Here is a 42750-nt window from a genome sequence, read left to right on the forward strand (position 1 = left end):
GGATTCGCGCCTCAGGACTCAGCGCAACGCGTTGCGCTGAGTCCTGAGGCTGTTGCAATGAAAATGAGAATCAAGGGCCCCGGTGCCGACCCCGACGAAAACACAACGCTTACCGGAAAGTTCGGCACGGCAAAACGTTGCGGGTATACTAGTAGCGTTATACCAACGGCAGCTGGCGCATGCCGCCGCGGCCATTCGAAACGGAGACATCATGCTTCCCGTCATCATCGGCATCGTTGTTGTCATTGTGATTGCCTGCGCCATCGCCGGCATCTACAACAACATGGTCACCAAGCGTAACCGCATCGATAACGCCTGGCAGAACATCGATACGCAGCTGCAGCGTCGCAACGACCTGATCCCCAACCTGGTCGAGACCGTCAAGGGCTACGCCAAGCACGAGCAGGAGACGCTCTCCGCCGTGATCAGCGCGCGTAACACCGCCGTCAAGGCCACCACGCCCGAAGCCAAGATGGAAGCCGACAACGTGCTGACCGGTGCGCTGCGCCAGCTCTTCGCCGTAGCCGAGGCCTATCCCGATCTTAAGGCAAACACCAACTTTACGCAGCTGCAGGCATCGCTCGAGGATACCGAGAACAAGATTAGCTATGCACGCCAGAGCTACAACGACTGCGTGCTCAGCTACAACAACGCCATTCAAACGTTCCCGGCTGTCATCTTTGCCGGCATCTTCCAGTTTAAGGAGCGCCAGGGCTTCGAGGCCGCCGAAGCCGCCCGCCAGGCACCGACCGTCAAGTTCTAACAAATCCTCAGCGTATCCTTAATTGCGTATATGCATAAACCGCCCCGTCGAATGCATACTTCGACGGGGCGGTTTCCTTTGTTGTGAAGGTCCCCCTCTAAGCACCGTGCATTTTTAGGAGTATTCAACATAACCAAGGGCTTCGGGCGCCACGGTAAATGCCAAAGACCGCGAATATCCCTGCAAATCAAACGCTGCCAGCCCATACCCCCGCCCATCATTCGTAGAAAACATCGAGAAATCCCGATTTTTCGCCCGAGATCGGTATGCAGGGGCCTTCGATTGCAGAATACTCGCAAAAATGCACGTCGCCACCACCCCCACATGGCGCGAAGCAAAATAAAAGCGCGGCCTTCCTTTCCGGCGCACTCCGCAGGACGAAAGAACCTCCGCCGCACGAAGTGCGCAGCGGAGGCTCTTTCATGTCCGAGGACGCGCCGGAAAGGAGGGTCGCCCTCGGGCCGGACAGCTAAGACAGCTTACGCCACGGTGTAAACCCAGTTGTGCTTGTCCTCGACAGCACCGGACTGGATACCAGTCAGGGTCTCGCGAAGCTTCTTCATCACAGGGCCAATCTCGGTGTAGCCAGCCGGGAAGGTCACAGTCTCGTCGGCGCCGTAAACCTTGTTGTCGATCTCGCCAACCGGGGAGATGACGGCAGCGGTGCCGCACAGGCCGCACTCCACAAAGGTGCCGGCCTTGACCTCGGCCCACTCGACGGGACGCTGGTCAACGGTCATGCCCAGGTCCTGAGCAACCTGAACGAGCGAACGGCGGGTGATGGAAGGCAGAATGGAGTCGGTGTGGGACTGCGGAACGACGAGGGTGCCGTCCTCCTTCACAAACAGGACGTTAGCGCCACCGGTCTCCTCGACATAGGTGCGGGACTCGGAATCGAGATACAGGTTCTCGGCATAGCCCTCGCGGTGAGCCTCCATCGTGGGCTTGAGGGACATGGCGTAGTTCAGGCCGGCCTTGATGTTGCCGGTGCCATGCGGTGCTGCACGGTCATACTCGGAAACGCGCAGCTTGACGGGCTTGAGGCCACCCTTAAAGTACGGACCGACCGGGGTCACGAGAATGCGGAACGTGTACTCAGGAGCGGGAGCCACGCCGATCACGTCACCGGAGCCGATCATAAACGGACGCACGTACAGGGTCGCGCCGGAACCGAAGGGCGGAACCCAGGCGGCGTTGGCAGAAACGACCTGCTTGACGGCCTCAACGAACTTGTCCTTGGGGAACGGGGGCATCTCGAGGCGCTGCGCAGAGTTATACATGCGCTCGGCGTTCATGTCGGGGCGGAAGCAGACGATGCTGCCGTCCTCGGCGGTGTAGGCCTTCAGGCCCTCAAAGACCTCCTGGCAGTAATGGAAGATGCCGCCGCACTCGGAGACATGCAGGGTGTGGTCGGTGGTCAGGCCGCCCTCGTCCCACTCGCCGTCCTTCCAATGGGCCTCGTAGCTGTAATCGGTCTTCATGTAGCCAAAGCCGAGGCTACCCCAATCGATATCCTTCTTCTCGACAGTCATATGTCGCTCCTTACATACACAGTTGCAAACTCGCGAACCCGCACGCAAGGACCGAGGCCGGCCGCGTCGCAACGTCGCACGACCGGAGCGTAGAGCCGGACGGGACACGCGAACAGCATCAAAGCCGATGGCACGTCGATTCGCATGCACGAGATTGTACTCCGCACGCGCGTCGGATAAAACGCTTTTCTTTAACTAAGTAAAGTATTTTCATTTGACCGAAGCAAAAGGGCCCGCCACCGTAAGCGGTGACGGGCCTCAACTGTACGGTCTGCGCGCTGGCTCGAGCTAGGCGTTCTATTTACCCAGCTTGGCCTTAACCAGACCGACCACGGTCGGGATGATCGACACGGCAACGATGCCGATAATCAGCAGCTCAAAGTGCTCCTGCACAAAGGGAATGCCGCCAAAGAAGTAGCCCAGCAGCGTAAAGACCGTCGACCAGGTAATGCCGCCCAGCACGTTAAAGACGACAAAGTTGCGCCAGTGCATGCCGCCCATGCCAGCGATAAAGGGCACAAAGGTGCGGATAAACGGGAAGAAGCGACCCAGGAAGATGGCCAGGTGACCCCACTTGTCCAAGAAGTCCTCGGACTTTTTGATGCGCTCGGGCGTCATGGCCTTGACCTTGCCCGAAGCGATGATCTTGCGGCCAAAGAAGTGACCGATCATAAAGTTGCACTGATCGCCCAAAATGGCAGCGGCCCATGCGGTGGCCAGAAGCGCCACGATGTTAAAGCCGCCGTTGTGGGCAAAGAAACCCGAGGCGAACAGCAGCGAATCACCGGGAAGGAACGGGAAGAACACCACGCCCGTCTCGATAAAGATGATCAGGAACACGCAGCCGTAGGCCATAAGCGGGCCGGCGGCGATCCAGCTGGCGATCGCGGTGCGCGGGTCCTTAAGCAGCTCGGCAATAAAATTGATGAAACCCATGAAGTAAAACCTCTCAGTTGTGGGCGCGGATACGTCCAAGTTGACCAGTATACGGTTGCGGTGCCCCCTCGTGCGCAACCCCACAAAAGCATGACTCCATTACCAGCAAGTTTGCATAACTGACACTTGTAGCGCAAAGCCGCCAAGATTGTCCTTTTTAATCCCTAGCGAATCGCTATACTTTATTGAATCGCATTGCCATGGCGCTAAGGGAGGGCGGCCGGTGAGCTTTATCAATACCATTCGCGAGGACATCAAGACCGTCCAGGCGCAGGACCCCGCCGCGCAAAACGGTCTGGTCATCTTTCTTTCCTATCCTGGCCTGCACGCCAAGTGGAACCACGTGCCCGAGCACTGGCTGTGGGAGCACGGTCATCGCTCGCTCGCCCGCGTGCTCTCGCAAATCACCCGCCACATCACCGGCGTCGAGATTCACCCTGCCGCGCAGATTGGCAAGCACTTCTTTATCGACCACGCCATGGGCGTCGTCATCGGCGAGACCACCATTGTGGGCGACAACTGTGTGCTCTACCAGGGCGTCACGCTCGGCGGCACCGGCAACGAGACCGGCAAGCGTCACCCCACCCTGGGCAACAATGTCACGGTGGGCACGGGCGCCAAGGTGCTCGGCAACATCCGCATCGGCAACAACGTCAAGATCGGCGGCAACTCGGTCGTCGTTAAGGACGTCCCCGACAACTGCACCGTCGTGGGCGTGCCGGGACGCATCATCAAGCGCAACGGCTGCCGTGTGTTCGAGGAGAGTTTCGACGCCAAGCAGCATCGCGAGTACATGCCCGATGACGCCGCCGAGCAGTCCGCCCTCAACCGCCAGGGCATCACCGAGAATGCCCGCCGCGTCAAGGAACTCGAGCGAGAGGTGGCCGAGCTCAAGGCCCTCGTCGCCAAGCTCGTGGACGAACGCTAGGAACGCAAGCGGCACAAAACGACATCGGCATCAACGCAAAGGCGCGCCAGGGAATTCATCCCCGGCGCGCCTTATTTGTGATGTGGCAAAGAGACTGTCCCTTTGTCACATTATGCGAACTGGCTCAGATAGAGGTCGGCGTAGGCACCCTCGGCAGCCAGCAGCTCCTTATGCGCGCCCTGCTCGATAATGTTGCCGTGATCCATGACCAAGATCAGGTCGGCGTCCACGATCGTCGACAGGCGGTGTGCGATCACAAAGCTCGTGCGCCCGCGCATAAGCGCATCCATGGCACGGCCGATGGCAAGCTCGGTACGCGTGTCCACGCTTGAGGTCGCCTCGTCCAGGATGAGAATCGCCGGGTTGTTGAGCAGCACGCGTGCGATGGTCAGCAGCTGACGCTGGCCCTGGCTGATGCTTTCGGCATCGTTGGCCACGCGCGTGTCGTAGCCCTGCGGCATGGTGCGCACAAAGAAGTCGACCTGCGCGGCACGAGCCGCGGCCACAATTTCGTCGCGCGTTGCCTCGGGGCAGCCGTAGGCGATGTTTTCGGCAATCGTGCCGTCGAACAGCCAGGCGTCCTGCAGCACCATGCCAAACTGCTGCCGTAGCTCGCCGCGATCCATGCGGCTCGTATCCACGCCGTCGAGCGTAATACGCCCGCCGTCAATCTCGTAGAAGCGCATGAGCAGGTTGATGAGCGTCGTCTTGCCTGCGCCCGTGGTTCCCACCACGGCAATCTTCTGGCCCGGCTCGGCGGTAAACGACACGTCGCGCATAAGCGGCTTGTCGGGCGAATAACCAAAGCGCACATGCTCAAAGGAGACGCGGCCCTCCACGCGACCTGGCAGCTTGGCGGCCTTGTCCGGCAGCGGATCGGCCTCCATCTCGGGCTCATCGAGCAGGTCGAACACGCGCTCGGCGCTCGCCAGCGCGCTCTGCAGCGAGTTAAAGGTAAACGACAGCTGCGTCATGGGCTCGGACGCCTCATAGATAAACTGGAAGAACGCCTGGAACACGCCGACGGTCATATGCCCGGCAACCAACATGCTGCAGCCCACAAGCGCAATAACGATCTGCGCCAAACGGCCGATAAAGCGCACTGCGGGGCCGACAGCATTGATCATAAAGTCGGCCTTGGTGCTCACACGAGCCAGTTCCTTCGAAGCCTCGTGCACCTCAGCGGAGCTCTGACGTTCGCGGTTAAACGCGCGGATCACCAGACGGCCCGAATAGCCTTCCTCGACCGCACTCGTAATCTTGGACACCCACTCCTGGCGCTCGCCCGTCACATCGTGTGTGCGGCGCGAGACGACCTTCGTCACCAGCAGCGACAGTGCCGTAAAGAACAGAAAGACGAGCGTAAGCTGCACGCTGAACACGAACATCACGCTCACAGCACCAACAACCGTGCCGATCGACACGAGCAGCTGCAGCAATCCGCGCTGCATGCTCTCGGACATCTTGTCCAGGTCGTTGGTCGCGCGGCTGACGACCTCGCCGGGACGATGCGCGTCAAAATAGGCGAGCGGCAGACGGTTGAGCTTTTGCGCGATGCGGTTGCGCAGGCACAGATTGAGGCGTTCGGCCACGCTCGACATCAAAAAGCTCTGGAGCGCGTAGAACGAAGCGGCGGCCGTCCAAATCAAAAAGTAGATGAAGATAGTCCTGCCGCAGTTCTCCCAGGTGATGCTGAAGGTGGCGTTGTTGACAAACGCTACCTGAATGTGGCCCCACAGCTCATCGATCACGCGGGCGCTATATGCCGGCGCGGCAGTGTTAAAGATGACATAGAACACAATGCTCGCGAACACGATATAGAAGCGCCAATGGTCGCCGGCAGCCTCACTCCACAGGCGGCGCACAGTCGCCCAGGTATCCCGAGGCGTCTCGTCCTCGTCTTCGTCGTCCACGTCGCGCATACGCTCTGCCTCGGCGCGGGCGCGCTCGTCCTCGGCACGTTCGTTTTCCTCGTAGAGCGCTTGGCGGCGAGCCTCGCGCTCGGCTGCAGCCTTGGCGGCGTCATCCAGCTCGGTCGACGCGGCAGCCGTTTCCTCGACCAGTCCCGCGGCAGCGGCGTCATCAACGCCGCCCTGCTTCTTGAGCTCCTCGGTCATGCTACTCACCTCCCTTCATCTGCGATTCCGCGATGGCGCGGTACACCTCGCAGGTTTCCATAAGCTCGCCATGCGTGCCCAGACCCACAACCTCGCCATCCTTGAGCACGACGATCTGGTCGGCGTGCAAGATCGTCGAGATGCGCTGCGCGATGATGAGCACCGCAGCGTCACGCGTCTCGTCTTGCAATGCATGGCGCAGGGCCGCATCGGTCTTAAAGTCCAGGGCCGAAAAACTGTCATCGAAGATGTACAGATCGGCCCGCTTCATGAGCGCGCGAGCAATGGCCAGGCGCTGGCGCTGGCCGCCTGAAAAGTTCGTGCCGCCCTGCGCCACCGGGGTATCGAGCCCCTGCGGCTGATCGAGCACAAAGGTGCTCTGGGCAACCTGGAGCGCGTGAAGCATGTCGCCCTCGGTCGCGCCTTCGTTACCAAAGCGAAGGTTGCTCGCCACCGTGCCCGAGAACAGCCACGCCTTCTGCGGCACATAGGCAATGCGCCCGCGGATTTCGTCTTGCGTAAGCTCGCGCAGGTCCACACCATTCAGGCGAATGGAGCCCTTGGTGGCATCGTGGAAGCGCAGCAGAAGCTTTGCCACCGTCGATTTGCCCGAGCCTGTCGAGCCAACGATCGCAGTCGTCTGACCGCGACGGCAGGCAAAGCTCAGATCGCACAGGGTGTCCTCGTCGGCATCGGCAAAGCGAAACGACATGTGGTCGAACACGGCCACCGCATCGGCTTCGTCTTGGGGCTCGCGCGCCCCGTCATCCAGCGTGCGCTCGCCATCGACGATGCTCGGCTCAATCTCCAACACCTGCTGCGCACGGTTCAGGCACGCGGCAGCACGCGGAAGCGTCAGCACCACCATCTGGGCCATCATCACAAAGAACAGGATCAGAATTGCATACTCCAGCACCGCCGAGATACTCGCAATCTGCATGGCGTGGGCACCTACGCGGTTGCCGCCCACCCACAGCACCGCCACCTCGGCGATGTTCATCAAAAAGAAGCTTGAGCTGTCGAGGCCCACAAACAGGTGGTTGACTTTGATGGCGTTGGCGGCGTATTCGCTAAACACCTCGTCCAGACGCCGTTCCTCGTGGCGCTCCTTGTTAAACGCACGGATGACGCGCACGCCCACAATATTTTCGCGCAGCACCACGTTCATGCGGTCGATAAAGCCCTGTAGGCGCATAAAAATCGGCGCCGCGTTGGCAACCGTAAAGACCGCCGCCACCAGCACAATCGCAACGACTACGCCCAGAAGCGTGCCCATGGCGGGATCGATAAACCAGGCGAAGATGATGCCCGCCACAGCCAAAAAAGGCACGGGCAGCACCAGCTGAATCGTCTGCAGAATCGCCTGCTGAATCACGTTGATGTCGTTGAGCGAGCGCGTGATCATCGATCCGGTGCCAAAGCGCTCAAAATCGCTGGCCGCGAGCTCGAGCGATTTGTCGTACACGGCATTGCGGATATCGCAAGCCACGTTGGCGGCCAGGCGCGCCGAAAGATAGCAGCCCAGCACCGTACCGCCGCTAGCCATGCTGGTCGCGATAAACATGTATAGGCCGTTGCGTAAAATGTAGTCGACATCGCCCGTGGTAATACCGGTGTTGACCATGTTCGCCAGCATCGTGGGAACCAACAGCGTACCGACGTTATCCACCAGCAGCACCAGCAGCGTCACTGCGACAAGCCCTCGATATGGCTTTAGAAACCTCATTAACAGTCGCACGACTCCCCCTCACCTTGATTCTCGGCTTGGCTCTCGGCAGCGATATGCTGCTTAAAGGCATCGCACTCATCGCCGAGCACCTGAGAGAATTTGCCGATCAAGCGCATAATCTCGCGCTGCTCACATGGCTCAAGCGCGCCAAAGGCTCGCTGCTCGGCCTTGAGTGCCGGCAGCGCATAACGCTCGGCAAATCGCCTGCCCTCTTCGGTCAGGCTCACAACCTTATTCTTACGACTGCCTTCGGCAAATTCCAGCGTTGCAAGCCCTCGCGCCTTCAGGGTTTTAATTGCCGAGTTAATGGTCTGCTTGCTATAGAACCATTCGCTTGTCAGACGGCTTACGGCAATACTGCCGCCCGCCGTGCTGGTATCGACGAGCATCCAGTAAGCGCAGTCCGAAAGGCCGCAGGCACGCGAGAACTCCGAATAGATATGGTCGAGTCCATTGAGCAACCGGTCGAAGTCGACCAGTTTAACCGCACCATTCATCTATCCCACCATTCGATTGTCCGATTTTTGACCAATTTTATGTCTCTAGATTAGTCCGAGTTTTGACTATCGTCAACAGCCTCTCCGCAAATGCGTGCACTTTTATGGCCTATCGGCAGAAAAAGACCGCCGGCGCGGGGGCGGCGCCAGCGGTCACGTGAAAATCGGGTTTTATTGCCTGTTAAGCGGCGACGGCCTCATAGACCGTAGCGCCCGAGAAGCTGTCATGCAGGCTCTTGCCGGCAATCCACGGCAGCTCGACGACCTCGCAGACCGTGTTGACCAACTCAGAACAGTCAGTAAAGTGGCCCTTGTCGTTGAGGGCCTCGCAATCCTGAACACGCCAATAGCCATCGGTGTGCGTGATGTAGTACTCGTGATCGTTGATCGACACGAAAGCGCGCGTCTTGGAACGCAGCAGCTTCAGAAATCCTTCGAAATCGGTCTCGACGACATCTCCAGCCTGGAACATGATGTTACCTCCTGGCCCGGCGCCACCACGGCGCATTGATAAACGTTGGTACTCCTTTAGTAAAACCTTTATCAGAGGTTATGCGTTCGTCATTTAGGCAAGTGGTAAAAAACCGCAGGGTAGACGGGATAAAACGTTTAACCATCCCATTTGTTTGTCACATTCTGAAGGTACTTTTATGCAAACCTACTTTCCCAATTGGAATCTATCCTTTTGGCCGGGCAATTGACCGTCTATCGTTTGAGCCCGACGGGTATGAACGGGGCATCTGCAACGCCACCGCAAGGAGACACCATGGAGACTATCGAAGCACTCATTCACCGCCGCAGCTGCCGCAACTACAGCGATCGTCCCGTCGAGGCCGAAAAGCTTGCACGTATTATCGAAGCCGGCCAATATGCACCGAGCGGCATGGGCCGCCAGCCGGTGACGTTTGTCGCCGTCACCGACCCCGCGACCGTCGAGCGTCTCTCGCAGCTCAACGCGCAAGTCATGGGCAGCAACAGCGACCCCTTCTATGGCGCCAAGACCGTTGTGGTGGTGCTGGTTGACCGCAGCGTGCCCACACATCTGGAAGACGGCTCGCTCGCCATGGGCAACTTGCTCAACGCCGCTTATGCGCTGGGTGTCGATTCGTGCTGGATTCACCGCGCGCATGAGGTCTTTGACTCGCCCGAGGGCCTGGAGCTGCTGGCCAACTGGGGTCTGCCCGCCGACGGCAGCCTGCGCGGTGTCGGTCACTGCATTCTGGGCTACGCCGAGGACACGCTACCCGAGGCAAAGCCACGCCGCGACAACGTGGTGTATGTAAAGTAGGAAGGTCCGCCGTTCTACCGAACGGCGGTCGCTCGCTGTTGGCGACTGACATCGAATGAGCCACTGTCTTGGGCAGCTAAAAAAGCCCCGTCCCAAATTAGCTGCCCCACTCGCAACTTATCCCGCCGATGGAGTTGTCGTCGTTTCGTTCGTTTGAGTCGTTTCGGCATCGTCGCCTTGCTTGTCCTCGTCCTCTTGCGCATCGGCGATGGTGGAGGCTGCCGCAACGATGCCGCGCTGGGGCGCGACGCCCGTCTGGGTCTGAGCGCCCTCGACAACTTCTGTACCTGCATGCGCGAGCTCGGGCGATTTAAACACTGCGTCCAAGTTGGCGCCACCGCCGGCGTAGCCAAGCGCAGCGAGTGCGATGACGATCACTGCAACGACGACCGCGATCGGAACATAACGATGCCAACCAGCAGGATTAAGCCCACTGCGGCGAGCCGCCCCACGGCTGATGTAACCGAGCGTGCCATCGTGCTTGAGCTTTGAGCCCACCACGCGTTTGCGGCCCCACAGCGAGGACTCTGCCTGCATTGCCAAGCGGGCGCTCGCCGAAGGATAGCCGTATTTAGCGCGCTTGAACGAGTCATCAAACCCCGAGGCGTGTTTGCCCCACGTCACCGATGTCGTGCGTCGGTTGACCGGCGCGGCACTCCGCCTTCTGCGGCTCGGTTTTGAAGTCTCAGCCATATGCCCTCGCACGCCGTAACCAAATCGAAACAATAACGCTTTGGACTGTAGCACACGCGTCGCGCGCGGTCACGGGCGCCTCGCTCAACGGTCGTCGTCCTTCAGCAAGCGCCACAGCGTTGTACGGCTTATGCCCAGTACCTCCGCCGCACGGGTTCGGTTGCCGTGGAGATAATCTACAACCAGATGCGCGATATCTCGCTCGGTATCGGCCAGCGGTCGCAGGATATACAGGTCGCTTTCAAGTGTCGGGGCGCCAAAGGTTGCGGTCTTAATCACGTCCTCTTGGGCGAGCACTTCCTCCGCCACAGCGCGGTCCACCGTGCCCGCCCCCACCAATATATACAGTCGTTCCGAGACCTCGCGGAGCTGCAGATAATTGCGCGGCCAGCGGTAAGCATCGAGCGTCTTCGTCGCCGCGGCAGACAGCGTGGGCGCTGCCGTCCCAAATGCATCAGCGAGATATTCCAAATAGCGCGCAACCTTCGTCGACGCGGCCCCCTGCTCGGCGATTGCCGGCGCCACGCTCACCGCACAGGCGAAGCGCTCAGTCACAAAAGCAGCCTGATCACTTTCGCTGCCGCCCGGCATATCATTCGCCGTCAGCACCACATGGCAGCGCGTCGCCAACGCAGTGTCGGCCATCGTGGAGACCAGCTCGCGGAGGCGCTGGGGGCCAACCGCGTTCCAGCCCTCAATGCAAAGGGTCAGCCCTGTTTGGAACAACGGCGATTCGGCGCTTTTGAGCACATGGCGCCAACCGCGATCGGTGAGTTCATCGAGCGCGACGGAAACAAAGGGCTGATCGGCAAAAGGACCGTCCAGATAGAGGCGCTTGGCGATCTCAACCTGACCCGCTCCCAGCTCGCCCTCGAGCATAAGGGGCACACCGCGCGCGTAGCTCTCGGCAACCGGTGCAGCTACCGCAGCGGCACCCTCAACGATGCCGTACGCGCTCGATTCGTAGCGGGCCTCAACATCGTCGGCGTTGAACCACTCGATGCCCGCATGCGCCGCGGCGCCGCGCACCTCGCGGACCACGACGACCCAAAGCCCCCCGCCCTCTTTGTCGGTGGGGCGAACGGTCAGGCTCAGGCGCGTACCCGCACGCCCCATAACCAGACGCGCGCCGTCTCCTATACGGTCGAGACGCTCAGCGACAAAAGCCGCCACATCCCGCTCAAGCGCCGCGTCATTCATGGTCGAGATCGCGACGGCCGCACGCGCATCGATAGCCAATGCCGAGGCCCCGGCAGCAGCTAGGGCATCGGTCAAGATGTTCAGCTTGGCATCGCTATCCATGATTTGCCCCTGTCCGCAGCGTCGTGCAACCGCCGACGGTCGCACGACCGAGTGTTTCAAAATTGAACGATATTGACCACCAAACACTATAGGGCAGAAAGCGCCGTCCTGCGAGTATAGATGTTGCCCCGCATCGCCATCCTGGCGGGGCGATAAGAGCTCTTCGGGACTTATAAACCTGCGGACAAGCCATACCCGCAAGAGCTCCTATCGCTCCACCGCAGGCTTGCGCTCACCAGCAACCAGCACACAAATAACCTATTTCTCTACCAGATTCCCAGCACGTGCTGCATTCCCAAACTCATGCACGCGATGCCAATCCAGCAGCAAAAGCCCAATGCGATGGGCTTGCCGCCCTTTTTGACCAGCTCGACGATATCGGTATTAAAACCAATAGCCGCCATGGCCATCACAATAAAGAACTTCGACAGCTCCTTGATGGGCGCCGTAAAGGACGCGGGAAGCTGAAGCACCGTAGTGATCACGCTCGCCAGCACAAAGAACAGCACAAACATGGGAAACGCGCGTTTAAGGGAGAACGTGCTTTTGGCGTCGCCGCCGGCCTTGCGCGCCAGATGCATCTGCCAGCAAGCAAGCGCCAGCGTGATGGGAATGATGGCCAGCGTCCTGGTGAGCTTGACCACCGTGGCGCTCTCGAGCACATTGGCGCCGGGATGCATGCTGTCCCAAGCGCTCGCCGCAGCCGTTACGGACGAGGTGTCGTTGATGGCGGTACCAGCAAACAGGCCAAAGCCCTCGTTGGTCAGCCCGAGCATGCCGCCGAGCGTTGGAAACACGAGCGCCGCGATAACGTTAAACAGGAAGATGACCGAAATGGCCTGGGCAATCTCGCGATCGTCGGCATCGATGACGGGTGCGGTCGCGGCGATAGCAGAACCGCCGCAAATCGACGAACCCACACCCACAAGCGTCGCGATCTTGCCCGGCACGTTCATAACGCGGCAGAGCACAAAGGCGATGACAAGCGAGGTCGAGATTGTCGCCACGATAATCGGCAGCGACTGGGCGCCCTTGGACAGAATCTGGGAGAGGTTCATGCCAAAGCCAAGCAGGATAACCGCGTACTGCAAGACTTTTTTGGACGTATAGGTGACGCCGGCGGCGAGCTGTTCGCGACGATTCTTGGGAAAGACGAGCGCCAGGACCATGCCAAAGAGGATGGCAAACACCGGCCCGCCGACCACCTCAATTTGTTTGCCGAGCAACGTCGCGGGAATGGCGATGATCAGGCAGAACAAGACGCCTTTCCAGCGCTCGCGTACGATATTTGCCAGTTGCATATGGGATTCCTTCTTTCTATTTCACGTTTGCGACGGCTTATGATACGGCAACATTGAGCGCAGCCTTGCGCAAACACAGACTAAGATGCCGCAATAGTTCTCGGGCGACAGCCGAATTACCCACCGCGGAGAGCTGATTCGCGGCATAATTAACAACTGACATATGAGTTTGATAGAACAGTTGCGAGGCGCTATGGAAGAATCGATGCACGTCGGCGAGCAGGAAACGAGCCTACAGGACCAGTCCTACCACACCATTCGACGCAAAATCGTCTACCTGGACTACAAGCCGGGCGAAAAGCTGGGCGTCAAGCAGCTTTGCGATGACCTGGATATGGGTCGCACGCCCGTGCGCGAGGCTTTGGTTCGCTTGGCGCAGGAAGGCCTGGTGCGCACCGTGCCCCAGAGTGGCACCTACGTCTCACCCATCAACCTCACCCTTGCCGAGAGTGCCTGTTACATCCGCGAGCATCTGGAAAAGCAGGTGATTGTGGAGTGCTGTGCGCGCGCCACGTCGGCCGGCATCGAGCAGCTCGACCGCGCCATCGTGCTGCAGGAAAAGGCCATGGCCGAAGAGGATCGCATCGGCTTCTTTTTGAGCGACAACCTCATGCATCACATGATTTTTAGCATCGCATGTCGCAGCACCGTGTGGTCGTGGCTCGAAGAGACCAATGCCGACCTGGAGCGCTTCCGCTGGCTGCGCGCCGCCACGCAGGTTCTCGACAATCAGGACATCGTGAACGAGCACAAGCAGATTCGCCGCGCTATCGCCGGTCGCGACCCCATCGAAGCGAGCTTTTTGGTCAGCAAGCACCTGCATATGATGTTCCGCAACCAGACCGAGGTTCTGGACCAGTTCCCCGAGTACTTCGAGACCAGCAAGCTCCGCTAACCTGCCAAATAGGGACAGGTTCATTTTGGCAGGTTTTATCTGGGCAAATGAAACAAGGCCCGGCTCCGCTGCAACGGAGCCGGGCCTTGGTCGCCAGAATGGCGGAACCAACTACTCCACGGTAACGCTCTTTGCCAGGTTGCGGGGCTGGTCGACGTCGCAGCCGCGCAGGATGGCAACCTCGCGGGCGAGCAGCTGCAGCGGGACGCTCGCCGTGATGGGGCTGAACACGTCGCGGACGGCCGGCACGCGAATGATGCAGTCGGCAATCTTGTTGATTTCCTCGTCGCCCTCGGTAGCAACGACGATGACCTTGGCGCCGCGCGCCTTGCACTCCATGAGGTTCGACACGGTCTTGTCGTAGGTGGCACTCTTGGTGGCCACGGCGATGACAGGGAAGCCCGGGTCGATCAAGGCAATGGGGCCGTGCTTCATCTCGCCGGCGGCGTAGGCCTCGGCGTGCAGGTAGCTGACCTCTTTGAGCTTGAGCGCGCCCTCGTAGGAAATAGCGGCACCCATGCCACGGCCCACGAACAGCGCCGACTGCGCGTCCTTGCACAGCAGGGCGGCCTCATGAACGGCCTCGGTTTGGGTATCCAAAATCCACTGGATCTGCTCGGCCGTATCGGAAAGCTCGCGGAACAGCATGCGCGCCTGCTTGGTGGTCAAGCGGTACTTGACCTGCGCCAGCAGCAAGGCCAAAAGCGTAAGGCTCACGACCTGGCCGATGAAGCTCTTGGTCGAGGCGACCGCGATCTCCTTGTTGGCCTTGGTGTAGATGACGCCGTCGCTCTCACGCGCCACGGGGCTGCCCACCACGTTGGTGATGCCGAAGACCTTGGCACCCTTGATGCGCGCGTCGCGAATGGCGGCAAGGGTATCGGCCGTCTCGCCCGACTGGGACACGGCCACGACGAGCGTCGTCGGCGTGATGATGGGGTTGCGATAGCGGAACTCGCTGGCCGCCTCCACCTCGGTGGGGATGCGAGCCCAGCCCTCAATGAGATTCTTGGCAATGAGGCCAGCGTGATAGCTGGTGCCGCAAGCGATCACGTAGACGCGGTCGATGTCGTTGAGCTCCTCGAGCGAAAGGCCCAGCTCGTCGATGTCGAGCTCGCCGGCCGGCGTCATGCGGCCCACCAGCGTGTCGCGCACGACGCGCGGCTGCTCGTGGATCTCCTTGAGCATAAAGTCGGGATAACCGCCCTTTTCTGCCATGTCCAGGTCCCAGTCGATGTGGGTGACCTTGGGCTCGATAACGTTGCCGGCCTCGTCGGTGTACTCGACGCCTGCGGGCGTAAGCTTGGCAAACTGACCGTCCTCGAGCACCACGACATCGCGGGTGGCGTCGATGAGCGCGATGACGTCGGAGGCGACATAGGCGCCGGTCTCGCCCGCGCCGACCACGATCGGGGAATCCTTGCGGGCCACGGCGATCACGCCGGGCTCGTCAGCGCACACGACGGCCAGACCATAGGCACCGACCACGTGGGCGCAAGCCTCGCGCACGGAGGCCATCAGGTCGTGCGTCTCGGCATAAGCCTCTTCGATCAGATGCGCGAAGACCTCGGTATCGGTCTCGCTCTTAAAGTGGTGGCCGCGGCCCTCCAGCTCTTCGCGCAGCTCGGCGAAGTTCTCGATGATGCCGTTGTGGACGATGGCGATACGACCGTCGCAGCTGGTGTGGGGGTGAGCGTTAACGACGGAGGGCTTGCCGTGGGTGGCCCAACGGGTGTGGCCGATACCGCAGGTAGCGTCGCTGTCGATGTTGGAAAGCTCGCTCTCCAAGCCCGCGACCTTGCCCACGCGGCGGATGACGTCGAGGTGCGCCGCGGCGCCCTCGCCCACCTCGAGCGCGACGCCCGAGGAGTCATAGCCGCGATACTCCATACGCTTGAGGCCTGTGACCAGGATGTTCTTTGCAATATCAGAGCCGGTGTAGCCGACAATTCCGCACATAGGATAAATCCCTTCGTCCGCTTGACTGCAAAACGTCCACGCACAGGGGGCGCTGAGACGCATAACGTTCGAGTATTGTACTCACGCAAACGCAAGCTGATATACCAGAAGTGGTATCTCAACTTGAATACCACTCGATACACACACCCCACCCCGAAGGGGGCAGGCACCTTCGTGGTGGTTTGGTCTGACAGCATCGTTTGCCCAGATAAAACCTGCCAAAATAAACCTGTCCCTAATAGGCGGGTTTTGACACCTCAGGGGCGGGCGATGCTACAATCTGGCTTGTACTTGAAACGCATCAAAGGGGCCGCTATGGCAAAGGTAAAAATCAGCGACGTCGCGCGCGAGGCCGGGGTTTCGTTGGGCACGGTTTCCAACGCGCTCAACCACCCCGAAAAGCTGCGTCCCGAGACCCTCAAGCTCATTAACGAAACCATCAATCGACTGGGCTACCTGCCCAACCAAAGCGCTCGTCAGCTCGCGGGCGGCGCCACCAAGTCCTTTGGCCTGGTGCTCCCCCGTCTCGACCACGGCTTTTCACTCCAAATCGCCAGCGGCGCCCACAACGAGGCCCGCAAGCACGGCTACGACCTGCTCATCGCCAACGCCGATAACGACGATATTCTCGAGGACCATTACCTGCGCTACTTTATGGGCACCCAGATGTCCGGCGTCATGGTTCAGCCCATGGCATCCCCCGACTGGCACCCCGCCCTGACCAAGATGCCCGTGCCGATCGTCCATCTGGACATCCATTGCTCCGAGCCCGGCTACTACGTGGCCGCCGACAACGAGGCACAAGGCCGCATCATCGCCGAGCTCGCCATCGCCCGCGGCGCGCACCATATTGTCGTCGTCGGCCGAGCAGCATTTATGCAACTCACCCTGCGCGTCCTTGGCATTCATAAGGCGCTCGCCCTACATCCCGATATCAAGATCGAAGTCATCGACGCCGGCGAATGGAATACCGCCGCCGACGGCTACGGCATCGGCACCCAAATCGCCGCGCGCCCCGCCGACGAACGCCCCGATTTTGTCGTCGGCCTGACCGACGTGCTGGCCTCGGGCGTCATCTCGGCGCTGGTCGACAAAGGCATCGCCGTCCCCGGGCAAGTACGCGTAGCAGGTTGCGATGGCAACCCGCTCGCTTGGAGCGGATCGGTCCCGCTCACTACGGTAGCGCCCCCGGGCTACGAGATTGGCCGCAAGGGCGTTCAATTGCTCATGGAGCAAATCGAGAACAAGGCCCCAGCAAAGACCAAGCATATCCGCGTCGGCTCTACAGCGCGCACCGTCACCGCAGTCACCGCCGCCGAGGACATCAACCGCCAAGAACTGGTACGTCCGTTCCTGCTGGAACGCGCCAGCACCCAGGCAAGCAGCCAGACCGACGCCACGGCCATCAACCTCGGTGCGTATCTATAGCACGCCCGCAAGTATGCTAAGTCGCCGCTCAAGCAAAAGAGGCCCGACCATTGCCGGACCCCTTTTGTTTAAGCGCAAACGTAAGCAATTGCTCGTTTCAACGCCGCAATTGTCTAGCGCACGGCCTTGACCGCCGCCGCCAGATCGAACAACGTATCGAGCACGGCCTCGCAGCCATCCACCACGTCCTGCGGCAGCGGCACGATATCGGGGACGGCAAAGACGTGGCAGCCAGCCGTAATGCCCGAGACGCAGCCGTTGCGCGAATCCTCGACCACGGCACATTCCTCGGGAGTAAAGCCCGCGCGCTCGCAGGCGAGCAGATACATCTCGGGGTCGGGCTTGCCATGCACGACGTCCTCGCCACACGTTACCGTTTCAAACTTGTCAAAAAGACCGAATGCTTTAAGGTTGCGCTCGGCCGTAACATGGCGCGATGACGTTGCAAGGCCTACGTGATAGCCCGCAGCCAACAGCTCGTCTATGCACTCGGCAGCGCCGGCCTTAAGCTCCAGATCGGTCTTGACCATCTCGTCGCGAATCTCCTTGTGGCGGACATAGATCGCCTCGGCGGTCTCGTGGCTGCCGTAATGCTTATCGAGGATGTTCATGACATCGGGTAGCGTGCGACCGATAAACTGATGGATCAGCGCTTCATCAATCGCGAGCCCCAGCTCAGCGGCGCCTGCCTTCCAGGCCCTAATCCCCAAACGCTCGGTATCGACCAGCGTTCCATCCATGTCAAAAATAACAGCCTTGATCATATCGGTCCCCCATCGACTCTCGCTGTCGCATTGCCGCAACTCTACCGCATTTGACAACTTGTATATAACGTATATACCATATTGCACTTTCGTTACACAGATAGAAGTCTTATGGCAAGTAACGCATTAGGATTATAGTTTTCAATCGAGTACTCAACGATAAGGATCGTTTCATGATTTTAGACACCACGGCACCCGCAGAGGAGCTTCAAGACAAGCTATCGGCGCTCGAACAGCTGCTTTTGGCATACGGGCGCGTGGCTATCGGGTTTTCCGGTGGCGTCGACAGCAGCTTTTTGGCCGCCGTATGCGCCCGCATCATGCCTACCAATACCCTCCTTGTCCATCTCACCACACCGCTCATCGGCACGCCCGAACAGGCTTCGTTTGAGCGGTCCGTTGATGGACAAGCCAACGAAGGGGCACATTTTAAGCTCCCCGTGCTCAATCTTTCGGTGGATCAGCTGCAGCTCCCCCAAGTAGCCTGCAACGATGCTAATCGCTGCTACCACTGCAAGCACGCCGGCTTTACCGCCATCGTCAACCACGCCAAGTCGCTCGGCTTTCCCACCGTCATCGATGGCAGCAACGCGAGCGACCGCGGCGATTACCGTCCCGGCATGCGCGCCGCCGAAGAGCTCGGCGTACGCTCCCCTCTCATGGAGGTCGGCTTTACCAAGGACGAAGAGCGCGAGCTGCTGCGCGCATGGGGCTATCCCGTTTGGAACCTGCCGGCGGGAGCATGTCTTGCCACGCGCGTCCCCACGGGCGAGGAGCTCACGCGCGAGAAGGTCGATTTAATCCGCGCCTGCGAGGATTACCTGCACGATCTTGACTTGGCTCAGGTCCGCGCACGTCTGGTCGGCGGCTGCATGCATATCGAGGCCGCGCCCGCAGATGTCGCCAAGATTGCCGCCCTCGGCGGTGTCGCTGTCGACGACAAGGGCAAGACCCCGCTGCCCGCCGCCATCGAGTCCGCGCTGCGCGAGCTGGGCTGCGACCATATCTCCCCCGAGGTCACCCCCTACATCCACGGCAACATGAACCTTTAGGTTACGCCGTTTTACAAACGGCGTAACTGCTCGGCGCTGCGCAGGCCCCGGGCACGGCAATCTGACGTTCAACTTCACGGGCGCGACCAAAAGGTCAGCGCCCGCTTGTTTCACGTCACCTTACCGCACCCGGAGCCTGCTCGCTCGCATATGCTCAACCTGGACTGCGTTAACTGACCTAACAAAAAGGGACAGGTTTATTTTGGCAGGTTTTATCTGGGGAAACGCAAAATAGCCCCACATACACAACCACCGCAGCTCCATATGAGGCAAATGAATCAGTAGCGTCTATCCCAAATCTTGAGTATTTGTTCGACAGAACGGCCCCTGCCGGCTCCTGCTAGACTGGTAGATTCCCAACCGTCCATCCAGGAGCCTCCATGTCGCGCAAGTCCGCCTACAAGCAAGTACTTTCCATCGGCACCGCCGTGGTGCTGGGATTTGCGCTGTTCACAGGGTCGCTCGACGGGGCGCCCAAGCTGTTGTCGCCGCAAAGCGATGAGCAGGCAGCGGCTCTGGCCGAGAAGCAAGACGAGAGTCCCAGCCGCACCGACGACGAGGCGGACCTGGTTGCCCGACTCGAATCGGGAACAGCGAGCTCCTCGGACTCTCAAAATAGCCAAGACTCCGGCGATGGCTCCAATTCCGCCGCAACCGACACCGGCGACGGTGCTTCCACAGACAGCGCCGCCACCCCCATCGACGAGGTCGAAAACCCCGATCTCCACCGCGCCCGCGGCGTATATCTCAGCAGCATTCCCGACTACGCCGGCAACCCCTACGTTGCCCTGCGCGCCGACAGCACGCACCCGCTCGGCACGCCGTCATTCACCCTCGATGAATACGAGCGCGCTACAGAAGAAGGTTGCTTTAAGAAGTTCTCCAAGCTCGACAGCTTGGGCCGCACCCGCAAAGCGCTCGCCTGCGTGGGCCCCGAATCACTCGGACAGGGAAAGCGCGGCGACATCTCGCGCATCCATCCTGCCGGTTGGCACCAACAGCGCTACGACTTTATTCCAGGCCAGAGCCTCTACAACCGCTGCCACCTTATCGCCTGGTCACTCTGCGGCGAGAACGCCAATCGCAAGAATCTCCTCACCGGCACGCGTTATCTCAACGAGACGGGCATGCTGCCGTTTGAAGAGCAGATTCTCGGCTACATCCGCGATACGGGTAACCATGTGCTCTACCGTGTCACGCCCATGTATAACGAAGAGGAACTTGTCTGCCGTGGCGTGCGCCTTGAGGCGCAATCGGTCGAGGACCACGGCAAGACCCTCTGCTTCCACGTATACTGCTACAACCTGCAGCCGCACGTGCAGATCGACTACGCCACCGGCCGCAACCAGACCAACGGCGACTAATCCCAAAATGGAGACTAACCCCAAATTGGGACTATGCTACCCATGCGACACCATTACCCCAATTTTGGGTCTATCCTCACTTTAGGGTTGAGGAGGGATTCGAGGCTACGGATGTAGATGGCGAGGGCGCGCTTGAGCTGGCGCTCCCAGATACCCTCGTCGGGGCCGTGCTCGGGGCCGACCCAATCGGGCAGCGGCTCAGCGCGGTCGAGCGGACCGAACCCCACGGCACGCGGAAAGTGATGTGCATACGTGCCCCCGCCAATAGCAAACGGCACCGCGGGCCGGCCCGCGAACTCCTCGTAGGCACGACGGAGCGCCATGACCTCGGGCGATTGGGGGTCCATGGTGAACGGCTCCCGCACATGGATGATACGCGCCTCGCAGCCGTACTCGCGCGCAACGTCCTCGATGCGACGGCCCACCTGCCCGACATCGGCCGCACCCGGAAGGCGCGCATCGAGCGTGAGCACAAAGCTCCCCGCCTGAGTGCGTATAGTTCCGCCGATACACGTGAGGCCGCCGAACAGCTCGTCTGCGACATCGATTCCCAAGCCGGAGCCGTCCCATACACCAAGGGCCCGCTTGCAAAAGCCGAGGAACTCGCGCTCGGCCGCGCTGCAGACACCGCATGCGGCCAGATAGGCCGCCAACACGCCGATGGCGTTCACCGTACCCGCCGGTTCGGCGGCATGCCCGGCGACGCCGTGGGCCACAATGCGGGCAGTGCCGTCGCCGACGGGCTCCACATCGATCCCCTCGGCGCGGGGTAGCCCATCCACGCAGGCGTCCATGCACACGAGCGCTTCGGCACGGGCGGGCACCGCGTTTCTCGCCACGCCGCCCGTAAGCTCGATGATTGCCCCGGCGCTGTCGACCGCGCGCGAGACCTCGGCGTTGACGCAGCCTTTCTCCCCGCAGCAGACGGCAAACTCGGCATCGGGTGTGAACAAAAATGCCGGCGGTTCGTGATCCGTTAGGTAGCGACGCACGTCCATCATGCCCGCCTCCTCCGAGGCGCCCAAGATGCAGCGGAGCGTCCGCTGCGGCTTCCAGCCGTTGCGCACGCGGCGCGCCAAAAACCCGGCAGCATAGATCGAGGCCAGCGCCGCGCCCTTGTCATCGAGCACGCCGCGGCCCATAAGCACGCCCTCGCGACGCGTTAAAGCATAGGGTTCGACCGTCCAGCCCTCGCCCGCTGGAACCACGTCCACATGGGCAATCGTCGCCACCTGTTCGGGCGTCTCACCGGCAAGCTCGCCATACGCGACGTACCCATCGCAGTCAACGACCGAAAGCCCCTGGCGGCGCGCCACATCCATCGCAACGCAAAGCGCACGATGACATTCCATGCCCCACGGGGCGCCCGCCACGGCGCGCGACTCGTCGACCACGCTCGGCACGACCACGAGCGCCTCAAGATCATCAAGAAAGCTCGGCCAGACCTCATCCACATAGGCGCGGATCTCGGCAGCCGGCGTCAGCCCAGCCCCCGTTATCGATCCAGTAGCGCCCGCCACGCCATATGCGGCCGCAAGCGCCCCGCGCGCCCCCATCGCCTCGTCACTCATCGCTCTTCTCCTCGGCATAGCCAAAGTCGCGCCCCAAGAACGCGACGGTCTCCTCGTAGGTGTGCGGCAAGCGCACACCGGCGCGCTCAGCATCGTGCAGCACGGAGAACAGATAGTTGAACATGCTGCTCTTGTCGGCCAGGCGCTGGCTCGCAAGCGTCACCACCACTAGGTCGATCTGCTCGTCGCCGTCGCGAAGAGGCGCATCGGGCATGATAGCGAGCAGGCGAAACGTCGAGGCAGCGACCGGCGTGATGGTATGCGGGAACGCGACATGTCCCAGCTGCAGGCGGTCGCCCTGGCATTCGCGGTCCATGATGAGGGCCGCCTCATCTGCCGAGATCGCATGCGCTGCCACCAGCCCGCCGAGGGCGCGCGACAGCTCATCGAGGTAGTCGCCGGCCTCAACATGCAGCTCAAGATAGCTCGCGCGCGGTAGCAGGCTCGCGATATCGCGCTCGTAGAGCACACGCAGCGCCATCTGGCGGATGCGGTCGACCTCGTAGGCCGAGAGCACGCCCGAAAACGAGAGGTCCCATTCACGTGCGGCCTTAAAGTTTCGCGCTGCCGCGGCGTCGCCCACCACCAGGTCAAACGATCCGTCCTCAAGCGCGTGCCGGGCGAGCGGCTCGCTGTCCACGAGCTCGACCTCGACGCCGTCGACGCCGCGCTCGATCAGGGATTTGTTGATGGTCGCCACAGAAGGGCGCCCGCAGACCAAAAGTAGGCTCACGGGATGGCGCGTAAAGTGCTCCAGCGAAGCCAGCACGTAGAGCGAGAGGAAGTCGGGCTCCACAAACAGATGCTCGTCAAATGCGCGCAGGCACTCGGAGAGATCAGCGCCAAAGTCGAACTCAAACGGGTGCTCCATACGGATCCCGCGCATCTGCTTTTGGATTTCCGCCGACATGAGCGTGGGAAAGAGAGCGCAGCGCAGCACATGGTCGAAGATAAGACTACCGAGGTCCTCGCGCGTCGACTTAATGCCGTGCGAGACGAGCACCTCGCTGATGCGCGCCAGAATGGCCGCACGGCGCGTGACCAGGCGGTAGAGCAGGTCTTTTTTGTACTGCTGGAACTCGGTGACGGCACGCGCGCCGGCGCCGGCGCCGGCGCCGCCCGGGGCGTCGGGCACGAGCCACGCGCTGCACCAGACGGCGGCGAGCGTCTGCATCCTCAGCTGGCGCTGCGACAGATACGGCTCCATGAGCAGGCGGTATTCCTCGCCCCGTTCGCCGATCAGGCGCATCAGGGAGTCCCAGCCGCATGAGCGCTCGAGCTCAGCGGCAATACCGGTATTGTCGATGGCGAGCGCCGCCAAGAGGTCCGCCGGTCCCATGCCGCTAAAGTCCGCATCGATCCCGTAGCCCACGCGCGCCTCGAGCGCGACGACCCCGCGCAGCCGGACGTTGATCTCATCCATCGCTGCGCGCACGGAGCGGACCGAGAGATAGGTCTCCCCTGAGATCTGCGCCGTCGAGATCCCCGGCCGGGAGAGCACGCACATGAGGACGCGCGCCTCGTCGGTGAGGTCCTGCGACAAGATGGAGGCGATCGCATCCTCGGATGTGACCATCAGATGGTAGTTGGGATCGCTCGAGATACTACCGGCGCCCACGGACTCAAGCCACGCGCTCATGCTCGCCACTTCGCGCACCACGGTGCGGCGGGAGACGCCGAGTATCTCGGCGAGCTCGGCACCAGAGCGTGGGCCGTCGTCGAGCGCCCGCAGGAGCTGTCTCTGTCTCTTGCTGATCATGCCGCTACGAGCGGATGCCGGCGAGCATCCGCTCCATCCCCCTCTCAACCTTCGAGCGCGGACAGGCGAGATTCATGCGCAGGTACCCGGCACCGCCGTACGTCTCACCCGACATGATGCCAATATGGCCCACCTCGACGAGCCGGCGCTGGAGCTCGGTCGCATCCAACTCCAGGCCCGAGGCATCCATCCAGGCAAGATAGGTCCCCTGCGGCACCGCAAAGCGGATCTCGGGCAGATTGGCGGCAAGGAAATCCTTGAGCGCCTGCATGTTGCCGCGAATATAGGCCACAAGCTCGTCCACATACTCGGAGCACGAGCGATACGCCGCCATCTGGGCAGTCATCCCCAAGATACTCACGCTCGACAGGGCGTTTTTTTGCTTGAGCTCAAACAGGAAGCGTTCGCGCAGGTCATCGTCGGGGATGAGCGCATAGGACCCGATGAGCCCGGGCGTGTTGAACGTCTTGGAGGCCGAACACAGCAGCGCCGCGCCCTCGCGCGTGATGTTCGTCACGGGTGTGTAGGGAGTTTCGCCCAGAATCATATCGCGATGGATGTCATCCGAAATGAGAAAGACCCCGTTGGCATGGCAGAGCTCCACAATACGAGCAAGCTCGCCTGCCGTGAAGACCTTGCCTGTGGGGTTATGCGGGTTGGTGAGCAGCATAACCTTTGCCTCGGGGCGGGCAAGCGCCACCTCAAGGGCATCCCAATCGAGACCGTAGCCGTCCATGGCGCTCGCCTGAGCAACGGCCACAAGCTCGCGCCCGTTGCCCTCAATCAGGCCGTAGAAGGCGTCATACATGGGAGTGAGCGTCACCACGGCGTCATTCGGCTCGCTCACCAGACGAATGACCGTCGCGGCCGAGAAGATAACGCTCGGGCTGTACACGACCCAGTCCATGTCCACGTGGGACGCCCCGTCCCTGGCAAACCAGCCGGCAACACTACCCTTGTAGTCACTATGGTTCCAGCGGGTATAGCCAAAGATGGGGTGTTCCATGCGGGCGCGGAGGGCATCCATGACCTCGTCGGGCACGGCGAAGTCGGTGTCCGAGATGGAAAAGGGAAGCACGTCTGCGCTGCCAAACCGGTCGGCCGCATAGTCCCATTGGGTGCTGTAGGTACCCATTCTGTCGATGACGCGATCGAAGTCGTAACGCATTTCCCCATTCCTTTCATTGAAACCTGCGGAGCCGCCGAACAGACCGGCGACCCCGCAGGACTAATTATTCTATCGAGCCTTAGGCGTTCTGAGCCTCGCGCTTCTTCATCCAAGCGGACTTGAAGACGATGATGAGGGCGATGTTCAGGACCAGACCCACAGCGACGGCGATGTAGTAGCTGGTCGCCGGGTAGATGAGGCCCAGGAATGGATCGAAGATGCCGATGCCCGGAGCGATGCGCTGGACGCCAAGGGCCATGGAGATGGCACCGGCGACGCCGCCGGCGATGACGTTCGCGGAGATCATAGGCAGGGGTGCGGCCAGGGCATAGGGGATAGCCGGCTCGGTGGCGACGGTTGCGCCGACAATGAGCGCAGGGATTGCGGAGTCGCGCTCGGCCTGCGTGAAGAGCTTCGGACGGATCCAGGTAGCGATGGCAGCGGCCATCGGCGGAAGGATCGTCACGACGCCTACAATGCCGTACCAGTCGTACACGCCAGAGCCCAGCAAGGAGAAGGAGAAGAACCAAGCGGCCTTGTTGACCGGGCCGCCCATGTCGAAGGCGAGCATGGCGCCTACCAGGAAGGCGGCGACGAGCTTCATCGAGCTCGGGATAGAGCTCAACAGGCCGACGAAGGCGTTCATAAGCCAGGACATGGCCGGGCCGATGATATAGTACGTGCCCAGGCCAAAGATAAAGAGCGTCACAACCGGGATGATCAGGAAGCCAAGCAGGGACTGGAAGTTCTTGCCCAGGTTGATCTTTTTCATCGCCTTGACGAAGTAGCCGATCGCAAGGCCAATTACGCAGGCGCCAAGGAAGCCAGCGCCGACCTCGGTGCCGAGCAAGTCGGTGCTGTTGGCGAGGTAGCTGCAGATGAAGGCGGGCATGATAGCGGGCTTATCGCCGATGGCGTTGGCGATAAAGGCGCCCATCATCGGAATCATGAACGTGAAGCCCAGGCCGCCGATGGTGTTGAGCACCCAGGCGAGCGAAGCCATCTGGCCGTCGCCGGGGGCCACGTTGGGCGCGCCGAACTGGGCCATGATGGAGCCGATGGCCATGAGCACGCCGCCGCCGATGACAAACGGCAGGGCCGCGGAGACGCCGGCCATGAGGTAGCTCATGATGCCGGTGGTGACGCTCTCCTGCTTGGCGCCAAGCTTGACCGCGGAGGCCCGGAAGACCTTGGCCTCACTCTCAAGGTTACCCATAAGGCTGTCGATGCGCTTGAGGGCCTCGGAAACGGGCACTTCTACGACCTTCTTGCCGTCGAAGCGAACACGATCGTCATCGTTCATGCCGCGACCGAGCGCGAGGACGACGTAGTCGGCCTCCTTGATCTGCTCGGGCGTAAGCTTGTTCTCGACGCCGCTGGCACCCTGGGTCTCGACGTAAACCTCATAACCCAGCTCGGTGCCCTTCGTCTTGATCGCCTCGGCCACCATGTAGGTGTGTGCAATGCCGGCCGGGCAATTGGTGACGGCCACGATTGACTTTGCCATATGCTTCTCCCCTCTTTCCTTTCACACGGGGTTGAACATTACCTGCTATCCGACGACGCCCCGGATGAGGGCGCACACGTCTTCGATGGAGTCGCCCTTGAGATGGTCGACGAAATCCTTGTGCACGAGGCGACGCGCCAGTTTGGCGAGCAGCTGCAGATGGGTGTCGCTGCCACTCTCGGGGACAAGGATGTTGATGACCGTGTCGACGGGAGCGTCGTCGAGCGCGTGCCACTCGACGGGCGCGGTCAGGCGCGCGAAGAGAATGGCGGGGGTACTGACGTTGGCGCTCTTGGTATGCGGGACAGCCACGCCGTTGCCAAAGCCCGTAGAAGCCTCGGCCTCGCGCTCATGAAGGTCAGAGACGATAGCGGACGCATCGGCGGCGACGCCCAGTTCCACGGCCTTCGTGGCGAGGGCCTCGAAGACGGCGTTCTGGTCGGCGGCGTCGACGGCGTCGAGCGTGTGTGTCGAATCGAACAGTGCCATGTCTGCCTCCTCTCGTTTGTTGTCGTTTCTCTACGCCTTTTAGTTTAGGAGGTATGGGCAAACCGCTTAACGGGCGCTTTGTCACCCGCGGTGTGCACGTCCGGGCCCCTCATACGCCCAAGAGTCACCCGCGTGCCCCGATTGCATTGCTTTTGTCACCGGGGAGGTGGGCAGGCTCCGAGCGCCCGGCTCGCATCGCGCGCCGAATGATACAGCGTTAAACAAACGGCTCGTCGCAGAAGAAAAGCCCGCTCCGGAACCTTGTCCGGAGCGGGCCACAACCGCCCCCAACCCAAATTGGGGTTATGTCGCGCGACGTTACACGCGGGCTTGCTACCTTCCCGCGTTGTACAGCTCCACGAGCTTGGCCTGAACGTCATAGGGAACCTGCTCATAGCCAGCAGGCTTCATGGTAAAGTCACCCGTGCCGCGCGTGATAGAGCGCAGGCGCGTCGAGTAATCCGTCAACTCGGCGAGAGGTGCCTGAGCGACGACCACGGTGTCGCCGCGCTCATCGGTCTCCATGCCCGTCACGCGACCGCGCGATGCCGAGATGTCGCCCATCACAGCGCCGGCGTAGCTTTCGGGAATAGTCACCGTGATTTCCTCGATGGGCTCCAGCACCACCGGGTCGGCATCGGCGCACGCCTTGCGCAGGCCGATGCGAGCCGCCGCGCGGAACGCCATCTCGTTGGAGTCGACGCTGTGATACGAGCCGTCGTACACAGCCACGCGAATGCCCGTGAGCGGGTAGCCGGCAATGATGCCGTCCTTCATGGTCTCCTGGACACCCTTGTCCACGGCGGGGATGAGCGAGCGCGGGATTCGGCCACCCACGACCTCGTCTACAAACTCATAGCCATCGCTCGTGCCGTCGGGCCCAATGAGCGGCTCAACGCGCAGCCAGCAGTCGCCATACTGACCGGCACCGCCAGTCTGTTTCTTGTGGCGGCCCTGCGCGCTTGCCGTACGGCGAATGGTCTCGCGATACGGAATGCGGATCGGCACGCTCTTGGCCACGACCTTGGTACGGTCCTCCAAACGGTTGAGCAGCACCGAAACCTGCGCCTCACCCACGGCGGAGATAATGGTCTGGCCGGTCTCCTCGTCACGGTCGATGCTCATAGTCGGATCGGCCTTACAGGCCTTCTCGATAAACGTGTAGAGCTTCTCTTCGTCCCCGCGATTCTCGGCCTCGATGGCAATGCGGTACTGCGAGTTGGGGAACTTAAACGCCGCAGCCTCGACCTTGCCGGTAATCGAGAGCGTATCGCCCGTCTCGGCCGCCAGCTTGGGTGCCACGATAATGTCGCCGGCATAGGCGTGACCGACCTCGGTCATGTCGCGGCCGCACATCACATACAGGTGAGCCAGACGGTCGCCCTTGCGCGTGCGCGCGTTGACCAGCTCAAGGCCCGGCTCAAGCGTACCCGTCAGCACCTTGATAAAGCTGATGCGGCCCTGCTGCGGATCGGCCAGGGTCTTAAACACAAACGCCACCGGACGATCATCGTCACTCGAAATCTTGAGCGAATCGCCGTCGATAAGCGGCATCTCGCCGTAGTCGGTCGGCGCCGGGAAGTACGTCGCGATGTCGTCCATCAGCGAGTTGACGCCCTGCTCCTTAATGCAATCGCCCGCAAAGACCGGCACAAAGATGCGCGCGGCAATCGCCTTCGACAGCAGGCCCTCAAGCTCCTCCTGCGTCAGCGTCTCCTCGCCTTCCAAGTACTTCATCATCAGTTCGTCGTCGGCCTCGGCCACCAGCTCGCACAGATGGTCATGGGCTTCCTCGGCCTGGGCACGATACTCCTCGGGAATCTCCGACTCAACGGCTTCGGTGCCGTTGCAATGGCGCGCCTTCATGCGCACCAGGTCGATGATGCCGTCAAAGTCCTCGCCCTCGCCCCAGGGAAGGGTCACGGCGCCCAGGCGCGTGCCAAAGCGCTCTTGCAGCAGGTCCATCGTGGTCGCAAAGCTGGCCTCGGAGCGCGACAGGCGGTTTACGAACACCGCACGCGCCAGGCGCAGGTCCTCGGCGGCATACCAAAGCTTAACCGTCGTAGGCTGCGGGCCGGCCTCGGCGTCGACCACAAACAGAGCCGTCTCGCAGACGCTCATCGCGGCAAAGGCGTCGCCGATAAAATCGGGGTAGCACGGGGCATCGAGCACATTGATGCGCGCGCCCTTCCAGTCGATCGGCGCGATGGTCGTCGAGATGGAAAATGCACGCTTGACCTCTTCGGGGTCATAGTCGAGCGTGGGCTTGGTGCCGTCGTGGCCGCCCAGGCGGGCGGTCTTGCCGGAAAGGTGGAGCATGGCCTCGGCGAGTGAAGTCTTGCCCACCCCGCCTTGGCCTACGAGCACCACGTTCCTTACGTTACCGGTCTTGGGAGCACCCATGATGACCTCCTTGCAGGGCCGCGCGCAATGCGCGACGCCAACGGGGAGAGTTCGCGGTCGGTGCCATCCCGGGAGCAGCATGGTCGGCAGCCGAGCCGACTCACCCTCCAAATGTCCTATGCCACCACCCTACCCTCACGGGCGGCTGTCCATGCATACCTTTCGGCGCACGTATGAATACAGGCGGCGAGAGGACAGAGCAAGTATGCCAGGCGATTATTAAACCCCATCGATACAAATAAAAGCCGCCGCAGTCCATAAGACCCGCGGCGGCTTCTTCTCAATACATAGCTGAGCTTAGCCCTCGATACGACTCAAGAACTCACGGGTACGTTGCTCACGCGGATGATCGATAACCTGCTCGGCCGGGCCCTCCTCGACAATGCGGCCTCCGTCCATAAAGACCACGCGATCGGCAACATCGCGCGCAAACTGCATCGCATGGGTCACGATCACCATCGTCATATTCTGCGCCGCCAGGTCTTTAATGACACGCAGCACCTCGGCCGTTAGCTCGGGATCGAGCGCCGAGGTCGGCTCGTCAAAGAATAAGATTTCCGGATCGAGCGCCAGGGCGCGGGCGATACTCACACGCTGTTGCTGACCGCCCGAAAGCTCACACGGCACCTTGTTCTCGTTGCCCGTCAGCCCCATTTGTGCAATCAGCTCGTGAGCGCGGGCTTCCGCCTGCTCGCGCGGACGCTTAAGCACGCGAATCGGCGCATCGGTGATGTTTTTCATCACCGTATAGTGCGGGAACAGGTTGTAATTTTGGAACACCAGGCCGAATCGCGAGCGCGCCTGCTTGGGCACATCGCCCTTCGCATAGACCGCGCCCGAACCCTCATCCGTCGCAACGGCAAGGTCGCCAAACGAGAGCGAGCCTCCGTCGAGTGTCTCGAGCAGCGTGGCACACCGCAGCAGCGTGGACTTGCCGCCACCCGAAGGCCCGATAATCGCCACGACCTCGCCACGCTTCACCTCAAGCGAGATATCCTTGAGCACCTCATTGCCGCCAAACGCCTTACGCGCGTTCGATATATTCATTACCGAATTAATCATGGTAGTAATCCAATTTTTTCTCGGCGGCGCCCAGCAGCATCTCGACGACGAAATTAAAGACCCAGTAAATCAGCGCCGCGATCGCAAACGGCACCATGCTCACCTGCGAGGCGACCAGCGCCTTGGCCGTCGAGAACATCTCACCCACGCCAATGGCAAACGCCAGCGACGTGTCCTTGACCAGCGTGATGATCTCGTTGCCCATCGCCGGCAGAATACGCTTGGCGACCTGCGGCATCACGATATACAGAAACGTCTGCACGCGCGAATAGCCCAGCACCTCGGCAGCCTCGTATTGACCGCGCGGAATGGACTGCAAGCCCGAGCGATAGATCTCGGCAAAGTAACCGGCGTAGTTGATGATGAACGCCACGACGCACGCCGTCCACTTGGAATCGGGCGTGAGCGAAATGCCAAACACGTAGTACGGGGCAAAGTAGATGGCAAACATCTGCAGCATGAGCGGCGTACCGCGCATGACCGAAATGTAGATGCGCGCAATCCAGCGAAGCGGCGCGATTTTGCTCATGCGCATAAACGCCACGGGGATTCCCAGCGGAATCGACCCCAGCAGTGTCAGCACAAACAACTGCAAACTGACCAAGAATCCCTGGCCAAGCATCTGCATCATGACCTGAATAGACATTACTTGAGCACCCAATTATCGAAAGATAGACCATAGCTTGAATACTTGTCGCAGAGATCCTTAACCGTACCGTCATCGTAGAGTGCCTTGAGCGACTCGGTCACGGCGTCGGCCGACTTGGTGTCGCCCTTCTTAAAGCCGACGGCGTAGTGCTCGCTGGACAGCGGCTCATCAAGCTGCGTATAAGCATCGGGCTTGGCGGCAAGCTGATACTGGGCAATCGAAAGGTCGCAAGCCACGGCATCGACCGCGCCGCTCTCGAGCTGCATAAACGCCGTGTTGTACTCACCGATGGTGTCGAGCGTGGCAAACGTCGCCGCCAGATCCTTCTGGTCACCCTCAAGCACATCCTGCGCAGCGGAATCGGTCTGGGTAATCACGGTCTTGCCGGCAAGATCGTCCCAGCTCTTGATGCCTGCATCCTTCTTTACCACCAGCACCTGCTCGTTGAGCATGTACGGCTCGGAGAACGTGTAGTCGTCCTCGCGGCCCTCCATGGTAAAGCCGTTCCAGATACAGTTGATGGCGCCCGAGTTGAGCAGCGTATCCTTGGCATCCCAGTCGATGGCCTCGTATTTGACCTCCCAGCCCTGCTTATCGGCAACAGCCTTGGCCAGATCGAGATCAAAGCCGGTGTACTCGCCATCGTCGCCCACAAAGCCGTACGGAGGATAGGACTTATCAAAGCCCACCACGAGCTTCTTGGACTCCGCAGCGCCCTTCACATCCTTGGCCGCGGCAGAGCCAGCAGCGGAGCCCTTGCCGGCACCACCGCCGCAACCGACAAGACCAAGGCCAAGCACCGTGGCGAGCGAGCCGGCTAGACCAACAAACTGACGACGAGACATATCGGTGTTCATGGTATTCCCCCTTGATGACACTTTAGTTAGGTAAAGTGAGTCATGTAACGTTCAGAATCATACACTCTACCTTGATAAAGTACAAGGGAGGGTTTGCCCGGCATGGGCGGGGAGCAAACATCGTTGGACTTATCACTGACACGAAATGGACGCTTGCATATCGTCCGCTAGCTTGGCACGGTACAATGCTTTCAGATTTCAATTTGTAAATTAGTGGGGTTAATTCATGGCAGAATCTCGTGCGGAGCGTAAGGCTCGTCGTGCTTTGATCGAGGCGGCTGAGGGGTCGAAGGAGGAGAAATCTTCTACGAAATCCAAGTCTTCTAAAGCTGCAAAAAGCAAACCGACCAAGAGCAGAGCTAAGACCAAGCGTTCTGACTCTCGTCGAGGCGGGGATAAAGCGCCTCAGACTCGTTCCAAGCGCTCGCATAAAGATCGGGTTTCGTCTGCGCGTAAGGCCGTGGACCCCAAGTCTCCCTGTTCGATCATGAAATCTTGCGGTGGGTGCACGGCGCTCAATCGTCCTTATAAAAAGCAGTTGGCGGCTAAGCAGGCTGCTATGGAGGAGCTGTTTGCCGAGCTTTGTGAGCGCGAGAGCATTGCTGTCGATCCTATTCGCGGTATGGGCGTCAACCTTGGCGACCCGGGTAAATATCCTGCGCCGCGTGGCTTTCGTCATAAGGCTGCCACTCCCTTTGCTCCCGGTAAGGAGGGCGCTGTCCGTTGCGGTTTCTTTGAGCGCGGCACGCACAAGATCGTTGCCGTACCCGAATGCCCCGTCGAGGCACCGGGCGCCCGTCAGATTCTCAACGGCATCGCACGCGAAGCTGAGCGGCTGCATATTCCCGCCTTTAATGAGGACAAGCATCTTGGTTTGCTTCGCTATGCCGTCGTCCGCTGCGGTTGGCGTACCGACCAGGTCATGGTCACGCTCGTGACCGCTCAGCGCGACTTGCCGCATGCGCAGGAGTTCTTTGAGGCTGTCGCCGCACTCGATCCGCGCATCGTCACCGTCGCCCAAAACATCAACGGACGCCCCGGCAACGCCATCCTCGGCGAGGAAACCCGCATCGTGTATGGCGCCGAATGCATGCGCGACCAGCTACTCGGCTGCGAGTTCGATATCTCCCCCACCGCGTTCTACCAGACCAACCCGCAACAGACCGAGCTGCTCTATCAGCTCGCTATCGACGGCATGGATTTGCACCAGGGCGATGTGCTCATGGATGCCTACTGTGGCAGCGGTACCATCGGTCTTTGCGCAGTTAAAGATGCCCAGAAAAAGGGCATCGGCATTATGCTGCTCGGCGTGGAGCGCAACCCGGCGGGCATTGCCGACGCACGTCGCAATGCCGAGCTCAACGGCCTCACCCGCAGCGCCTGGTTTATGGCCGACGACGCCACCGATTGCATCCTGGATGCCGCCGATAACAACGAGCGGGTCGATGTCCTTTCCATCGATCCGCCGCGCGCCGGCTCTACCCCCGAGTTCCTCGAAGCTGCCTGCGCGCTTAAGCCGCGCCGCATCACCTATATCAGCTGCAACCCCGTAACTCAAGAGCGCGACCTGCATCAGCTCCTCGACGGAGGCTATTGCCTGCTCAAGATCACGCCCGTCGACATGTTCCCTCACACCGACCACACCGAAACCGTAGCGGTCCTCGAACGCCGCTAACCGACCTCAGTAGATTTTTGGGACAAGAAAGGGGGCGACCCGCCTGGGCCGCCCCCTTCGCTTGGTTTATAAACTCCGCTACATCCCATTGCGCAGATCGCACACGCCGGCTGCCGCCATCTCGCGCAGCAGCGTCTCGCGGTCGCGCGTCACGATCAAATCTAGCGGGAAGTGAATCTCGTCGAGCATCTTGCGCGCGTGATCGAGCTTGCCAATGGCCATGCCAATGTGGGCATCGGTTGACACGCCAATGCCCACGCCCAGCTCGGCGCAGCGCTCGGCGATCTTGCGGCATACGGCCCAATGCTCAGTGTCGACACCGTGTTCAAGACTATGGTTGTTGATCTCGATAATCTTGTGCTTGGCCTTAGCTGCCAACAGCACCTCGTCGATATCGAACGGCACGCCCGAACGCCCCGTGTGACCCAGCATGAACACCTTGGGGTGCTCCAGGGCATTGATATACATCTCGGTCGTCTGGGCCAGCGTCGCGCCTTCAGCAATCTGCGGATTATGCACGCTCGCAACCAAATAATCCAAATTTCGCGTAACCAAATCGAACAGCGAATGCTGACGGCTGTACGAATCACCGGCAATATCGAGCGTGACAGGAGTGTCCTCGCCAAACAGGCTTCCGTCCAGCGAAACGATATCGGCCTCGGCACCACGCAGCACCAGCACGCCGCTCCAAATGCGCGGCCAGATATCCTGGTTGATAAAGAATTGGTAACTGCGCAGGTCATTGGGGCAAGCCGTAACCATAGAGCTCAGATGGTCGGCAGATCCGAGCACCTGCAGGCCACGCTCTGCCGCCCAGTACACATTCTCCTCAATGGTCGAATACGCATGCGCAGAGAATATCGTATGGGTATGAATGTCACAAGAAAGCAGGTAGGGCATCAGGTCTCCTTATCTGGCACGGCCGTCGCTTATATTCATTGTACGCATAGCCTTCGATAGTCGTAAAACCACTCCATCCCAAAGACACAACGTCCATGACAACGGGGTCTGGCTTAACACCAAACCCCGTTTCACGTAAAACATTGTAGGCAGAGCGCTTTACTTTTAACGATACTCGTCCGCCAACTGTTTCCAAGCGGGTAGCGAATTGATAATCGTTTCGTAACTCACGCAATAGCCCAGGCGGAACCAACCCGGCATACCAAAGCTGTCCGAGGGAACCGCAAGCAACTCATACTTCTTTGCACGCTCGCAAAACGCATTCGCATCGGGTTCCAGCGCCTTCACCCACAGGTAGAATGCACCATCCGGCTCAACATAGGTGTAGCCGTACTCCGCTAGTGCGTCGGTAAGCGCGGTGCGGTTGCGCGCATAGGCCTCGACATCGCTCGGCTCATCGATGCAATCGATGATTACGCGCTGGAAGAGTGCCGGTGCGCATACAAAACCTAGCGTACGGGCAGCACCCGCAACAGCCGGCATCAGACGGGCAGCCTGCGGATTGGTGTTGGGAACCAAGATCCACCCCACGCGCTCGCCAGGTAGCGATAGCGACTTAGAATACGAGTAGCACACCACGGTGTTCTCGTAGATCGAGGGCACCCAAGGCACCTCGGCACCGTACACAATCTCGCGGTACGGCTCATCCGAGATGAGCATAATCGGATTCTCGGGATCGCGCTGAGCGTTGGCCTCGCGCAGAACATTGGCCAGTCGCGTCAGCGTGTCGCATGTATATACGGCACCGGTCGGATTGTTGGGAGAGTCAATGATGACGGCCGCCGTCTTATCGCTGATCGCCTTGAGCACGTTGTCCACGCTCAGCTGGAACGTATCTTCATCGGCGAGCGCCTCAACACACGTACAGCCGGCCTTCTCAATCCAAACGCGATACTCCGGAAAGTACGGGGCGATAACAATAACCTCGTCGCCCGGGTTCGTAACGGCGTTGAGCGTGCAGGTGAGCGAAGCCGCGGCACCCACCGTCATAAATACGTCTTTGCCCTCATAGCTCGTGCCAAAGCGGCGGTTGAGTGATTCGGCCACAGCGGCACGACATTGCGGCAGGCCCGGTGCGGGCGTGTAGCCGTGCAGCTGGTCGCTCGGCAGCTCCAGGGCCTTCTTAATTGACTCAGCCACAGCAGCGGGCGCCGGAACGCTCGGATTGCCCAGCGAAAAATCGAATACGTTTTCCGCACCGATCTGCGCCTTGCGCTCAAGGCCATAGCTAAAAATCTCACGGATGATGGAGCTTTCCGCGCCGCGAGCATACATAGTTTCGTTGATCATCTGTCCCCCTTTCGCATAGGCGCTATTGTACGCTTTAGCCGAGCAAAGTGCCGCAGCAATGTTGATTGGGGACAGACTTAAATGCGTGAAAACGCTCATTTAAGTCTGTCCCCAATCAACAGACGGCCCCATATCGCTCAAAAGAAAAAACCTCCGCAGGTTTCCCCGCGGAGGCTTTTGCCACAAAGACTATTTGTCGGTGTCGACACCGACGACGGCATGGTCATCGTCAGCATCATCGGATGCGGCTTCGGCATCCTCCTGCATGGCCGCCTGCGCAAAGGCCGCGGCATCAGCCGCCAGCTCCTCCTCGCTCATGCGAGACACGCGCTTCTTGGTCGGCATGCCGGCCGCCTTGGCATTGCGCTCCTCCTTGGCCGCCAGGATATCGCCCTCGCGCTCAAGGTAGGCGTCCCACTCGTTATCGAGCAGGGCATTCACGGCATCGCCCTCGACAGTCTCGCGCTCAAGCAGCACCTTCGCCATCAGATCGAGCTGATCGCGACGGGCATCCAAGATCTCGACAGCACGACGATGGGCCTCGCGCATGATGCGCTGAACCTCGATATCAATGCGGCGCGCCGTCTCCTCGGAGTAATCCTGGTGATCGGCGTAATCGCGACCAAGGAACACCTGATGTTGCGCCTCGCCAAACACTTGCGTGCCCAGCTCCTCGCTCATGCCCAGGCGCGTGACCATCTCGCGCGCCATCTTGGTTGCGCGCTCCAGATCGTTGCTCGCGCCCGACGTAATATCATCGCACATGAGCTCCTCGGCAACGCGACCGCCCAAGAACACGGCAAGCTCGTCGAGCATCTCGTTCTTGGTCTTGAGGAAGTGGTCCTCCTGCGGAAGCTGCAGCGTGTAGCCCAGCGCCTGGCCGCGGCTGACGATCGAGATCTTGTGGACCGGATCGGAGTGCTCCAGGATGTGGCCCACCAGGGCGTGACCGCTCTCGTGGTAGGCAATCGTGGTGCGCTCGGCCTCGGTCATCACGCGACCCTTGCGCTGCGGTCCGGCAATCACGCGCTCCATCGATTCCTCGACCTCGTCCATCGAGATCACGGAACGATGACGGCGAGCGGCCAGCAGCGCAGACTCGTTGAGCAGGTTCGCTAAATCGGCACCAGTAAAGCCAACGGTCATCTGGGCGAGCTTCTCAAACTTAACGTCCTCGTCCATCGACTTGTTCTCGGCATGCACGCGCAAAATCTGCTCGCGGCCTTTCACGTCCGGACGGTCGACCGTAACCTGACGGTCAAAACGGCCGGGACGCAGCAGCGCCGGATCCAGAATGTCGGGGCGGTTGGTGGCGGCGATCAGGATGACCGACTCGCTCTCCTCAAAACCGTCCATCTCGACCAGCAGCTGGTTGAGCGTCTGCTCGCGCTCGTCGTGGCCGCCGCCCAAGCCGGCTCCGCGCTGACGTCCCACGGCATCGATCTCATCGATGAAGATGATCGACGGGGCCTGGGACTTGGCCTCCTTAAAGAGGTCACGCACACGGCCGGCGCCGACACCTACGAACATCTCGACAAAGTCGGAACCCGAGATGCTAAAGAACGGCACGCCCGCCTCGCCGGCAACGGCCTTGGCCAGCAGCGTTTTACCGGTGCCCGGAGGGCCAACCAGCAACACGCCACGCGGGATCTTGGCGCCCAGCTTGCGATAGCGATCCGGATCGCTCAAAAAGTCACGGATCTCCTCGAGCTCCTCGACTGCCTCGTCCACGCCGGCAACGTCTTCAAACTTGACCTTGGGGCGTGTGGCCTCGTTGGTCTTGGCGTTGGTCTTGCCAAACTGCATGTTCCTGTTGTTGGCGCCCATCATCTGGCGCATAAAGTAGAACATGATGGCGATAAGGGCGATCGTCGGAAGCACACTCATCGCCAAGTCGCCCCAAAAATCGGGATCGTTGGTGTTGACGATGTACTTGGTATCGGGGTGCTCCGCCATGAGCTCGGCAAGCGAATCGGAGCCGACATAGGTCGAGGAGAAGCTCTTGAGCTCGCTCGTATCGCCCTTGTCCTTCTTCGTCTTCCAGTAATGACCCGTCACGCTTCCGTCTTGAACCGTATAGGTCAGATCTTCGACGCGATCCTGCTTGATGGCGCTCACCATCTCGCTCGTCGCGAGCTTAACGGTATTGCTGGAATTGGCAAAGCCGGAGCCCATGTTAAAGAAGGCGTAGCCCAGAAGCGCGCAAGCCAAAATAAAATACAGCCAGCCCGTACGCGTGGGCTTCTTGCCTCCGGGCATCCCCGGGATCTTAGGCTCCCGGGGAGTCTGGGAATTGTTATCGTTATGGTCGTCGGGCATCTTACGAATAAACCTCCGGTTTCAAAATGCCCAGATACGGAAGGTTACGATAGCGCTCGGCATAGTCGAGGCCGTAGCCCACCACAAAGGCATCGGGGCAATGGGTTCCAACATACTTGGGCGTGATGGCCGAGGTACGGTCCTCAACGTCCTTCCACAGGAAGGCGGCGACCTCCAGAGAAGCGGGCTTGCGGCTCTCGAGGTTCTTCATCAGATACTTGAGCGTCAGGCCCGAGTCCAGAATGTCCTCAACGATCAGCACGTCGCGACCGCGGATGTCGATATCCAGATCCTTAATGATACGCACGATACCCGAGGACTTCACACCGTCGCCATAGCTCGAAACAGCCATGAAATCGATGTTGGTCGGCAGCTCGATCTTGCGCATCAGGTCGCCCATAAAGACCACGGCACCGCGCAGGACCGCAATCAGCACCAGATCCTTACCCGCGTAGTCGCGCGTAATCTCCTCGCCCAGGCGAGAGACGATACCGTCGATATCCTCCTGCGTGAACAGAACCTTCTCGATATCCGGATGTTGAGAAGCCATGACAACCCTTTCTTGTGCTTATCGCCCACACACCGCCGTATGGACGCGAACTTCACATTCTAGCAGCGCACGGGGTATATTTACCAGCCCGTGCGCCATCAGCGCGGGAATACCGTCAACGTCGCACAGAATAGCAGACGTGGGACGCTATTCCGCATCGACCACGCGGAGCAGATATGCCACGCGCGTTGCGGCCGTGCACTTAAAACGCTCGTCCGCGCGAACTCCGGCGACCCACACCACGGCACCTCCCGGCGCCGTCCTCACCATGGGCACGCCGGCGCGCTCGGAAACGGGAATGCGAGCCTCGCCTAGCAAGTCGGATACTTTCTTGCTTCGGCCACTCATCCCTAACGGGCACATCACGTCTCCCGGTGCGGGACCGTCCACCCACAGGCGCGCCAATCGCGCCTCGACAGGGATCTCGCCACGCGAGCCCGCCAGGATCCGCTCACTATCGCTGTCGGCAAAACCCAAGGCAGCCGCGTCTACCAAAGCTGTCACTTCCCCGGCAGCCGCAAGCTCACGGGCGCGGCGCACGATATCGCATCCCAGCTCAACGGCCATCGGCTCTGTGACCAGCATACGTCCCCCGCCCAACGGCAAACGACCGGGTACGGTAACCCAGTCCGCGACCAGGCCCTCGCGAGCCACCGGGGCCTTAAACGCCAGCATGCCAAACTCAACGCGCGCGTCAATTCCCGCCGGAAGCGTGACCGAGCCGGCACCCTCGGCAACGCAGGAAAGGACTCGCTCAACATGCCGCATCTCGGGACGAGCGTCCGGATCGATGCGTTTGATCGCCAGTCGCACGATGCGCCGCGCGATTACCACCTCGGCCGCAGCAAGGCGCCTGGCATCGAGCACCAGTGCGCCCGCTGCCTCTTTGCGCAAACAGCTTCGAAACGCCTGTGCCGACAGCTGGGATAGAAACGCATCTTCATCACCCAAGATCTCACAGGCGGCGCCAATCGTCTTGCAGACGCTCGCGTTGCGCTGCGCCACCACCGGCATCACTCGATGGCGCACGTAGTTTCGCAGATACGAGATATCCTCATTGCTCTCGTCTTCACGCCACGGCTGACCATGTACCTGTAGATAGCCCACGAGCTCGCCGTGAGTTAGGTCGAGCAAGGGACGCACCACGATATTCCTCCGGCGAGGAATGCTCGATAGGCCAGCGGGCCCCGAACCCTTAATCGCGTTCATCAAAAACGTTTCCGCGCGATCCGAAGACGTGTGCGCGGTGCAGATACGAGCCGCCGTTCGCGGTGCCCCCGTCTGGGCGCAGAGCTCGCGAACATACCTCCGCGCCGCGGCATAGCGCACCTCGCGGGCCGCGGCCTCAATATTGCCCGACTCCCCATCAAAATAAGCGTGCTCCACACACAGCGGTAAACCATATTGCGCGCAGAGCTCACGCACAAAGGCCTCGTCGCCATCGGACGCCTTGCCGCGCAGATGATGGTTTACATGCAGCACATGCAGGCGCTCGCGAGCAATGGGGGCGACACCGCGTCCGTCTTGGATATCCAGCTTTGATGTGCACGCCATAAGAAGCAGTGCCGTCGAGTCCGCGCCGCCTGATACCATGAGCACGACAGGAGCAGCCTGCTGCCTCGTCCGGGTCTCATCGACTGCCCCAGGCACGGCATGGTGTCCATAATGCTGAGATACCGTAGGCATTTGCTTCCTCCTCTATTCGTCCGCACCCATTGTATCCTTTGGAATCTTATGTCTCGTCTGCACCTTCATATCCTCGGCAGTGGCTCTAAAGGCAACTGCGCACTCATCGAGGGCCCGCAGGGGCTCATTATGGTCGATGACGGACTGTCTCGCCGCGAGACATTAAAGCGCATGGCAGAACTGAGGCTCTCGGCAGACAACGTCTCGGCTCTTCTCATTACTCATGAGCATAGCGATCACATCAAGGGCCTCGATGTCTGGTGCAAGCACTGGCACGGCCCCCTCTTTGCCAGCAGGGGCACTCTTTCGAGCAAAGAAAATCTTTCGCATCTGCCTGTCGAGGAATTCGATCCCGGTGACACCCTATCCATTGCCGGCATCCACGTGCAAACCTACTCAACGTCACACGATGTCATCAATCCAGTCGGCTATCGATTCGACACCCTCGATGATTCCATCGGCTTTGCCACCGACACCGGAGAGCTATCGAGCCAAGCCATGAACACCCTCAAAGATTGTCGAGTCCTCGCGCTCGAAAGCAACCACGATGTGACCATGCTGCGCGAGGGAGAATATCCCCGCTTTCTTCAGGAGCGCATCCTGTCTGCAAGGGGACACCTCTCCAATGGCCAAGCCGCCGAAGCCGCGCGCGAACTTGTTACCGATCGCACCGAACAGCTCATTGCCATGCATATCAGCCAAGATAACAATCGTCCGAGCCTTACCGTCAAAAGCTATGCCAAAACTCTGGCCGCAACTCTGGATGACGAGGTCGGCAGCTCCGCAACCCTTCTCCAAGGATCGCGAAAACTCTCGATACGCCCTGCGAGTCAGTATCAACCGGCAACCATTCAATAGACTGTCCTAGACAGCAAAAGGGGCCGAGAATCGCTTCCCAGCCCCTTTTGCTGTCTTTTAATAGCGCAGAACACCAACGAAGTTAGTCGATGGAGATCTTCGTAACGTTCTTCTTCTCGACGATCTTGGGAACCGTAACGGTCAGGATGCCGTCAGCGTACTTAGCCGAGAGGCCCTCGCTCGAAGCGTCCTTTAGATACACGCCACGCGTCGCGCTGTACGAGTTGAACTCCTTCTGCAGGAAGTTCTTGCCCTCGTTCTCCTCGTCTTCCTCGACATTCACGCTAATGGACAGACGGCCCTCGTTAAGCTCGACATCGATATCGTCCTTGGCGACGCCGGTCAGATAAGCCTTGACCTCATAGCCGTCGCCCTTATCCTCAACGTCAACGGGGAACGCCTTGGAAGCAATCGAGTTGTTTGCAAGGTCGGTCATATCATCAAACAGATCGAACAACGAGCTAGCAGAAGGACGAACGCCAAAAACCGAACGATAAGGAACCATGCTTGCCATGTTTACCACTCCTTTTAAGGACTGCCGAGTCATCTTCCAGGTGACTGGGACTTCTTTTGACGCTCTTATATATGCCCACCCAGTGCTCATATATACATCGACTATAAAGTTTTTTGAGTCCAGTACTATAAGCATATCTAAGTGCGTATGACTCAGGTTTTAGGAAGGTTAAGGTTCTTTGAACCAGAGCTTAAATACCGAGTATGTCCCCAGCTACAAATAACAAGGGGCTTACAATTAGCGCGTACACGTTGTTGGTAACGAGCTAAAGGGCATCATGGACGACCAAAACCAGAACAATATGTTTATGCCGACGCAGGGGGAAGATACTTCCACGCAGCCGCCACGGTTCCATCGCCCCCACATCTCGCAAGAGCCCATTAATGATCCGGAGCCCGAGTATGTGACGAGAAATCGATATCAAACGCTCGAGGATGCCCAAACGGGACGTAAACATATGGGCGTCGCCTCGGGAGACCCTGTATATCTGAAAGACGCACCACTATCTAAAAACAGCGCAGCTAGTGATGAGCCGATGAAAGCATCCGCCGCTCATCAACAAAGAGGTCCTCGACCAAAGCAAACCTTGACGCATTCGGCTCGCTATCTCGAAACGCCAAAACAGGGAAAATCAATCTTCGTTTCATCAAGTAAACGACGCAAGCAGCATCGACTGACAATCCTGCTTTTGATCATTGCAGCCATAGCAGTCGCCCTTGTTATTCGTTTTATTTTCTTTAAATAAAAGCTCAATACCAAAAAGAATTAAATCGTCTGGCGTAAATGAGTCATTTATGCCCGGTAAACGCAAAAAAGGGGGAGGCCGCGAGGCCTCCCCCTTCTCAGTTCAAGCGTACGGCTCGGTGCCGTCCACCGGTCAGCGGC

36 protein-coding genes are annotated in these 42750 nt (G+C 60.2%); 10 read left to right on the forward strand and 26 right to left on the reverse strand.

Annotation, left to right across the window (positions count from 1 at the left end):
* Positions 1-211 precede the first annotated feature (211 nt).
* Complete coding sequence (locus ACESUZ_RS07405) at positions 212-763, forward strand: LemA family protein (RefSeq protein WP_171021549.1); 552 nt, start codon at positions 212-214, stop codon at positions 761-763.
* 479 nt (positions 764-1242) lie between these two features.
* Here ACESUZ_RS07405 and ACESUZ_RS07410 read toward each other — a convergent pair whose 3' ends face one another.
* Positions 1243-2295, reverse strand: a complete 1053-nt coding sequence (locus ACESUZ_RS07410; protein WP_035138743.1) for a branched-chain amino acid aminotransferase — start codon at positions 2293-2295, stop codon at positions 1243-1245.
* A gap of 297 nt (positions 2296-2592) precedes the next feature.
* Positions 2593-3231, reverse strand: coding sequence for a DedA family protein (locus tag ACESUZ_RS07415; RefSeq protein ID WP_138113555.1), 639 nt, complete (start codon positions 3229-3231; stop codon positions 2593-2595).
* A gap of 223 nt (positions 3232-3454) precedes the next feature.
* On the opposite strand from ACESUZ_RS07415, the gene cysE reads away from it, so the two are divergent.
* Complete coding sequence (gene cysE / locus ACESUZ_RS07420) at positions 3455-4159, forward strand: serine O-acetyltransferase (RefSeq protein ID WP_035138740.1); 705 nt, start codon at positions 3455-3457, stop codon at positions 4157-4159.
* Positions 4160-4269: 110 nt separating this feature from the next.
* Here cysE and ACESUZ_RS07425 read toward each other — a convergent pair whose 3' ends face one another.
* The 4 genes from ACESUZ_RS07425 to ACESUZ_RS07440 all read right to left on the reverse strand — a co-directional run bounded on the left by ACESUZ_RS07425 (position 4270) and on the right by ACESUZ_RS07440 (position 8974).
* A complete protein-coding gene (locus ACESUZ_RS07425; protein ID WP_373199324.1) occupies positions 4270-6276 on the reverse strand; it encodes an ABC transporter ATP-binding protein in 2007 nt (668 codons plus the stop codon).
* A 1-nt stretch (position 6277) separates the two neighbouring features.
* Positions 6278-8002 (reverse strand): ABC transporter ATP-binding protein, encoded by a 1725-nt coding sequence (locus ACESUZ_RS07430; RefSeq protein WP_373199326.1) that lies wholly within the window; start codon positions 8000-8002, stop codon positions 6278-6280.
* Positions 8002-8502 (reverse strand): MarR family winged helix-turn-helix transcriptional regulator, encoded by a 501-nt coding sequence (locus tag ACESUZ_RS07435; RefSeq protein ID WP_373199328.1) that lies wholly within the window; start codon positions 8500-8502, stop codon positions 8002-8004. The genes ACESUZ_RS07430 and ACESUZ_RS07435 overlap by 1 nt, the downstream gene beginning before the upstream one ends.
* A gap of 181 nt (positions 8503-8683) precedes the next feature.
* Positions 8684-8974 carry a hypothetical protein gene (locus ACESUZ_RS07440; RefSeq protein WP_006235631.1) on the reverse strand — a complete coding sequence of 97 codons (291 nt, stop codon included), beginning with the start codon at positions 8972-8974 and terminating at the stop codon, positions 8684-8686.
* 294 nt (positions 8975-9268) lie between these two features.
* Between ACESUZ_RS07440 and ACESUZ_RS07445 the strand changes: the two genes are divergently transcribed.
* On the forward strand, positions 9269-9790 hold the full coding sequence (locus tag ACESUZ_RS07445; protein ID WP_373199330.1) for a nitroreductase family protein: 522 nt from the start codon (positions 9269-9271) through the stop codon (positions 9788-9790).
* Between the two features lie 117 nt (positions 9791-9907).
* On the opposite strand, the gene ACESUZ_RS07450 is transcribed toward ACESUZ_RS07445, so the two are convergent.
* The 3 genes from ACESUZ_RS07450 to ACESUZ_RS07460 form a co-directional block, all read right to left on the reverse strand.
* Positions 9908-10483 carry a hypothetical protein gene (locus ACESUZ_RS07450; RefSeq protein ID WP_373199332.1) on the reverse strand — a complete coding sequence of 192 codons (576 nt, stop codon included), beginning with the start codon at positions 10481-10483 and terminating at the stop codon, positions 9908-9910.
* An 84-nt stretch (positions 10484-10567) separates the two neighbouring features.
* Positions 10568-11785, reverse strand: a complete 1218-nt coding sequence (locus ACESUZ_RS07455; protein ID WP_373199334.1) for a helix-turn-helix domain-containing protein — start codon at positions 11783-11785, stop codon at positions 10568-10570.
* Between the two features lie 266 nt (positions 11786-12051).
* A complete protein-coding gene (locus ACESUZ_RS07460; protein ID WP_373199335.1) occupies positions 12052-13086 on the reverse strand; it encodes a YeiH family protein in 1035 nt (344 codons plus the stop codon).
* 193 nt (positions 13087-13279) lie between these two features.
* On the opposite strand from ACESUZ_RS07460, the gene ACESUZ_RS07465 reads away from it, so the two are divergent.
* A complete protein-coding gene (locus ACESUZ_RS07465) occupies positions 13280-13981 on the forward strand; it encodes a GntR family transcriptional regulator (RefSeq protein ID WP_050766156.1) in 702 nt (233 codons plus the stop codon).
* Between the two features lie 111 nt (positions 13982-14092).
* On the opposite strand, the gene glmS is transcribed toward ACESUZ_RS07465, so the two are convergent.
* On the reverse strand, positions 14093-15940 hold the full coding sequence (gene glmS / locus ACESUZ_RS07470) for a glutamine--fructose-6-phosphate transaminase (isomerizing) (RefSeq protein ID WP_195361469.1): 1848 nt from the start codon (positions 15938-15940) through the stop codon (positions 14093-14095).
* Between the two features lie 315 nt (positions 15941-16255).
* Between glmS and ACESUZ_RS07475 the strand changes: the two genes are divergently transcribed.
* Positions 16256-17368: a LacI family DNA-binding transcriptional regulator gene (locus ACESUZ_RS07475; protein ID WP_035138733.1), complete on the forward strand. Its 1113-nt coding sequence runs from the start codon at positions 16256-16258 to the stop codon at positions 17366-17368.
* Positions 17369-17481: 113 nt separating this feature from the next.
* Here the strand turns inward: ACESUZ_RS07475 and ACESUZ_RS07480 are convergent, their stop codons facing one another.
* On the reverse strand, positions 17482-18132 hold the full coding sequence (locus tag ACESUZ_RS07480; RefSeq protein ID WP_055286235.1) for an HAD family hydrolase: 651 nt from the start codon (positions 18130-18132) through the stop codon (positions 17482-17484).
* 173 nt (positions 18133-18305) lie between these two features.
* Here ACESUZ_RS07480 and larE point away from each other — a divergent pair, with 173 nt between their 5' ends.
* Both larE and ACESUZ_RS07490 read left to right on the forward strand, forming a co-directional pair.
* Positions 18306-19184, forward strand: a complete 879-nt coding sequence (gene larE, locus ACESUZ_RS07485; RefSeq protein ID WP_349070977.1) for an ATP-dependent sacrificial sulfur transferase LarE — start codon at positions 18306-18308, stop codon at positions 19182-19184.
* Positions 19185-19564: 380 nt separating this feature from the next.
* Entirely contained in the window at positions 19565-20548 is a 984-nt protein-coding gene (locus ACESUZ_RS07490) for a DNA/RNA non-specific endonuclease (protein ID WP_373199339.1), read from the forward strand.
* 53 nt (positions 20549-20601) lie between these two features.
* Here the strand turns inward: ACESUZ_RS07490 and ACESUZ_RS07495 are convergent, their stop codons facing one another.
* From ACESUZ_RS07495 to ACESUZ_RS07535, 9 genes are all read right to left on the reverse strand, one after another.
* Positions 20602-22119 carry a Sapep family Mn(2+)-dependent dipeptidase gene (locus tag ACESUZ_RS07495; RefSeq protein WP_373199340.1) on the reverse strand — a complete coding sequence of 506 codons (1518 nt, stop codon included), beginning with the start codon at positions 22117-22119 and terminating at the stop codon, positions 20602-20604.
* Positions 22112-23878 carry an HTH domain-containing protein gene (locus ACESUZ_RS07500; RefSeq protein WP_373199342.1) on the reverse strand — a complete coding sequence of 589 codons (1767 nt, stop codon included), beginning with the start codon at positions 23876-23878 and terminating at the stop codon, positions 22112-22114. Before ACESUZ_RS07500 ends, ACESUZ_RS07495 begins: the two co-directional genes overlap by 8 nt.
* Positions 23879-23882: 4 nt before the next feature.
* Positions 23883-25046 carry a MalY/PatB family protein gene (locus ACESUZ_RS07505; protein WP_373199344.1) on the reverse strand — a complete coding sequence of 388 codons (1164 nt, stop codon included), beginning with the start codon at positions 25044-25046 and terminating at the stop codon, positions 23883-23885.
* A gap of 79 nt (positions 25047-25125) precedes the next feature.
* Positions 25126-26553: a fructose-specific PTS transporter subunit EIIC gene (locus tag ACESUZ_RS07510; protein WP_373199346.1), complete on the reverse strand. Its 1428-nt coding sequence runs from the start codon at positions 26551-26553 to the stop codon at positions 25126-25128.
* Between the two features lie 45 nt (positions 26554-26598).
* Positions 26599-27042: a fructose PTS transporter subunit IIA gene (locus tag ACESUZ_RS07515; protein ID WP_373199347.1), complete on the reverse strand. Its 444-nt coding sequence runs from the start codon at positions 27040-27042 to the stop codon at positions 26599-26601.
* Positions 27043-27375: 333 nt separating this feature from the next.
* Positions 27376-29445: an elongation factor G gene (locus tag ACESUZ_RS07520; protein WP_373199349.1), complete on the reverse strand. Its 2070-nt coding sequence runs from the start codon at positions 29443-29445 to the stop codon at positions 27376-27378.
* A gap of 297 nt (positions 29446-29742) precedes the next feature.
* Positions 29743-30507: an amino acid ABC transporter ATP-binding protein gene (locus tag ACESUZ_RS07525; protein WP_161115409.1), complete on the reverse strand. Its 765-nt coding sequence runs from the start codon at positions 30505-30507 to the stop codon at positions 29743-29745.
* Positions 30500-31153 carry an amino acid ABC transporter permease gene (locus ACESUZ_RS07530; protein ID WP_006235606.1) on the reverse strand — a complete coding sequence of 218 codons (654 nt, stop codon included), beginning with the start codon at positions 31151-31153 and terminating at the stop codon, positions 30500-30502. Before ACESUZ_RS07530 ends, ACESUZ_RS07525 begins: the two co-directional genes overlap by 8 nt.
* Entirely contained in the window at positions 31153-32013 is an 861-nt protein-coding gene (locus tag ACESUZ_RS07535) for a transporter substrate-binding domain-containing protein (RefSeq protein ID WP_195234976.1), read from the reverse strand. The genes ACESUZ_RS07530 and ACESUZ_RS07535 overlap by 1 nt, the downstream gene beginning before the upstream one ends.
* Before the next feature lie 226 nt (positions 32014-32239).
* On the opposite strand from ACESUZ_RS07535, the gene rlmD reads away from it, so the two are divergent.
* Positions 32240-33688: a 23S rRNA (uracil(1939)-C(5))-methyltransferase RlmD gene (gene rlmD, locus ACESUZ_RS07540; RefSeq protein ID WP_373199351.1), complete on the forward strand. Its 1449-nt coding sequence runs from the start codon at positions 32240-32242 to the stop codon at positions 33686-33688.
* A gap of 78 nt (positions 33689-33766) precedes the next feature.
* On the opposite strand, the gene ACESUZ_RS07545 is transcribed toward rlmD, so the two are convergent.
* From ACESUZ_RS07545 to tilS, 5 genes are all read right to left on the reverse strand, one after another.
* Positions 33767-34588, reverse strand: coding sequence for a phosphatase (locus ACESUZ_RS07545; RefSeq protein WP_195234978.1), 822 nt, complete (start codon positions 34586-34588; stop codon positions 33767-33769).
* 165 nt (positions 34589-34753) lie between these two features.
* Positions 34754-35938: a pyridoxal phosphate-dependent aminotransferase gene (locus ACESUZ_RS07550; RefSeq protein ID WP_373199352.1), complete on the reverse strand. Its 1185-nt coding sequence runs from the start codon at positions 35936-35938 to the stop codon at positions 34754-34756.
* A 189-nt stretch (positions 35939-36127) separates the two neighbouring features.
* Positions 36128-38257, reverse strand: a complete 2130-nt coding sequence (ftsH, locus tag ACESUZ_RS07555) for an ATP-dependent zinc metalloprotease FtsH (protein WP_373199354.1) — start codon at positions 38255-38257, stop codon at positions 36128-36130.
* A gap of 1 nt (position 38258) precedes the next feature.
* Positions 38259-38807 (reverse strand): hypoxanthine phosphoribosyltransferase, encoded by a 549-nt coding sequence (hpt, locus tag ACESUZ_RS07560; RefSeq protein ID WP_006235600.1) that lies wholly within the window; start codon positions 38805-38807, stop codon positions 38259-38261.
* A 147-nt stretch (positions 38808-38954) separates the two neighbouring features.
* The gene (gene tilS / locus ACESUZ_RS07565) at positions 38955-40493 is read right to left on the reverse strand and encodes a tRNA lysidine(34) synthetase TilS (RefSeq protein WP_368145970.1); all 1539 of its coding nucleotides are present in this window, start codon (positions 40491-40493) and stop codon (positions 38955-38957) included.
* Between the two features lie 48 nt (positions 40494-40541).
* On the opposite strand from tilS, the gene ACESUZ_RS07570 reads away from it, so the two are divergent.
* On the forward strand, positions 40542-41351 hold the full coding sequence (locus ACESUZ_RS07570; protein ID WP_055286216.1) for an MBL fold metallo-hydrolase: 810 nt from the start codon (positions 40542-40544) through the stop codon (positions 41349-41351).
* 82 nt (positions 41352-41433) lie between these two features.
* On the opposite strand, the gene ACESUZ_RS07575 is transcribed toward ACESUZ_RS07570, so the two are convergent.
* Positions 41434-41865, reverse strand: coding sequence for an Hsp20/alpha crystallin family protein (locus ACESUZ_RS07575; RefSeq protein ID WP_055286214.1), 432 nt, complete (start codon positions 41863-41865; stop codon positions 41434-41436).
* A 277-nt stretch (positions 41866-42142) separates the two neighbouring features.
* Between ACESUZ_RS07575 and ACESUZ_RS07580 the strand changes: the two genes are divergently transcribed.
* Positions 42143-42610 (forward strand): hypothetical protein, encoded by a 468-nt coding sequence (locus ACESUZ_RS07580; protein WP_195503802.1) that lies wholly within the window; start codon positions 42143-42145, stop codon positions 42608-42610.
* Positions 42611-42750 lie beyond the last annotated feature (140 nt).

The organism is Collinsella aerofaciens ATCC 25986, from assembly GCF_964239575.1.
Lineage (GTDB): Bacteria > Actinomycetota > Coriobacteriia > Coriobacteriales > Coriobacteriaceae > Collinsella > Collinsella aerofaciens_BQ.

What these genes read in the sequence shown, in the direction of transcription:
- ACESUZ_RS07405 (WP_171021549.1), top strand. Translation starts at nt 212, where the DNA reads ATGCTTCCCGTCATCATCGGCATCGTTGTTGTCATTGTGATTGCCTGC.
- ACESUZ_RS07410 (WP_035138743.1), bottom strand. Translation starts at nt 2,295, where the DNA reads ATGACTGTCGAGAAGAAGGATATCGATTGGGGTAGCCTCGGCTTTGGC.
- ACESUZ_RS07415 (WP_138113555.1), bottom strand. Translation starts at nt 3,231, where the DNA reads ATGGGTTTCATCAATTTTATTGCCGAGCTGCTTAAGGACCCGCGCACC.
- ACESUZ_RS07425 (WP_373199324.1), bottom strand. Translation starts at nt 6,276, where the DNA reads ATGACCGAGGAGCTCAAGAAGCAGGGCGGCGTTGATGACGCCGCTGCC.
- ACESUZ_RS07430 (WP_373199326.1), bottom strand. Translation starts at nt 8,002, where the DNA reads ATGAGGTTTCTAAAGCCATATCGAGGGCTTGTCGCAGTGACGCTGCTG.
- ACESUZ_RS07435 (WP_373199328.1), bottom strand. Translation starts at nt 8,502, where the DNA reads ATGAATGGTGCGGTTAAACTGGTCGACTTCGACCGGTTGCTCAATGGA.
- ACESUZ_RS07440 (WP_006235631.1), bottom strand. Translation starts at nt 8,974, where the DNA reads ATGTTCCAGGCTGGAGATGTCGTCGAGACCGATTTCGAAGGATTTCTG.
- ACESUZ_RS07445 (WP_373199330.1), top strand. Translation starts at nt 9,269, where the DNA reads ATGGAGACTATCGAAGCACTCATTCACCGCCGCAGCTGCCGCAACTAC.
- ACESUZ_RS07450 (WP_373199332.1), bottom strand. Translation starts at nt 10,483, where the DNA reads ATGGCTGAGACTTCAAAACCGAGCCGCAGAAGGCGGAGTGCCGCGCCG.
- ACESUZ_RS07455 (WP_373199334.1), bottom strand. Translation starts at nt 11,785, where the DNA reads ATGGATAGCGATGCCAAGCTGAACATCTTGACCGATGCCCTAGCTGCT.
- ACESUZ_RS07460 (WP_373199335.1), bottom strand. Translation starts at nt 13,086, where the DNA reads ATGCAACTGGCAAATATCGTACGCGAGCGCTGGAAAGGCGTCTTGTTC.
- ACESUZ_RS07465 (WP_050766156.1), top strand. Translation starts at nt 13,280, where the DNA reads ATGGAAGAATCGATGCACGTCGGCGAGCAGGAAACGAGCCTACAGGAC.
- glmS (WP_195361469.1), bottom strand. Translation starts at nt 15,940, where the DNA reads ATGTGCGGAATTGTCGGCTACACCGGCTCTGATATTGCAAAGAACATC.
- ACESUZ_RS07475 (WP_035138733.1), top strand. Translation starts at nt 16,256, where the DNA reads ATGGCAAAGGTAAAAATCAGCGACGTCGCGCGCGAGGCCGGGGTTTCG.
- ACESUZ_RS07480 (WP_055286235.1), bottom strand. Translation starts at nt 18,132, where the DNA reads ATGATCAAGGCTGTTATTTTTGACATGGATGGAACGCTGGTCGATACC.
- larE (WP_349070977.1), top strand. Translation starts at nt 18,306, where the DNA reads ATGATTTTAGACACCACGGCACCCGCAGAGGAGCTTCAAGACAAGCTA.
- ACESUZ_RS07490 (WP_373199339.1), top strand. Translation starts at nt 19,565, where the DNA reads ATGTCGCGCAAGTCCGCCTACAAGCAAGTACTTTCCATCGGCACCGCC.
- ACESUZ_RS07495 (WP_373199340.1), bottom strand. Translation starts at nt 22,119, where the DNA reads ATGAGTGACGAGGCGATGGGGGCGCGCGGGGCGCTTGCGGCCGCATAT.
- ACESUZ_RS07500 (WP_373199342.1), bottom strand. Translation starts at nt 23,878, where the DNA reads ATGATCAGCAAGAGACAGAGACAGCTCCTGCGGGCGCTCGACGACGGC.
- ACESUZ_RS07505 (WP_373199344.1), bottom strand. Translation starts at nt 25,046, where the DNA reads ATGCGTTACGACTTCGATCGCGTCATCGACAGAATGGGTACCTACAGC.
- ACESUZ_RS07510 (WP_373199346.1), bottom strand. Translation starts at nt 26,553, where the DNA reads ATGGCAAAGTCAATCGTGGCCGTCACCAATTGCCCGGCCGGCATTGCA.
- ACESUZ_RS07515 (WP_373199347.1), bottom strand. Translation starts at nt 27,042, where the DNA reads ATGGCACTGTTCGATTCGACACACACGCTCGACGCCGTCGACGCCGCC.
- ACESUZ_RS07520 (WP_373199349.1), bottom strand. Translation starts at nt 29,445, where the DNA reads ATGGGTGCTCCCAAGACCGGTAACGTAAGGAACGTGGTGCTCGTAGGC.
- ACESUZ_RS07525 (WP_161115409.1), bottom strand. Translation starts at nt 30,507, where the DNA reads ATGATTAATTCGGTAATGAATATATCGAACGCGCGTAAGGCGTTTGGC.
- ACESUZ_RS07530 (WP_006235606.1), bottom strand. Translation starts at nt 31,153, where the DNA reads ATGTCTATTCAGGTCATGATGCAGATGCTTGGCCAGGGATTCTTGGTC.
- ACESUZ_RS07535 (WP_195234976.1), bottom strand. Translation starts at nt 32,013, where the DNA reads ATGAACACCGATATGTCTCGTCGTCAGTTTGTTGGTCTAGCCGGCTCG.
- rlmD (WP_373199351.1), top strand. Translation starts at nt 32,240, where the DNA reads ATGGCAGAATCTCGTGCGGAGCGTAAGGCTCGTCGTGCTTTGATCGAG.
- ACESUZ_RS07545 (WP_195234978.1), bottom strand. Translation starts at nt 34,588, where the DNA reads ATGCCCTACCTGCTTTCTTGTGACATTCATACCCATACGATATTCTCT.
- ACESUZ_RS07550 (WP_373199352.1), bottom strand. Translation starts at nt 35,938, where the DNA reads ATGATCAACGAAACTATGTATGCTCGCGGCGCGGAAAGCTCCATCATC.
- ftsH (WP_373199354.1), bottom strand. Translation starts at nt 38,257, where the DNA reads ATGCCCGACGACCATAACGATAACAATTCCCAGACTCCCCGGGAGCCT.
- hpt (WP_006235600.1), bottom strand. Translation starts at nt 38,807, where the DNA reads ATGGCTTCTCAACATCCGGATATCGAGAAGGTTCTGTTCACGCAGGAG.
- tilS (WP_368145970.1), bottom strand. Translation starts at nt 40,493, where the DNA reads ATGCCTACGGTATCTCAGCATTATGGACACCATGCCGTGCCTGGGGCA.
- ACESUZ_RS07570 (WP_055286216.1), top strand. Translation starts at nt 40,542, where the DNA reads ATGTCTCGTCTGCACCTTCATATCCTCGGCAGTGGCTCTAAAGGCAAC.
- ACESUZ_RS07575 (WP_055286214.1), bottom strand. Translation starts at nt 41,865, where the DNA reads ATGGCAAGCATGGTTCCTTATCGTTCGGTTTTTGGCGTTCGTCCTTCT.
- ACESUZ_RS07580 (WP_195503802.1), top strand. Translation starts at nt 42,143, where the DNA reads ATGGACGACCAAAACCAGAACAATATGTTTATGCCGACGCAGGGGGAA.